The organism is Chitinophaga sp. 30R24 (assembly GCF_049056765.1).
Lineage (GTDB): Bacteria > Bacteroidota > Bacteroidia > Chitinophagales > Chitinophagaceae > Chitinophaga.
In genome coordinates this window covers 1-57,671 of record NZ_JBJGXX010000017.1, presented here as the reverse complement: position 1 = coordinate 57,671, position 57,671 = coordinate 1, and the positions used below count along the sequence as shown (strand labels likewise).

Here is a 57,671-nt window from a genome sequence, read left to right as displayed (position 1 = left end):
CATACGTTGCTTGTTGTTGAATTAAAAAGATGCATTCAATCCGATGGCATACATTTTCACCATTGGATACATGGCACGGGTGCCGTCTGATTCGAATTCAGGATCTTGTCCTTTATACTTGGTAAACGTGAACGGATTTTCTGCACTCAGGTTCAACCGGAGATTGTTGATATGCGCATAACGCAACCAACCGGCCGGCAAGCTATAGGCGAGCGACAGGTTTTTCACCCTTACAAAGCTGGCATCTTTATATGCCAGGGTACTGCCCATGAACACACTTTCCTGATTCTTATCCGGACGGGGATTATCATTGGTGGGATTTTCCGGCGTCCAGTAATTTACATCCAGGTTGTTGTAACGGGCGGCCAACCGGTTATTATTATTATAAAATTGGGAAGAGATCATGTAATGCTGACGGGTATTGATCATCACAGCCAATTCCCATCCCCTCCAGGAGAAGCGGTTAGTCATTCCACCCAACCAGCCAGGCTGCTGAGCGCCCAGTATAGTACGGTCCTGATCATTGATCACCTTATTATTATCGCGGTCTGCCAATTTAATCATACCAGGTTTATAACCATAGGCAGCGGCAGTAGCCGCTTCACTGGTTTGCCAGATGCCAATTTTTTGATAATCGTACCATACGCCTACAGGATGGCCAATAAACCAACCATTACCAATATCATCTTTTCCATCGCCATATAATTTCGTAATCACATTATTATTGGCAGAAAAAGTAAGATCCGTTCTCCATTGGAAACCGTTATGGGTACTAATGTTCACGGTAGAAAGGCTTACTTCCCAACCCTTATTGCGGGTGGCGCCAATATTCTGCAATACACTGGTATAACCGGTACTGCCGGGTATACCTCTTGGCAACAGGAGATTAGTGGTGTTGGCGATATAATGTTCTACGGCGCCGGTTATACGGTCATTAAACAGTCCGAAGTCCAGCCCTATGTTCAACTCCTTAGTGGTTTCCCATTTCAGATCAGGGTTGGCGATTGTAGCAGGCAAAAAGCCGGCAGCACCGGTGTTGCCAAAAGCGTAAGGTTTAGATTTTAAGGTACTGAAGGTTTGATAAGGCGTAATACCATTATTACCGGTTACACCATAACTGCTACGCAGTTTCAGCATGGAAACAGCGCGTACACCTTGCATGAAAGGCTCTGCATCTATTCTCCAGGCGGCGGCCACGGAAGGAAAAGATTCCCATTTATGGCCTGCTGCAAATACAGAAGAACCATCTTCACGGGCCGTTAGTGTTAACAGGTAGCGGCCTTTATAATCATAGTTAATACGGCCCATATACGACAGCAATAAGCTTCTTCTATAATCACTTGATACAGCCGTTACCTGGCCAGCAGAAGAGATATTATGATACAATTGCGATTCGTAAGGCAACTGATTAGCAGAAGTACTGGCGCTATTGATCGTTTGCTGCTGCGAGCTTTGCAGGAGCGTTACATTCAGGTGGTGATACTGCGCGAATGTATGGGTATATTTCAAGATGTTCTCTATTGTAACGGAGGTCATCTCTATATTGCTCACACTGGCAGAAGCGGAACCGCCCTGGTTGGTCGTGGTAAGGCTACCGGCAAACATACCATTACGGTCTGATTCTACTTCCGGGCCTACGTTAAGCCGGTAGTTAAGGTCTTTGGTAATATCCCATTCTCCATACAGGCTACTGAAAATGCGTGTCTTGTAGGTCTGGTTCACGTAATTCTGAATATCCATCAGAGGATTTACACGTTGCCCTTCATCATTGTTAGGACGAAAAAGGAGCTTACCCGAGCTATCGTAAGGCACTCCAAGAGGGTTCAGCCGCAGGGCGTTGTCAAATACATCATTGCTCACCATATTCTCTGTAGAACGGCTAAGGAAAGTAGAAGTACCGAAGCGTAGGCGGTCATTTACCTGGTGGTCCAGATTTACACGCAGGGAAGCGCGGGTAAAATCAGATTTGTCCACAATACCTTGTTCTTTATAGTAATTCAGTGAGATAGCGAACTGCGTATGTTCCTTACCTCCATTGATAGACAGCTGATGATTTTGTTTGGAACCATCGTGGTAAATAACATCCTGCCAATCGGTAGAACGGCCAATGGCCAGGGATTTCAGTGCAATATCGTCAAACAGCGTGGCATCAGCCGGATAGGCGCCATTAGGGTCTACAGTCCGGGCGGCCTCGCGCCGCAATTGCGCAAACTGCTTTCCATCCATTACGTCTAGCTTACGGGTAATGGAAGTAACACCATAGTACGCATCGTAATTCACATTGGTTTTACCTGCTTTTCCACGCTTGGTAGTGATCAATATCACCCCGTTGGCCGCGCGGGAACCATAAATGGCGGTAGAAGAGGCATCTTTCAATACTTCCACTGAAGCGATATCGTTAGTATTGATTTCATTCAATGGCAGGTCGCTTTTCGGGTCGGCCGGCGAGGATAAAGGTATCCCATCCAGCACGATCAACGGGGAATTACCGCCTGCAATAGAACGCACGCCGCGCAAACGTATACGGGGGGCGCCTCCGGGCTCGTTACCCGCATTGGCAATATCCAGACCCGCTACCTTTCCTTTCAATGCAGACATAGGGTTGGCTACCGGTTGCTCGCCCACCTCTTTACCAGATACAGAAGATACAGAACCGGTGATATCTTTCTTCTTTTGTGTACCGTATCCAACTACCACTACCTCGTTCAAACCAGTAATATCTTCCGGCAAGATTACTTTCAGGTCGGCAGACCCATCTACCTTTAATTCCCGGGTTTTATAACCAGACATAGAAAAAACCAGTGTTTCTCCGGTGGCCGCATCCAGCAAAAAATCACCATTGCCATCAGAGATCACACCGCGGGTCTTTCCTTTGGTAGTAATGGTTACCCCCGGCAATGGCACACCTTTTTCATCGGTTACCTTACCCTTTACTTTATCGTCCAACGTAGCGGAGGGCGTGCCTGTATTATTTGTTTTTACCGGTTCTTTTTCCATGATAATCACCTTACCATTCTTGATCTTCCAGGACAGCGGCAGGTTTTTTAGCAGGGTGGTCAACACCGCTTCAATGTTTTGCCCATGTGCATCCAGGCTTACAGCCTTGTAGGGCGCTGTTAATTTTTCGTTGTAAATAAACAGGTAACCGCTTTTCTGCTGGATCATCGCAAAGGCTTCTTTCAGAGGCTTCTGCCGGATAATACAATCAATTTTCTCTGTAATCACCGGCTCCTGGCGGCTCACCGCCGCATTTACCGGTAGTTCCAGCATGATCAGCATTAACAGGCAACAGGGTGCCTTTGCATGCCGTTTCATAACAGACATGACATTAGTGGTACAAATCTTCATACCTTTGTACGGGTTTTAAGTTTGAATAATTCTTGTTGAAATCCCCCGGGAAAAATCAATACGTGATGGCCATTACTGATTGATCTTCCCCTGATACGGCCGGTAACAGGTAGTTACCGGTTTTTTTATTGTTTACTGAAAACGATGTTATTTCCTTTCTTTTGCCAAGCCAGCCGGTTAGCCAAACTTAATGCATCCAATACTTCCTCCAGATCGTCGGTGGCTCCAAAGCCGGCAGTAATCTTATAATCCGGCAGAGAAGGATCTGCAAAAGATATTTGTACATTAAATTTATTTTCCAGCAAAGCGGCAATCATATCCAATCGCTCATTACTGAAGAGCAATTGATTGTTCATCCAGGCGTTAAGACCGGCAGCATCCAGTGTATCCTTTACAAATTGTTGCTGTCCGGTGTAAAGCGTAGCCCTTTCATTGGCCAATAACGTTACCATAGCCGTAGCATTGCTCACCGCTACTTTACCTTCCTGTACCGTTACTTGTATAAAAGGCAACTGGTGATAAAAACGGACATTGAAAATAGTACCCAGTACCGCTGTATTAATAGCGCCCGACCTGATTTTAAAAGGATGGACGGGGTCTTGTTTTACTTGTAACCGGGCTTCCCCACTAACCAGCTCTATTTGCCTGATATGGGCAAAATGCGCTGGATAACGCAAACGGCTACCCGCATTTAACCAAACACTGCTGCCATCAGGCAACTGTAGTTGCATCGACTTATTGTTAGCAGCATAGGCTTCTTTCCATACAACAGGGGAAGGAAATAATAAGATAGACAACAGATACGTAGCGCCTAACAGTAACAGGGCCAATGCAGCAATTTTCCAGGCAGGGCGCTGATAAAATTTCATACGGCGCACACCCGGCGTTTGCATAGCCTGTAAGCGCTCCCATACCGACTGCTGCATTTCTTCCAGCAATAATGGCGAAGCATTGGTAGTACGTTGTGCAGCAGTTTGCCGGTACCATTCCTCTACCAGCAATTGCTCCTCCGGCGTACATTTACCAGCCACATATCTTTGCAATAATTTTTTCACCTCCATGAACGCTTTTTGTCTTTGTACGTATATATGACAGTTGTCGTTCAGCAAAGTGGTAGAAGGAAGTATATTATCTTAATGTTAACAGCAACTACCAGATAACACAAAAAATAAAATGCGCCACCTTATGCTTGAGGGTACGGATAGCGTTGCTCACCTGCTTTTTAACGGTTTCGGGCGATAATTGCAATTGCTGTGCAATTTCTTTATGGGAAAGGGAAGCCTTACGACTCAGTTCAAATACTTCCCGCATTTTTGCGGGCAATAGCTGTATTTCTTGTTCTATAATAGCAAGCAGCTCTTTCTCTGTAAGCTGCGATAAAGTACTGGTATCTGTTTCAGAAATAAATTGGCGGAAATTAGACAAATGCTGCTGATAGGAACGTTGGCGGGCAATCAGGTTAAGCACTTTATTACGAGTCACCACAAATAACCAGGCAGCTAACGACACCGTTAGCTTCACTTCTTTTCCTTTTGTCCATACGGTAGTAAATACTTCCTGCACAATATCCTGCGCATCCGCTTCGTTCGCTAACATCCGGTAAGCATGCAGATAGAGCAACCCGGAAAAGCGCCTGTAAATTTCTTCGAACGGCGCGGTATCGCCATCCTGGAACCGCAAGAACAATGCTTCATCACTCCATTCATATAATTCGCCTGGCATATAAAAACCTGCTGTTATTGTTTCGGACGATCAAAAATAGTAGAACCCGCCTGGATTTCATGTTAAATAATTGTAAGCAACAAGGAATAGAAATTGATGGTATTATCATAAAATGACGTATGGAAAAGATAACGCTGATCGATGATAAACTATATAAGAAGTGGTTTGCCGTAGCTCCAGGCGTATGGGGTATACATGATGTTTTCGTGAACATGTACATGATATATAATCCTGCCAACCACTCCTGGGTGCTAGTGGATGCGGGGCTTAAAACGTCTGCCCACAAGATTAAAAAAGTAGCCCAACACCTTTTCTGGCCACAAACCACACCCAGCTCTATTATACTAACAAACGGCCACTTTGATCATACGGGGGCCTTATCATCCCTGTTAGCAGAGTGGGAGGTACCGGTATACGCACACTACCTCGAAGCCCCTTATCTCACCGGCAGGTCTGCTTATCCGCCACCAGACCCAGGCGCAGGTGGTGGTGCGATGACTTTATTTTCCTGGACGTTTCCCAAACATGCCATTGACCTTAACGCCCATTTATTATTATTACCAGAAGACGGCACAATACCAGGGCTCGATGAATGGCGTTATATCCATACTCCTGGCTACACGCCCGGGCACATCAGTTTGTACAGAGCAAAAGATAAAGTGCTGTTGGCTGGCGATGCTTTTGTTACCACACAGGCAGAAGCTTTAACAAACGTGATACGTCAAACAAAAAAAATTTCCGGCCCACCAAAATATTTCACGTCCGATTGGATCTCTGCAGCCAGTAGCGTTAAAAAACTAGCGGAATTAACGCCTCATATAGTGGCAGCAGCACATGGCCGCCCATTGGCGGGATCGCGCATGCGGCACCAACTGCAACAGCTGGCTGATCATTTTGATACTATGGCCAAACCCAGCCATGGCAGGTATGTAAAAGAAAGTGCTGTGGCCGGCGTTAACGGTGTAGAATATATTCCGCAAGCTAATCACACCCGCTGGTGGCTCTTTGCCGGGGCCGGGATTATCATATTGATCAGCAGTCTATATTACCACAAACGAAAACATATGCAATAAAGCATAACCGCCAATTTAGCTGCGCACGCATTTTGTGGAAAAGAAAATCATCTACCTAAAATTATGGCAACACAATCACAAGCAGCATGGTGGCAAACAGGCATCATTTACCAGATATATCCCCGGTCGTTCCAGGATAGCAACGGAGACGGCATCGGCGATTTAAATGGTATTATACAAAGACTGGATTACCTCCAGTGGCTAGGTATTACCACCATCTGGCTATCTCCCATATTCCCCTCTCCTATGGCAGATTTCGGATACGATATTTCCGATTACAAAGGCATTCATCCTCTTTTTGGCACGATGAAAGATTTTGGCGCCTTACTATATGAAGTGCATAGAAGAGACATGAAACTGCTATTGGACCTCGTACCTAATCATACATCCGATCAACATCCGTGGTTCCGCGAATCACGCAGTTCACGCACTAATTCAAAGCGTGACTGGTACCTGTGGCGGGATGCACTTCCAGATGGAAGCGTCCCCAATAACTGGTTAAGCGTTTTTGGAGGCAGCGCCTGGGAATGGGATGAAGTCACCAACCAATATTATTATCACGGTTTCCTTAAAGAACAACCAGACCTCAACTGGCGCAATCCTGAAGTCCAGGCAGCGATGGCAGACATACTGCACTTCTGGCTGGATAAAGGCGTAGATGGATTCCGGGTAGACGTAATGTGGCATATGATCAAAGACGCGCAATGGCGCAATAACCCTCCCGACCCTAGCTACCAGCCAGACCAGCCAGACTACGACCAATTGTTGCCGGTATTCTCTACAGACCAGCCAGAAGTATTGGATATCGTACATCTGATGCGCCAGATTATAGATGAGTACAGCGACCGGATGATGATTGGAGAAGTATACCTGCCCATTCATCGCCTGGTGACCTATTACGGTGTTGATAACAAAGGCGCACATCTCCCCTTTAATTTCTTGCTGCTCTCTATTCCCTGGGATGCCATCTTGATTGCAGATGCTATTGCCGAATATGAAAATGCCCTGCCCCCTGATGGCTGGCCTAACTGGGTGCTAGGCAACCACGACCGGCCCAGGATTCCCAGCAGAATAGGTATAGAACAAACCAGGATTGCTGCGATGCTGCTATTAAGCCTGCGGGGAACACCTACCATCTATTACGGGGAAGAGCTAGGCATGGCCGATGTAGCCATTCCCCCGGCAGAGATACAAGACCCACAAGGACTGAATATGCCTGATAAGAACCTGAGCCGCGACCCGGCGCGCACGCCCATGCAATGGGACGATACCCTACATGCTGGCTTTACCACCGGTAAACCCTGGCTACGCCTATCTGCAGACCATATCCGTAATAATGTGCTCCTGCAACAAAGAGACTCTCATTCTGTACTGCACTTCTACCGTCGGCTGATTGCACTCCGGCAACAGGAGCCATCACTGTTAACCGGCAATTATATTTCTGTAGCAATTACTTCCCAGCTTCTGGTGTACCTGCGCCAAGAAGAAGGGTACGACGGCTTTCTCGTGATCCTCAACCTGAGCCACCGTACAGCCAACTTTACACCAACACACGAATTATTTAAAGGCACCGTGGTATTAGCTACCAACGTGGCATTAGAAGGTACCATTATCAGTTTTCCAATAGCCCTCAACGGCAATGAAGGATTGATCGTACGCATTGCATAATACGATGAAGCAAGAACTGCCTTCAGGCTATCTTATCTCACCCAAACGCACCAACGCCATGAAAACCACTACTGTTCTCCCAAACAAAAAACTACAGGAGGCTACCGCTTTCCCACCAAAAAACGAAACTGAAATAGCAATAAAAATAGACGGCCACCTGCTCAAATTTACCAATCTCAACAAATTATACTGGCCGGAGGAAGGCATCACCAAAGGAGACATGCTCAATTACTATGCAAGTATCGCAGACACCCTGTTACCTTACCTCAAAGACCGGCCCCAATCCCTGAATAGATTTCCGGAGGGCATTAAAGGGTTTCATTTCTTCCAGAAAAACGTAGAAGATAAAGTAGCCGGCTGGATTGAAACATTTCCCTATACCAGTGAGTCGGATAACGAAACCAAAAAGTTCATGATTTGCAAAAATAAAGCTACCCTACTGTATATGGCCAACCTGGGCTGCATTGAATTTAATCCCTGGCACAGCAGGATTAACAAACCCGATAACCCGGATTATTGCCTGATAGACCTGGACCCGGACAATAATCCTTTTAACCAGGTAATTGAAACTGCATTGGTGGTAAAAAACGTATTAGATGAAATTGGCGCCGAATCCTTCGTAAAAACATCCGGTTCTACTGGCATGCATATACTAATTCCCTTAGGAGCCAAATACAGTTTCGAGCAATCCCGCATGCTGGCAGAACTCATCGTAAGTATCGTCAACAAACGATTACCGGAAATCACCAGTATAATCAGAACTCCTGCCAAACGCAAAGGAAAAATATACCTGGATTTTCTACAGAACCGGCAAATCCAAACCATGGCCGCACCGTATTCGCTCCGCCCCAAACCTGGCGCTACTGCCTCCGCCCCCCTGCACTGGAAAGAAGTAAAAAAAGGCTTAAAAATGCAGCAATTCAACATCTACAACATGGCCCACCGTATAGCCACTCAGGGCGATCTGCTAAAAGGTTTGTTGGGAAAAGGTATTAATATGAAACAAGTGCTCACCCAATTACAGGAATTATTATGATCTCTGCAATTGGTGTATCTCAATACATGCAAAACAATTTTTAGCTGATCAATAATTTCAGGGCATTGGAAGAATTTGCTTCTGTAAAAGGATATACAGCAACTCGGCATTTCGTGCATATATTTCCGTTATAACAGCAAATGCTACAGCAACTGCAAGCTGAAATTTTATCCCACTCTGTGCCCGATTTGCCCGACGGATGAGTACAGAGTTCCGCACTTCTTCACAAAAAAATAAATGCCACTGCTATGTATGCACATGGCGTAGTCTTTGAGCCTACATTAAAAAATTCATTCTTATGCAAAAACAAACCCTAGCACAATCCAATGCCCGGCAACAAAGCAGGAACAACCAAGCCTCCCAAGGTTTAAGGGCAGAAAAAAAACCATCGCCCTCTACCGGCCAGGAAGAATTAGAAGAAGAGGAAGACAATGAACTACCTGAAAATCCTGATCCGGAATTAGAAGAAGACGATCTGGAAGAAAACGAAGTAACAGAGGAAGAAGCGGATGACATTAAGTGGGCCCCTGAAAGTGGTTCACAACGTTAATCCGCTTATGCTTACTAATCCATTAATTCTTCCTAACCAAACGGATTAACCAGGTAGATATTCTTCTACCACTGAAACTACTATACGGACTGCCCAACATCGCACAATGAGCCTGTATTACGCCAACACCCCCCTTAATATTGATTAGACAAGATATTCAGCAATTCAGGCGTAACATCATCGATATAGTGGGTAGCTACCACTTGCCGTATACCCTGGCTTTCTTTCAACAAGCGGAATAAAAATTTACCGGAAGACGCATGAAAATGCCGATCAGACAGTAATTCCCGGTAAACGCTTAGCGCTTCCCCATAGGAAACATAATCAGCATAACACAGTGGTTTTTCACCTGCGGAGATTTCAATCCTTGTAAGCATGTTGGTTGATCAATTAATGATGGGAAGCAGTACACACCTCCGAAAAATTAAGATTAAGATATGGTCAGTATTAAAGTTAATACTTATTCAAATAAAAAAAATCTTCCTTTAATTATTTTCATCATTATAACAGAAAAATAATTAAAGGAAGATAAGAGGGAGGGAATTACTTTTCTTCCGGGTCTTTTGCAGTTACATCATTTTCCTCCTGGATATCATCATCGCCCTGGCTATCCAGACCTTCCGGAGCGTCTTCATTGGAAATAGCACTATCATCTTCAGGCGCCATATCTTCCGGTATATCGTCTGATGTTACCTCTTGGCGGATATCTTGTCTGTAATCGTTATCAAGGTCTGGGCCCCCCTGTTTGTGCTGGCCGCCTATGGTATGATCTCTTAATGGCATAAAATAACTGTTTGAAAAGTGAAGCAATTCAGGTATCTCAACATTTCCCGCAAACATATCGCCAGAGAAAGGCCACTGCCCGCTGCGCTCAACAATACAGGAGGTTACCTGTTTATTATTAGAGGTACCGGATGTTCCCGGTTAATTTATCTAAAATTAAAGTTCATATGTTAGGAAAACTCAGCGTGGAAGAAATCAATCAATTACTGGCGCATAACATTACCGGGCGCATTGGTTGCACCGACGGCGAAAAGACTTATATCGTGCCTGTTAACTACGCCTTTAACGATACCTACCTGATAGCACATTCCAAAGAAGGAATGAAAGTAGCCATGATGAGATCGCATCCGTTGGTATGCTTCCAGGTAGATGAAATTATTGACAATACCAATTGGCGCAGCGCTATTATATGGGGAGCCTACGAAGAAATTACCGATCCAAAGGAGCGGTTCTATGCCATGAAATTTCTCATTAGCCGGCTCGCCCAGCTCACCGTGAGTGAAACCACCGGTCTATTGGATATGCACCGGGAAATGGCGAACGAGGAGGATACGGAACATATCCGGCCAGTAGTATACCGGATCAGGATTACGGAAAGAACAGGCCGGTTTGAAAAACCCTAAACCGGCCGCACTACAGCAATTTCGAAACAATAGCATGCCGCCTAACACAACGTCAAAGCAATGGCTCTTATACGTTTAACCGTCAACGTTAAATAATTTTTATTCTGCCTCCTTTATTATTCACCACACACCTTATCATACTGTTAATACTAAATTCATATCAGATCGCTATGTTTGCCACCAGATATGAAAAGCATTCGGTATAGCGCTCCATTGCCGGGTATTAACCTACCAGCTGGCAGCGTATATCCCGGTATGTTTACAAAAGTGGGAGAGCTCCTACTTACTAAGATCAATTTATATCATCTTTTGATACATCATTATTGAAACCGATCCTAATGAAAATATTGTTTGGCTGGCCCTAAGGTTGATAATTGTAAAAGTGGTCCCGGCGGCGTTTTGCTGCCGGGATATTTATTGCATCCATTGGTAAGTACTTTAAAAAGCAATATCCAGTAAAGCCTGGTAAGGATCTCCTTTAAGGCCGAGCGCAACGGCAAAAGCCGGTTCTGTTTTATATCCTTGTTGCTTCAGCTCAATGATCCGCTGTTTCAGGGGTTCACCATATTGGTGCAGCAGAGAGTATTCTACAATCATATGCCGGAAACCAGCCTGTTCCACCGCCGGCACATTCTGCCCAAAAATTTCCAGGGGCCAGCCATCTATGGTAAAATGAGCAATAATCGTATTTTCGCCCTTCATCTCTGTATCGGTTAACTGGAAACCTGAATATGCAGCAAAATGTTCTTCCAAGAAGACACTGAACGCTTTCAGATCGGGCGCAAAACAAATAATATCCAGATCACTACTTGCGGTATCGATACCAATTGGCACTGTACCTGCCAGCAAGGGGTCAAAGTCTGCTAATATATCCATTACATGATGTGCTTGTAACAGGTTAAATGCAGACTGCTGCCGGCTGTTGCCGTTTTTGAGGTAATGGATGCTGCTGAACTTTTCAACGTAGTAATGCATTCCCGGCTATTTATTGTAAAGATAAGGAAAAGCAAGCGGGCATCACGTACCTGTGTAAGCGATCAATTGGTAAAAGCTTTTACGGTACGTATCAGAAACAGGTATCAATGTCTGCTGTATCTGGATGCCTTCCCTTCCAACGGTATCAATCTTATCTATAGCTACCATAAAGGATTTATGTACCCGGCAGATTACGGCAGCCGGTATTTCGGCTTCAAATTCCCGGAATGTTTTAAGCGTCATAATTTGTTTGCGAAACGTATATATTTTCCGGTAATCGCGCATGCCTTCAATATATAATATTTCGCTCAACAATAGCTTTTCCAGCCGGTAGGCTGTTTTTACGAAGATAAAGGTACGGGTAGGCGCTTGCTTGTCAAAGCAACGCTTCACTTTATCCACCGCCTGTAGAAAACGGTCGAAGGTAAATGGCTTCAACAAGTAATCAGTTACATTCAGCTCATATCCTTTGAGGGCATATTCGTGGTAGGCGGTGATCACAATTACCTCACAGTCGGGATGAGCTGCTTCCAAAAGCTGTATACCCGATACTTCGCCAATATTGATATCTAAAAATATCAGGTCTGTTTGGTTAGACTGCAGGAACAACAAAGCATCTATCCCATTATCGAAGCAAGCCTGCAAATGCAGGAAAGGTAATTTTTGTAAGTATCCCCTGATACGTTCCTGGGCCAGCGGTTCATCTTCTATGATGATGCAGTTAATTTTCATATGCATACAAGATTAAACTTACCTGGTAAATGCCATCCTTATCTGCTATATCGAGTGTATGTTGCGCCGGGTATAATAATGCCAGGCGGCGTTGCAGCAGTTCATTGCCCAATCCTTTACAGGTATCGTCTATAACAGATAGTCGCTGGTATTTATTTTCACAATAAAACCGGATACAATCGTTTTCAATAAATAACCGGATGTCTACCACTGAGCCATCCTTTTTATGGGCGGCATGTTTAAAAGCGTTTTCAATGTAGGAGATAAAAAGCATAGGGGCAATCATCCGGTTACCTGGCTCTCCCTGTACCGTATACTGCACATAATCACGGTTGGCAGTCCTGATCCGCTGCAGGGCAATATATTCTTCAATATAAACCATCTCTTTAGCCAACGGTATCCTGTCTGGTTTAGCTTCATACAACATAAACCGCATAATACCAGATAATTTATTGAGATATAAAGACGCCTTTTTCGCATCTTTTTCTATCAGCACATCAATGTTATTGATGGTGTTAAACAGGAAGTGCGGGTTAATCTGCGATTTCACCAGAGCCAGTTCCGTTTCGTAGTTCCGTTTGTTTAGGTCTTCCTTCAACCGGATATCTCCATACCAACTGATAAATCCCTTTAGCACCAGGCCAATAACGCCATGTATAGCTGCCAGCGCAACCAGGAAAAAGCACATTCCCCATTTTTGTATATTAGTAGCATGCTCCATCCCAGCAAGCAAGAATAGCAACAGGAAAGTAATGAGCCCAACCCCACCTGCCAACGATACGGCCAGGCCCAGGAAACCAGGCAAACGTTTTTTCTTCAACCAGTTATCAAACAAAAAAGTATAAAAAGTGTAAAAGCCCAACAACCCTGGTAAAAAACAAGTTAGCAATACCGGTGGAAATAAAAGAACCTGCAGCACTTTATACGTTTTTAATGCAACGCCAAACAATACTATTATCAGGCACAGGTACAGCCCCCAATAGCCAATATGCAACAACCATACAACCGATCTCTTCATATGCAACGGCTAACTGTTAGCCTCTTGTTTTTTTAGTGATGAACAGTATATAACCCAAGATACTGAATAACAGGAAATAAGCGCAGGAGTAGATATAAATGCGTGGTCCATATTGTGTCTCCATCAGGCAATAAGCGCTGTAAACATAAGGAATAAAAATAGCATATTTCCAATGGATCGCTATCATGCCTGCAATATACATTCCCAAACCAGCTCCTATTGGCAGCAGGAAATTCCGGAACTGTAAACTTAACAAATATTGCAATGCCACCACCGGCAGGCAAGCCAGAAAAAATTTAGCATTACCATACAAGAAAGGAACCAACGGGAACGGCTCCTGCGGAAAAGGCACACCTTTCACTAACAATGCCGGTATAATCCCGGTAAGGTATATGCCAACATTGAATAATAGAAAGAACTGCGAGAGCATCACCAGGATCACCCCTAATTTGGCCAGGAAGATAGTCGGGAGAGGCTGAGGCGTAGTATGCAGCTGCTTCCAGGTATTATTCCGGTATTCTAATTGGGCAACAAGGCTGGTAGCCAATATCACACCCATTGGCAGCAAGAAAAAAGCCATATGCTGCCAGCAGCTGTGGTACAGGGTTTCCCAGATATTTCCGCTGGCATTATCGCTATGCAGGGTATTCATACTGTAAAAACGTTGGCCTAAGATGATTACCGGAATAAAACCGCCGCCAATAAGGGTAAGCCATAAAGCTGCTGTACGCCGGCGTTTCAGCCATTCACTACGGAAACTATGCAAAAAGGTGGGTATCATAAGAGAAGTTATTTGTAAGGTGGATAAAAATGTCTTCCAGGTCGTTGCCGGTAGTATGTATTCCATATACGTTGATACCGGCGAGGATCAATTGCCGGTTCGCTGCGGCTACCTGGCCTTTAGACACGGCCTCCAGCTTTATTTTTCCGTTATATGGACTGGCTGTTAAACCGTAATTGGCGAGCAGGGTTAATGCAGCAGACGCCTGGTCGCAATCAATCAACACCTGGCTATAACTGCCGCGATCCTGCGTAAGAGCCGACAAAGCGCCCTGGTAAAGGAGCTCACCTTTGTCGATGATGCCTATATGGGAAACGAGCTTCTCCATTTCAGGCAGCAGATGGCTAGAAACCAGTATGGTGGTATTGTTTTCCTCGTTCAACATACGCAATAATGCTCTCATTTCGAGGATACCGGCGGGGTCGAGGCCATTGGTAGGCTCATCGAGTATCAATAAGGAGGGTTGATGCAACAGGGCCATAGCAATTCCCAGGCGTTGCTTCATGCCTAGTGAAAACTTGCCGGCCATTTTCCGGCCAGCTTGTGATAGCCCTACCTGGTCGAGTACTTCCTCTACCCGCTTCCTTGGGCACTGGTATAACTGCTGCAATAAAAGCAGGTTTTCCGTTGCAGTAAGATGGCTATACATGGCAGGCATTTCTATCAAGGAACCCACCCGTTTTAAAATTTCCAGGCGATGTTGGCGGAAGTCTAGTCCTTCTACCAGGATAGTACCTTGTTGCAGGCGAAGCAGCCCCAAAATCAGTTTCAAAGTGGTGGTTTTACCCGCTCCATTAGGTCCGAGGAAACCATAAATAGCCCCCTTAGGCACCTGTAAATGGATGTTATCCAGCACGTTATCTCTACCTGAAAAATGATAGGTAAGCTGTTGTGTTTCCAGCGCGAATGTAGACATGTATATCAATTGGATTTACACCAAAAATATACTGCCGGGACGCTGTATGAAATTATATTTGGTGAAGCAAGCAGACTTTTCTGTCATCTCCCCTTTTTATCCTGCAAGTTGGCAATAGCTAGCAGACCTGGTAACCGCCAGGTACTCCGTTCTTAGAAAGTACGATCTGCCATAATTGGCTTTTGCGGGCACGGAAAGAGGCTGCGCAAGACAACAGGTAATATTTCCACATCCTGAAAAAAGTCTGGTCGTAGCTATCCTTCAGCTTATGCCAGCTATTGTGCACGTTATCATACCAGGCCAGCAGGGTTTTATCGTAGTGCACACTGAAATTTTGCCAGTGTTCCATTACAAAAAGGCCTTCAATAGCTTCTCCTATCAGCCGTACCGTGGGTATCATGGCATTGGGGAAAATGTATTTGTTCAGCCACTGGTCTGTAAACATCATTGCATTGTTGCCACCAATAGTGTGCAATAAAAATAATCCATCATCTTTCAGGCAATGATGCACCACCTTCATATAAGTACGGTAGTTCTTGTACCCTACATGCTCAAACATACCGAGGGAAACGATAGCATCATATTGTTCATGAAGCATCCGGTAGTCGACCAACCGGATCTCCACCGGGAGCCCTTTACAACGCTCTTGCGCCAGGTCGGCCTGCTCTTTGGAGATAGTAATACCAGTTACTTTCACATCATATTTTTCTGCCGCATATTTAGCGAAGCTTCCCCAGCCGCAGCCAATATCCAGTACATGCATACCGGGCCGCAGCTTTAATTTCCTGCAAGAAAGGTCCAGTTTATATTCCTGTGCTTCATCGAGGGTCCCTGCATTTTCCCAGAAGCCACAGGTATAGGTCATCCGTTTATCAAGCATTTCTTCAAAAAGATCATTACCGGTATCATAATGTGCACTGCCATTTATATAGGCTTTGGCAGGCGCCTGCAGATTTAGGATCTTAGCCATTAAGATTTCTGCTTTGAACCGGAAATTACGTTTCACATTATCATCGAGATTGGCTACCAATACTTTCGTAAAAAAATCATCCAGCTTTTCGCAGTCCCAGTATTGCTTCATATAGGTTTCCCCCAAACCAAGAGAGCCACTGCCTAATGTTTCCGGGTAAAAAGCTTCCTTATGCACCTGAATATCCCAGGGATTATTGCCATTTATGGTAATGCCGGCAGATGATAACAAACGGGTAACAATGCTTTTGGGTTGCAACATACGCATCACTTCTACTATTTCAAATAGGAACAATAAACGGGCAGCCTTTGTTCATATGGCTGCCCGCTTACGTATACGACTATATCAGGTGTTTTCTTTTTTATCGTTTATGATAACCTCTATACAGTGGTTACACATGGCTTCTCGGCCCTATAGCCAAAACTGGACTTTCCATGGCGGCCGGGAGCGCTAGTGGAGGTTATATATTGATCGCGCCGCGACCGGAAGTGATCAGGTAAGCGTCTTTCAATACTTCAGAGAAAGTAGGATGCGCATAAGATATTTTACCCAGCTCACTGTCTGTAATTTCACACTCCATGGCTATTACTCCTTGGGCAATGAGATCAGCTGCCCGGGCGCCAATAATATGCACGCCTAACACTTCACCATATTTAGGGTCAGTAAGCACTTTTACAAATCCGTCCATATCGTCGGAGGCGCGCGCCCTTCCGCTGGCTAAGAACGGGAATTTACCTTTATTATAGACGATGCCGGCTTCTTTCAATTGTTCTTCTGTATATCCAGACCCCGCCACTTCCGGCCAGGTATACACTACGCTGGGAATACGGAGATAGTTAATCGTATGAGGATGACCGTTAATAGTTTCTGCGATAGCCACTCCTTCATCTTCTGCTTTATGCGCCAGCATAGGGCCACGTATCACATCTCCCAGGGCGTAGATGTTAGGTTCTTCTGTTCTTAACTGGTCGTTCACCACCACACGTCCCTTATCGTCCAGTTTCACTTTTGTATTTTCCAGCCCCAGGCCGGTAGTATAAGGCTTTCTGCCAACAGCTACCAGGCAGTAATCGGCGGTAACCTGCTGTTCTTTACCAGCAGTATCCAGGTAGGTAACAAGTGCGCTATTACCTTGATTCTTCGCTGATTGTACTTTGCTGCTGAGTAAAATTTCGATGCCTTGTTTTGAGAGCACTTTCAGTAACTCTTTACCTAGTTCCCGGTCCATGGTCGGTATCAGGCTATCAGTATATTCGATAATGGTAACTTTGGTACCGGTACGGCTGTATACAGAAGCCATTTCCACCCCTATTACGCCACCACCGATAATCACCATGGTAGCAGGCTGCGTTTTCAGGGAAAGGGCTTCTGTTGAAGTAATGATCCTGTCTTTATCAATGTCTACCCCCGGGATGGAAGCTGGTTTGGAGCCAGTGGCAATAATAAAGTATTTAGCACTGATCGTTTTATCTTCTTCCTGATCTTTACGGATCACTATTTTGCTATTATCTATAAAGCTACCGGCGCCAGTAAACACCTGTATCTTATTTTTTTTCATCAGGAAGTTGAGTCCTTCGTTATTTTGTTTCACCACGTCTTTGCTGCGGGCGATAAATTTTTCAAAGTCGATACGCACGTTGTCGGCCAGTATCCCTTGTTTGGGGCCTTTGTGCAGGATAGCATAGTAGTTCTCGCTGCTATCCAGCAGTGCTTTGGAAGGAATACAGCCTACATTGGTACAGGTACCTCCCAATACATTGTATTTTTCAACGATAGCTGTTTTATAACCGAGTTGCGAAGCCCTGATGGCAGCCACATACCCTCCGGGGCCAGATCCTATTACTACGAGGTCGAAATCTTTTTCCATAATAAAATATGCAGTTAATGAATGTTGAATGAATACATCCAAGCTAAGTTAACAATCTTTCTTCTGATGTTGTTCTCAAAAGCCAGAAGGGCTACTCAGCACTCTTTACTAGATATTGCAAGGCTTATCTGAGCTTATATAGCCGGTAGCCATACAGGAACACCACCAGATAGCAAACAATAGGCAGGTAATAGGCAGTGGCCACACTAGTATCTGCCAAACGACCCATAATGAAAGGGAAAACAGCGCCCCCGAACATTCCCATCACAATAAAAGAAGACCCCTGTTGCGTATGTGGTCCCAGGTCTTTCAGCCCAAGACTGAAAATAGTAGGGTACATGATACTAAAGAAGAAGTTGATCATGAGCAGGGCAGCGTAGGAAGTCCAACCCCATCCCTGTGCCACGAGGAGGCACATCAGCACATTACCTATAGCAAAAGCTGCCAGTAGCTTATTTGGCGCTACAAAACGCATTAAAGCGGTACCCACAAAACGGCCTGCCAGCATCATCACCATAAATAACGCCATCATATTACCGGCTTTAACATCTGTATAGTGCATTACTTCATGACCATAATTGATAAAAAAAGCCCAGGTACCTGCCTGTGCAGCCACATTGAAGAACTGGGCCACTACAGCCCAAACAAAGTTTTTATGCCGGAACAATTTTTTAGACGTACCAGCCGCAGGCGCTACTCCCACCGGACCATTATGCGGATCTGCCAGGGCAGGCACCTTCACGAAAGCAAAAGCAGCCGCAATACCGGCGATAATGATACCGATCCAGATATACAATTGTTTTACAGAAAATAACTCATTGCTTGCCTGCTGATCAACACTAAACAGGAAGTGGGTCCCGATAAGTGGTCCTACAATGGTGCCCACCGCATTAAATGACTGTGCAAAATTAATACGCTGATCACTGGTTTGCTGGTCGCCCAAAGCCGCGGCAAAAGGATGTGCCACCGTTTCCAGAGTAGCCATACCACAAGCCAATACAAAAAGTGCCATCCGGAAGTAAGTAAAAGAAGCCAGGTTGGCTGCCGGTATAAACAGGAACGCCCCTAGTGCATATAAGGTAAGTCCGAGCAACACCCCATTCTTATACCCCATCTTCTTGATAAACAGCCCAGCAGGAATGCCCATAATGGCATAGGCGCCGAAAATAGAAAACTGCACCAGTCCCGATTGGGATTTGGTTAAACCCAATACATTCTGGAAATGCTTATTTAACACATCGCCCATAGAAAGCGCAATTCCCCAGCATAAAAACAATGAGGTAACAAATATAAATGTGACAATGTATTTCTTCTCTGTAAATTTAACCGGCAAGGCAATTGTTTTCGCGGAATTTTTAGCCGCCTCCTTTTCAAGAGATTCGGATGATATCATGATATTGGTTTTATGAGTAAAGGCACAACGTGGATAAAGGACATTTGACAATATGGTCAACATCCAGCTACTAATATACAACTCCCTTTTAAAATTACCCTCCTCCTGCTACCCTGCACTTTTCTACTGGGTTAGCGTCGATAAATTTAATTACAATAAATACCATTTAACCTCAGGCATTCCCGAACTTTGCGCTATAAACCACTGTTGAGCATGGTATCAATACCATCAACCATCAGTGACACATCTCTAGAAACGAATAAAAAATCAACACACTATGGAATACAGACAATTAGGCGGCTCTGGCTTACAGGTGCCGGTACTTAGTTTAGGCACTGGTACCTTTGGCGGTGGCAATGATTTCTTTAAAGCCTGGGGGAGTACCCTGGCCGACGAGGCAACCCGCCTTGTAAATTTATGCATGGATGCAGGCGTTAATTTATTTGACACAGCAGATATCTATTCCGATGGCCTGGCGGAAGAGATCCTGGGCAAAGCCATTGCCGGCAAAAGAAACCAATTGCTGATTTCCACTAAGTCTACCTTTCCATTTGGACAAAGCCCCAATAACCAGGGCTCTTCCCGTTTTCACATACTGCGCCAGATTGAAGGCAGTTTGAAACGGCTGAATACCGACTATATTGATATTTACCACATGCATGGTTTTGATGGCAACACACCGGTAGAAGAAACCATGCGGGTACTGGATGACCTGGTACAAAGTGGAAAAGTGCGATATATTGCCTGTTCCAACTTCTCCGGCTGGCACCTGATGAAGTCGCAGGCCATTGCCGACAGGTATGGATGGAACCGGTACGTAGCGCACCAGGTATATTACTCCCTGGCTAACCGTGAATATGAATGGGAATTGATGCCACTGGGCATCGATCAACATGTAGGCGCTATTGTGTGGTCGCCACTGGCAGCCGGCCGCCTGGGCGGTAAATACCGCCGCAATACGCCTATACCGCAAAATAGCCGTATAGCCCAGGGTGGTAGCCCCATACCAGATGCAGTAGTACAGGAAGAGGTGTTTTACAATACCATGGATGCCTTGGAAGAAATTGCTGCCGAAACCGGTAAAACTATTGCCCAGGTTGCGTTGAACTGGCTACTGCAACGTCCTACTGTTTCCAGTATCCTTTTCGGCGCCCGCAATGAGGAACAACTCATCCAGAACCTGGGAGCAGTAGGTTGGCACTTAACCACCGAACAGGTAAAAAAGCTGGATGCTGCCAGTGAAGTACCTACCATCTATCCGTATTGGCACCAAAGGCAGAACCTTACCTTAAACCCTCTGCCAAAATTCTATTAATAAACAGTTTCCCGGAGGGTGTATCCCAAAGTCTGGTACACCCTCTTTTTCAGACGCTCTTCACCCTTGACGATTACCGGACGCTGCTCACCAATAGCTGGTAGGTACCTGGCGTAATGCCTTCGGAACTTTTGAATAACCGCACAAAGTAGTTGGTATCATTAAAACCGCACTGCAGGCTTACCTGGCTTACCGTATTATTGCGGTCTGCCAACAGTTGCCTTGCCAGCTTTAATCTTTCCCGGTTGATGTACTGCAACGGAGTGATCCCAAATTGTTCCTTAAACCATTTAAAGAACACATTCCTGCTCAGGTAAGCCTTCTTACAAAGGATATCTATAGGGATATTTTCTGTAAGATGCTCATGGATGTAATGCAACACAAAATGCAACCGTGTGGTATTACTGTTTGCATTCCGCTCATCTGTTACCAATTGCAATTGCTGTTGCTGCATGATACGGATCAGCAGCTCCTTCATATTCAGGTCGGCGTAAATATCTCGTGATGGATCGGGGCTTTGACAAATGCGGGTGAGCTTATTGATCAATGCACTTACATCGGCGTCGTTACTGAAATGATACCGGTTCAACTGCAGGTGCCAGTTACCCAATTCCCTTTCTGCACCATTATAATGCTCGTTGAGGTATTGCAAGGTACCGCGTATATAGGTTTCATTTACCGACAATGCGATGCACTGCGTAGGATCTTCCAGGGTAGCTTCAGGGAAATCGATGATCATGGCTTCATTGGCTGGCAATATCACTGTTTCTCCAGGCAGATAATCAAACGCCGGCTGATCGAACAGGTGCATCACTTTTTTGCCACGTACCATACTGGTGATACTAAAATCTCCAAAGCTCAACGGCACCCGCCAGGCCTGCTGATAGCTCTCAAAGACATTCAGCTCACAGTTATTTAAATTAAAAACCTGCCGGTTCTCTACCAATTTTTGCAGGTGTTGCTGAGGCGTAAGCGCAATTTTCTGCAGATAATTTTTTACCGGCATAACAAATATTTTACCTCTAACAATTTAATAAAAAATCAGTTAACACAGAAAAACAGGTACAAATGTGCTAAAAATAAATACAATATTTAGCAGGCAAAAGGAGAATCTTTGGCAATTTGGGACATAAGAGAAACGGAAACCATACTTATCTTATCTTAACCATCCACCTGGTTAGTTTCATTTACACTGAGTGCTACATAAAAAGTCATCTTACCGAAGATGACTTTTTATTCATCATATCATATATATCCTTTTAGGCCCTTGCCTGCTTCATCCCTTTAAGCATATCCCCTAACTTATCTTGTAATAAAAAATCCGGAAAATGGCCAGTTGGCGTCTCCAACTACCTTAAATTAGTGATTTACAGTTACAGCCTGATTACTTGTTGTTGACCATTAACTATCACCTAATAAACCCAACATTATGAAAAAAATCCTCTTGATGGCCCTTTTGTTACCTATGCTGGCAATGGCCCAGGACAAAGGCATCCACTTCGAACATGGCCTCAGCTGGGCGGCAGTGCAAGCTAAAGCCAAAGCAGAAAATAAGTACATCTTCATGGATTGCTTTACCACCTGGTGCGGCCCTTGCAAGTTCATGTCTGCTAATATTTTCCCTCAGGAAAAAGTAGGCAACTTCATGAACGACAAATTCATCAGCATAAAAGTACAGATGGACCAAACCCCCAAAGACAACGAAGACGTACGTAGCTGGTACGCTGATGCCAAACAAATTGAACACAACTATATCGTATACGCCTATCCTACTTTCTTAGTTTTTGCACCAGACGGCCAGATAGTAGACCGCCAGATAGGAAGCACCGAAGCGGAAGAATTTATTGCCAGGTGCCAAAGTTCCCTGGATCCGGACCAACAATACTACACACTGCTGGACCAATTCAAAAAAGGCAAGAAAGATACTGCTTTCCTGCACAAATTATCACTCCTCGCCCTGCACGGCAACGACCCAGAAAATGCTGCAGCAATCTCCAAATCATACATTGACCAACAAAAAGACCTATTTACGCCTGGTAACCTGAACTATCTTGTAGCATTCACCCAAAGCAGCAAAGACAAAGGCTTCGACCTGTTCCTGCATAACACCACTAAAGTAGATAAGGTGCTTGGAGCTGGAAAAGCAGAAAATATTATCATGGGCATCGTAGCCAATGAAGAAACATTTTCTCAACTGACGAAAAATGGCCATGCAGCGCCCGACTGGACTGCTATAAAAAAGAACATCACTACCAAATATCCTTCTTTTGCAGATGAACTGATCCTAAAGTGTAAGGTGCAATACTACAGCTACATTAAAGACGCAGATAGTGCAGTAGCCAGCATTGTTGCTTACATGAAAAAATATGGCCAGAAAGCCGACCCTCAGTCGCTGAACGCATATGCATGGACTATCTTCGAAAAATGCGATGACATGCAGTGTATTGAACAAGCCCTGGAATGGAGCAAACGTTCCTTCAAAGACCAGGAAATACCTTCCTATATGGACACTTACGCTAACCTGCTGTATAAAGCCGGTAAAAAAACGGATGCAGTGGCCTGGGAAGAGAAAGCCATGAACAAAGCCAGTGCAGAAGAAAGGAAGAGTTATGAAACCACACTGGACAAAATGAAGAGGGGGGAAACACTATAAGCTATCAGCCACCAACTCACTACAAAACAATTAACCGCCAGGAGTTAACTATTAGCCCCTGGCGGTTTTTTTCGTGAGAAAACAATGTATGATCATTCAGGTATTATTGATTCATTTTCCTGATAAATACAATTTCCTCCGGACTGAAAGGGGTTCCGTCATTACGGAAAATATCGTGGTACCATAAAACAGGTTCCGGCTCCCCTCCTTTGTTACCCTGCGGATAGTTAGTTTGTGTTTTACCGGCCACCAGACCCCAATTAATGGCGCCCACCCGGTTTCGTTTAAAGATAGGCAAATGCGTAACAAAGGTGCTGTTATTAGGACGTTTCATGTACTCTGTACAGATCACCGGTTTACCATAGTGTGTCAGTGTATCGATGGCTGTTATCAGAGAAGTGGTATCACGGTAGTTATGGAAGGTGATCACATCTGAATTTTCCAGCTGATACTGATTAAAAGCGGTGAACCCGTCGTTCCAGATACCGATGGTAATAGGCTGGCTTGGGCGTATCTCCCTTGCCCAGGCAACTACATTTTTCAAGAGTGGCCAGCTTTTATCGCCATGGCCAAAATGTCCGGGTTCATTGTACAGATCCCACATAGACACATATATGTTGTCTTTAAAAGTGGTAAGTATATCTTTCACATACCACTGCAGCGTATCCATTAACGCCGGATTATCATCAATAGCGCTGCCCGGATCTTTTAACCAACGGCTGTTATGTACACTGGGAATAGGCGCTGGCTGAGGCCCGGGGCGATAATGATCACTCCAGCAATCGTCAAAAAAAACGAAAATGGTTTTAATACCGTTTTCTCCGGCGATAGATAAGTATGTTTTGATACGCTCTTTAAAACCTATAGCATCTTCTTGCCAGGCAACATGATGAAGGTATACACGCATTGTATTAAAGCCAATAGCAGCGGCATATCCCAACTCGCGCCGGATGGTAGCGGTATCGAAAGTGGCAGCCTGCCACATCTCCAATTGGTTAACAGCAGTGGAAGGCGAAAAATTGGCCCCTGTCATCCATGGCTGTTGCCGGTACCAATCGTTGGCTTTATCTACCGGCCAGGTTTCCTGCGCCGCCGCTGCAGTACTAAGCAATAATGAAACAAAAAAAAGAAGGATTTTGGGTGTTTTCATGCGTCTTATTATTAAAATAATACTATCATTTGTGCAATTGCTAAAATGGACAAATTTTCTTGTAAAAGGAGTAGTAAATTCCTCTATAACCCTGTATAATATGCCAGCTACTTTTCCCTCTTTTGGGTCCTTTATTTTTAAGGATAACCTCCATCGCAAATATGTATATATTGCTGCTATTGCAGCAATAATACAGTTAATTATTTTTAAATTATGTTATCCTTTTGCGGATTTCTTTTCAGACTCATACAGCTATATTTTTGCAGCGGCTAATCACCTGGATGTAAATATCTGGCCTATTGGCTATTCAAAATTCCTGTGGCTGTTTCACCAAGTCACTACTTCAGATACAGCCGTGGTAGCCTTTCAATACCTTTTCGTACAGGGTATTACTTTATACTTCTTTTTTACGTTGCTATATTTTTACGCTCCTAAAAGCGAGTCTACCAATATTATTTTTTTCTGCTTATTTTTTAATCCCCTGATATTATACCTCAGCAATTATATTTCCAGCGACGCCTTGTTCCTTGGTCTGAGCTTATGGTGGGCTACACAGCTACTGTGGATCATTCATCGCCCACGCCCCTACCAGGTGATACTGCATGGCCTGTTAATAGCAATAACGTTCACACTACGGTACAACGCTATGTACTATCCGTTAGTCAGCGCTATTGTATTACTCTTTTCCCAACACAAGCTAGCCTGGAAAGTTACCGGGATTGCCTTGCCTTTGTTGCTGATAACACTATTTGTAAACCATACCCAAAATTCCGCCTATAAAATAACCGGCGCCAAACAGTTTTCTATTTTCGGCGGTTGGCAGTTGGCCAACAATGCATTATACATGTATCCATACATCAATACCGCTGGTGACCAGGCTCCTGCAACATGCAGGGAATTTGATCAGGAGGTGAAGCGTTTCTTCGAAAAGTATGGTCAGCAAGCCAAATCAATTTCTCCCAGGCAGGGAGCTGTTTATATAAAGCTACCTGAAGCTCCTCTAAAAAAATTTTTAACTGATAGAGTAAATACAGACAACGATAGCTCCGGAGGTGTACAATCATGGGGCACGGTAGCGCCCATTTATGGCAGCTATGGCAAAGCACTGATATTACAGCATCCCATTGCTTTTGCAAGGTACTTCCTGTTACCCAATACCTTAAACTACGCCTTACCGCCACTGGAAAAACTAGAAATATATAACCTCGGACAGGATAAAGTTGCTCCTATAGCCGCACAATGGTTTCACTATCCAGACACACAGGTTAGCGCTGTCTCTATTAAAATCCAGGGAGTTATTCTCTTGATTTTTCCATCTTTATTCTTAATTATTAACCTGTTCTTTATCTGGACCCTTTTACGATGGATACAGTTCAAACGCATAAGGCCACAAGAAATTCCATTTAAGCAGGCATTACTTATATTAATCCTCTTATTAACGGTTAATGCCGGCTTTAGTATACTGGCATCACCCATTGTATTTCGGTACCAGATTTTCCCTATGCTATTGTGTTTTTCCTTTACGATAACTATGATAGGAAAACTGGAAGCATTAATGCCCAGCACAGCCCCGGCATCTTAAACACTTACAGCTCACTCCAACCGTAAATACTGCCATGAAAGTTATAGCGGTTGATACGGATCAATAGCTCACATTTATTTATCTCCTTTAAAGGCTATTACCTTCCATTAGCAAATGGAAGGTAATATGCCCTTTATAAACGGGTGAGACAGGCAATCAATCAACTAAATAGGGCTCTTTCATCTTTCTGGAGTTTACCTGAAATCTAAAAGGCCCACCCTGATAAAGTATGCTTTATCTGTTTTCATAGCCAGATGTAACTATAAGGAACAGTAAATAGCTATAGGTACTATAAATGATTAAGCCTCTTTCAAGCATTGCCGAAGCTCCTTAAGCGCAGAAGACACCTGGTTTTTTACAGTTTGAAGTCCAATCCCTCTCCTGGCCGCAATCTCCTTCTGACTCAACCCTCCCAAATATTGCATCTTGAACACTTCACGGCGAGCAGACGGCATGTTATTAATGGCCCGCCGCAATCCTATGCCCAACTCTTCGTTTTCCAGTTCTTTAGGTATGATCACCTCTTCCCGTAGGCCGGCATATTGCCGCTTACGTACCTTGCTTCTTTCCTGATACCTGAAACTGTTGAAGCAATAGTTCTTTATAGCCCCTAGCAAATAATTATACAGTGAAGATTGCAGCTTTACATTGGCTTTATTCTTCCATAACCAGAAAAATACTTCCTGTACCGCATCTCTAGCTTCTTCTTTACAGTGTAACCGCCGGTAAGCGGCCTCATAAAGACGGGACCAATAATTTTTTACCAAATCAGAAAATACTTCAACATCGCCGGCTTTTATCTTTTCCAATATTACTTCATCACTAAATTCACACATCTGAATGCTGTTTAAATTCTCCTGCAAGCAAATAAATATTTTTAACGAAACTGTAAATCCAATGTTAATGGCAAAAAATTTCCGGCTTGTGCATATTGTATTTAACACAGATCAGGTTGGCAATAGTATGTGTAAGATGAGATATTAGTGGAGATGGTATCTGCAATAATAGCAGGGATAATTATTAAACTTTTTTAAAACAGGCAACCACTAACAGTATCAACGCCCCTATACTGCACAATGTCCGTACCAGGTGCCAATTATTCCATGCATCGGCAAAGGCGTGCCTGGCAGTAAATAATTGAGCATTGGTTTTACCGGTAAGGGTAACAACAGCAAGCTGGTCATTCAATGGAATATTTGCCAATACTGTTACACCGAATGAACCAATAAGAAACAACAGTGTAGCTACCAACAGATATCCGGCCCGCTGCGAAAATACCGGCTTCGCATACATATAAGTGGCCAGGGGAAGTAATACTGGCGCACCAAAAAAACTAATGGCGAAACCTGGATTTACAATTGCCCGGTTAATTGCTTGCATCGCCTCAATGTAAGCGGCATCGGGTAATTGTTGAAAAGCAAGGTTCACTGCAATGGCAAAAGCATAAAATACCCCGGTAACCAGGGCGGTGGTAATAACGGTCGAAGCCAATATGAATTGTTTCATGATCTACTATAGGAAGGTTTGTATCCCATCGCAATATTACCACCGCTGCCCAGCTGATAATAGAACAAAACCGACAAATTTAAATTTAATCAGCATATCCCGCCATACCACCATACCCCGGAAACTAACAGCAACGCGCCTATGAAATTTCTACTAAAATCCCCATTGCTGCATTACCCGCAAATCATCTTTGGCAGCGGCCACCGGTGCCTGCCCCTGGTACGACTCCTGTTCAACAATAAAGTACCTGGTACCTGATTGTTTTCCCAGCTCAATAATTTCTTTTACCGGGATAATACCTTTGCCCAGCACTGTACTTTCGTACTGGCTTCCCGTTTTTATTTCATCCTTCACATGCATCAGCTCAAAACGGTCAGGATACTGTTTAAGGATATCTAACGCAACACCACCGGCATGATACATATTACCTATGTCTAATTGCTGCACTACCAGTGTAGGATCTGTATGCTGTAAAATCAGATCAAACAATTTTTCACCATTCAACTGTTGACTGAATTCAAAATCGTGGTTGTGGTAACCAAATTTCATCCCCAATTGCTTACATAGCTCCCCATTTTTATTGAAAACATCCATATACGATTTAAAATCATCATAATTTTTACGCAGACTTTCATCCAACCAGGGACTGATCACATAACGCTGTCCCACTACCGCTGCATCTTCCACGGTGTATTTCCACTCATCAGTAAAGTCCTGTTTCACTGCATCCCAGTGTTGTTTTCCCATCACTGTGTGACCGCTCGGCATTATCATTCCTAAGTCGCCCAGGAATTTCTTGAAATCCTTAGGGGAATAACCATAAAACTTCCGCTGACTATAACCGGCATGCTCTACCTGTTTATAACCCATAGCAGCCAGCTGCCTGAGTGTACCGGCGGGGTCTTTCTTCATGTCATCTCGCACGGAATACAGTTGCAGCCCCAACTGTGGCTTAGCAATATTGGCGGCTAACAGTTCTTTAGAGAAAAGCGTGGTCCCTGCAATCGCCAGGGTACCTTTAAATAGAAAATCCCTTCTTGAAATGCCCATAGTAAAACTATTTTAAAGTTGATAGATGCTGGAAAAACCGGATACAGCACATAGCCGGCACTATTGGGGAAGTACGGGCAGGTAATAACGTGGTTATAATGTATAGCCGGGAATAGGTACACACAGCTAAAAAAGATATGTGTACGCTATTCCTTTAAAAATATAATTTTAAAACTGATTTTTTACGAAAATATTATCCCCGCATATAGCCGTTACCGGTATAACGGCTTTTTTTAAGTCGTTACTTCCCTGTGGATACGACTCAGGGAATCCGGCTTTATACCCATAAAAGAGGCAATGTAGGATAAGGGGACCTGTTGCATAATATCAGGCAACTGCTCAACCAGATTGAAATAACGCTGTTTGGTAGTAAGGCTTACCTGGTCTTTTACTTTCTGCTCATTATACCTGATTATTTCTTCATATAAGATTTTTCCCAACTCGGCCCAGCGCTGGTTATGCTTCAGCAACTCATCCAGGTTACCGCGGGTTATCCGCAGCAATTCACAGTCGGTGATGCACTCAAATATTTCATGAGAGCGCGTTTGTGTAATATAACTGTTGAAAGCAGTCATAAAACCCATAGGACAATTAATATGGTTGGTCACTTCCTCTCCATCTCCATCAATATGGTAAAGTCTTAAATAACCGGTATTGATGAAATACATGTAGCGTGCAATATCGCCGCTACTCACAATTACATGTGACTTTCTGTAACTCACAGGTTCAAATACTTCCTTGATAAGATGCTGGTCAAATTTATCTATGCGGACCAGCTCGGCGATCAACCGGGTGATTTTCTGATAAGGCATAGTCAGTATATTTAGTGCAGGCCGCAAAGATAATCAGCTTTTCAATACGTAGGTAGTATTCCCTGGTGTTTAGTTACAAACAGGGAAACCCGGGTCTCCCTGTTTGTAACTATGTTTTTATTTTGAGGACAAGCATATCATTAGGCACATCTCCGGGATGCAGAGCAGAGAGGTCTGCCACACAGTCGTTTCCTTGTTGACGCCATTGGATGGGTTTATCACATCCTAATATACTAAAAGTGGCTCCCCTGGGAGGTGTATAATTCCGTATCACCACCTGCGGTTGCCAACCTGGCAGGAAGCAATATACCGCGCCGGCCTTGGCGGTAAAAAACAATTCAATATGCGCCCGCTCCTGCGATGGCCTGATCAATTGCGCAACGCTGTAATTGGCCATATAATTCGCTTCTTTCACTTCTGGCCGCTTACCGTTGCTCCATTGCCGGTCTGCTTTCCAGGGTTTAGTATCATAGATCGCTTCTCCATTGATATCCAGCCATTTGCCCATGTCGAGCAATTTCTGCTGCATAATCACCGGAATGCGGCCATCCGCAGTAGGACCAATATCCAGCAACAGATTTCCGCCTCTGGCCACAATATCTACCAACATCAGGATCAGGTCACTGCTCTTTTTATAATCGTCGGCATTTTCCATACGGTTATATCCATATGATTGTCCAATCCCCTGGCTCTCCTCCCAAATAACACCAGGCTGCATACCACTCCCATATTCAGAAGTCAGGTAGGTAGCCCCATTATTCTTTCCCCGGGTATTGCTTCCCCAACGGTCGTCTACCACCACTTCGCCTTTTACCGGCGACTCGTTGAACAACCAGGCTAACAACGATGGACTTTGCCAAGCCGTATCACTCATCTCCCATTCTCCATCAGCAAAAATAACCGAGGGCTTATAACGCGTTATCAGGTCTTTGAACTGTGGCGTCATCACCTCTTTTACATATTGCTGCCTGTTTTTGAGCCACAATGGATTAAACCATTCATAGAGCGAATAATAATACCCCATTTTTAACCCTTCCTTTCGTACAGCCGTAGTAAGATCCCCCAGCAAATCACGTTTAGGCGTCCCAGTTACAGCATTCCACGAATGTCCCCAGGAAGTATTAGCCTGCTGGTTATCCCACAAACAATACCCTTCGTGATGCTTGGAAGTAAGCACTACATATTTAGCCCCGGAGCGGCGGAAAAGCTGCGCCCACTGCTCCGGATTAAATAGTGCCGCTGTAAATTGGTTTTCAAACCGTTCATAAGAAAAATCCTTACCATAATTCTTATCGTGAAATGCCTGTACCTGTTGATGTGAGCCCTCTTTAGTTCCCTGCAAATTGTACCAATACCATTCGGAATAACCTCCGGGGCCTACTACTGCATAAGAAGGCACGGCATATACGCCCCAGTGTATGAAAATACCAAACTTGGCATTATTAAACCAAGCCGGAATACCACGTTTATTCAAGGAAGCCCAATTGGCCTCATAATGTTGGGCAAAAACAAAGGATGTGCTTAATAACAACCATAACATCCCCAAACTTCGTTTTATCATACAGGAAATTTAACATATTTTACATTGACCAAAATTAGCAACTTCCATCACCTGTTATAATGGTATTTTCGCTGAAAACAATACATACTAAATAAACACTGGAAACAGTTGAATTTTTCTTAATACCTCAAATGCCTATCAGGGCCGCCTTAAAAATGCTTCAATCTATCAACGCAACCAGCATATTTTTGAAACGGCGCTGAAAAATGTAAAACGCGTGGCTGATGCGGGCATCCTGTTGCTCCTGCAACCATACAGGAAATTCTCACTTTTTTTGTATTGTTGCATACATGAAACTTCATATTCTGGGAGCATCAGGAAGTGGGGTAACTACCCTCGGACAAGCGCTGTCCATACACCTGCAAATCCCCTATTTCGATAGTGATCATTATTTCTGGGAAAATATAGACCCTCCGTTTTCACAACAGAGATTACCGGCAGAAAGAAATGAAATGATACGTTCACATCTGGATGAACAAAAGAGCTGGATACTGGGCGGTTCCGTGACCAATTGGGGTGAAGACGTTTTCCCTTGTTTTGACCTGATCGTTTTTCTGTGGATTCCCCCACAAATACGGATGGAAAGATTATACAAGCGGGAACGGGAACGCTATGGAGACCTTATCATCACCGATCCATACCGCAGCAAACTACATGATGCTTTTATGACCTGGGCGGCAGATTACGACCGTAATACCGGTATAGCCAGCCGCAATATCCAAACACATCAACAATGGCTCCGGCGCCAAACATCACCAGTGGTAGAACTCGGTGGCGACCTGAGCACCAGTACGAGAATAAAGCTGGTGATAAAAGCGATAGAAAAAGCCCGCTAACCTTTACCCATCTTTACTTTCAACATGCTGGCATTAATGGCTACCACTACAGTGCTTACCGTCATTAACACCGCACCTGCCGCGGGGCTCAGCAGGATACCCTGGTTGTATAACACGCCCGCTGCCAATGGCAGAGCAATTACATTATAGCCAGTGGCCCATGCCAGATTCTGTATCATTTTACGCCAGGTAGCCCGTCCAAATAATATAAGGCTTACCACATCCTGCGGATTACTGTTTACCAGTACAATGCCGGCAGTTGCCGCTGCCACATCACTACCACTGCCAATGGCGATACCCACATCTGCCTGGGCCAGCGCTGGTGCATCATTGATGCCATCGCCGGTCATCCCTACAAACTCACCTTGTTGCTGTAGCTCCTTCACCTTTTCCAGTTTTTGATGTGGCAATACTCCTGCGATATAGCTATTCATACCCAGCTTTTTACAGACGCTTTCCGCTACTACACTATTATCGCCTGTAAGCAATATGGTTTTGATATGATTCGCCTTTAAAGTGGCGATTGCCCCCGCCGATTCGGGGCGTATCTCATCTGCCAGGGCAATATATCCGGCCACCACGTTATTAGTCACCACATACACCACCGTTTCTCCAGGTTGTATGGTATTACCAGGCGCTTGCCCCTTAAAATTAGCCGACAGATATCCTGGACTTACTACTTTAATATCCTTTCCATTAACAACACCACTGATACCTTCACCTGTCATAGCGGTTACCTGTGTCGCTTCCGGCACACTCAACCGCAATGCTTTTACCTTGCGGATAATGCCGGTAGCAATGGGATGCTCAGAGCTACCTTCCAGGGCAGCAGCTGTTTGCAGCATCTCTTCTTTGGAAATGCCCGATTGGAGGGATTCAAATCTTACCACCTCAAAACGCCCTATCGTTAAGGTGCCTGTTTTATCGAAAATAAGGGTAGTAACCCTGCGGGAATTTTCAAAATCAGTGCGGTTTTTTATTAACAGGCCATGCCTAGCTGAGAGAGCAGTAGATTTTGCAATGACCAGCGGTACTGCCAATCCTAAGGCATGTGGGCAACAAATAACAATCACCGTTACCATACGCTCAATAGCGAAAGATAAACCATGACCACTCCCCCACCAATATACCAATGTGATAATACCGGAGAGAATGGCAATAAGGGTAAGCCAACGCGCCGCCTTATCTGCTAACAACTGCGTTCTGGATTTTGATTGCTGGGCATCCTGTACCAGTTTAACTACCTGCGACAAGTAAGAATCTGCCGCCCCGTGTGTGACAGTCACTTTAATAGCCCCATTACCATTAATAGCCCCTGCAATCACCTTATCATTTACCTGTTTCTGCACAGGTATAGATTCTCCTGTTAACATACTCTCATCCAGGGAAGTGGCGCCCTCCACAATACCACCATCTGCGGCTACCTTTTCGCCTGGTTTTACCAAGACGGTATCCCCCACCTTTAAAGTGCCTGTTTTCACTTCCAATACCTGGTCTCCCTGCACCAAATGCGCATTATCCGGCATCAGCTGCACCAGCAATTCCAGCTCCCGCGAGGCACCCATAATAGATTTCATTTCTATCCAGTGCCCCAGCAACATAATGAGGATCAATGTAGTTAACTCCCAGAAAAAATCCATTCCCCTCAAACCAAATACAGTAGCCACACTATAAATATAAGCCACCGTAATCGCGAACCCGATCAACGTCATCATACCTGGCTCCCAGGTTCTCATTTCCTCCCACCAACCTTTCAGAAAAGGCCACCCGCCATACACAAACACGACGGTCGACAATAACAACAACACATAAGCATCTCCCGGAAAGTGAATGACAATACCTAACCAATGCTGTATCATCTTCGATAATAACATCACCGGAATGGTGAGCACCAATACCACATAAAACCGCTTCCTGAAATCGGCGATCATCATAACATGGTGATCATGATGACTACCATTCCCCATATCTGCCTGATCATGGTTGTGCCCGGACATATCATGCCCCTGGTGCATATCGGAATGCGGATGTTCCATCTATTATAGTGTTTAATAGCTTAATGTAATCCCTGCCCCAAATCCCATATCACTATCATAATGTGTAGAAATACCGAGGTTACGGGTAACGATGTACCTGAGACCGGCCATATATTCCTTATCGGTGTTTACCTTAAAATTAAAACGCAACCTCCTGGTAACCGGCACATCGTCGCGCATCAACTGGATACGCAGTTTACCTTCTGTATCCAGGGAAGCATCTGCCACCAATAGCATGGGCAAAGTATACTCCAGGCCCAGATGCAATACCTGCCGGTAATCTTTGGTGTTCTTTTGCCCGAAGAGATTTTTATCCGGCTCTCCCATCCTACGGTAACGAATATCCCAACCCAGATAAGGGAACAGCACTTGCAGTTGACCAAAGTATCTTCCAAAATGGCTTTCCGTTTCATACCCATGTTTGGCGTTCAAACCTACCCTCCATTCGGTAGACAAACGGTAGCGGGTGTTAGCCACCATAATTATGCCATCGCTGCCATTGCTTTCCAGTCCTACTCTCGCCATCGTATGCAGCATGCGGTCATCTTTTTTCAGCATGCGGTAAGCCATCGCCGGGTCTGGTACTTCCGGATTAGGCGGAGAGTCTTCATAGCTAAACACCCTGCCCATACCACTCATCATATGATACAAGATGTGACAGTGAAAGAACCAATTCCCGCTTGCTGAAGCGGCAAATTCAATAGTGTCAATTTCCATGGGCATAATATCCAACACTGTTTTCAATGGCGAATATGCTCCCTGGCCATTGAGTATCCGGAAGAAATGGCCGTGCAAGTGCATCGGATGCCGCATCATGGTATTGTTAAAGAGTATGATCCTAACAATTTCTCCTTTTTTAATTAAGATCTTGTCGGTTTCAGACACCGTTTTATTATTGATACTCCATACATAACGGTTCATATTCCCTGTTAGTTCAAAATGCAGGAGTCTAACCGGACCCTCCGGCAAAGTGGTTTTCTCAGGCGCTTTCAACATGCCATAGTTGAGGGTAACAATATCTGCTGCGGCGCTGTCCATACGCATACCTGGCATGTTGTGCATATCGTGCATAGCTGGTTGATCTCCACCGGTTATTTCAGGATACATCACCGTGTTCATGTCCATTTCTTGATTCGACATCTGCATACCGCCGCTGGTATCCAGGTTACCATTCATCTTCATCATACCGTTCATCATCTTCATCCCTTCAAAGTATCTGAGACGGGGCAGCGGCGTTGCCGGCATCTTCATCCCTTGTCCCAGCCACAGCGAAGCAGAACCGGTACGATCTTCTGCTGTAGCCATAAATTCGTACTGCATATTATCCGGTATGGCCACTATTACGTCGTAGGTTTCAGACACCCCTATTATCAGGCGGTCTACTTCTACCGGTTCCATATCTGCTCCATCGCTGGCTACTACCGTTATTTTGCCTCCGGCATAGTGCAGCCAAAAATAAGTAGAGGAGCTACCATTTACAATACGCAACCTCACTTTATTACCCGCCTTAAACTGCGGTTGCTCACTCGAAGGCTTACCGTTGACCAGAAAACGATTATAATATACATCGCTTACATCCATAGCATTCATACGCTTCCATTCATTTGTAAGCTTAGTTCCCAAATGCCCTTGATGAGCAGCTTCCGCATAGCTTTGCACCGATCTTTTTTTAATAGCAAACCAATCATTGGCGTTATGCAGGTACCTGTTTACCGTATGCGGATGCAGATCTGTCCAATCGCTCAGCAACAACGTATATTCCTTCTCGTTATCAGGCGCCCTTTTATGTATAACAATAGCGCCATACATACCGCTTTGTTCCTGGAACATCGTGTGGCTGTGGTACCAATAAGTGCCATGTTGCACTACCGGGAAGCGGTACAAATGTGTTTGTCCTGCCTTTACAGGCCGGGTAGTAAGATAGGAAACACCATCGTATTGATTGGGCAGGATAATACCATGCCAATGGATAGACGTTTCTTTTTTTAAAGTATTATGTACATAAATTTCAGCAGTATCGCCTTCAGTAAAATGCAGCGTAGGACCGGGAATAGTGCCGTTGATCGCCAATGCATGCCTGGTTTTACCAGAATAGTTCACCATGGTATCGCCTACATACAGATCGTACCGTACTACTTTAGGCGGAGAAATAAAAGAAGCCTGTGCAGCAACAATGCTACATAGGCTCATTAATACGATATACAGCCATACTGCTTTCATAATTAAAGTTAAAGGGCTACTGAATGATATCGGTTACTTTTCCGCAGGAGAGCATTTGCTTACCATAGTAAGGATTTTTAACCGCATTGCTGCTGCTTAACCAATAGGCCTTTTGCATCGGGCAATATTCCTGGTAGATAGGCACATTGCTGAGCGGGACAGCTTTTGCCAGCTGATAAAAATCATTGGAGAAGCCCTTAAAATGTTCCCGCTGTTGTGCAATATCCTTTACGCTGGCAATAGCGGTGGCTTCCGCCACTAGTTTATCCGCCAATGGCGTATAAGCTTGTTGTGCCGCTTTAGGCAAAGACTTCGCGTTCACAGTAGTAGCTGCTGTTATAAATTCATTGGCTTTAGTTACCACCACAGCAGCGTTGCCACTAATCAAGGCGTCTTTGACACCATAATAACCAGACAATAAGGAAGACAGCTGTGGAGACACTGTTTTTTCCTGCGCCCATCCTGTTTGCAAGAATGCAATCAACAATATCACTCCTATCAATAATATCTTTTTCATAATGGTATTTTTTTACGTGTATGTACTGCCTATTATTTACACCAATACTTCTGCTTTATAACCTACTTTCTCAATGGCCTTTTTAATACTGTTTTCATCCGTGTTGGCAAGAGACACGGTCAATACTTTATTGGGACTGGCGAGATCTACATGCCAATTATCTGCTCCTACCACTTCATTTAATATAGGCGTTACTGTAGTAATGCATCCGGAGCATTTGATATTTGTTTTAAATTGTACTGTTTCCATATGTATGTTTTTTATCCGTTTAATTTGATCATGTAAAATTACAGGAGTGCCAACAACCAACTGTTATACAATTCATGCAACTTTTTATATAATTATAGTTTAGTAGCCTTCAACCGCAAACTATTACTTACCACGCTCACAGAACTGAGGGCCATTGCAGCGCCGGCAATCATTGGGTCCAACAAAAATCCGTTGAAAGGATAAAGAACACCAGCAGCCAGGGGAATACCGATCACATTATATATAAAAGCCCAGAAGAGATTTTGTTTAATCGCATGCACTGTTTTACCAGATAACTTCAACGCTTTGGGTATGCTATTCAGATCAGAAGTAATAAGGGTCATTTTGGCCACATCCATTGCAATATCTGAACCTTTGCCCATGGCAATACTCACATCTGCCTGAGCCAGTGCCTGGGAATCGTTGATACCATCGCCGGCCATGGCCACCACTTTTCCGGCTTGCTGCAATGCTTTTACAAAAGCCGCTTTATCAGCAGGGAGCACTTCTGCACGGTAATGGCGGATACCTGCCTGTTGCGCCACCGCAGCAGCCGTATGCGCATTATCACCGGTAAGCATATATACTTCTATACCATTTTGCTGCAGGGTAGCTACTGCCTCCCTGGAACTGGGCTTTATCGCATCCGAAATGGCGATGACAGCTACCAGCAAAGTATCTGCCGCAAAAAACACCACCGTTTGAGCGGCTGCCTGCAAGGCGGCTGCTTTAGCCGCAATCTCTTTGCTGATCATTACATTCCTGGATATCATTAATTGTATATTACCTACATAATAAGCACGACCATTATAGTAGCCACTTACGCCTTGTCCAGTAATACTTTCAAAGTGCTCTAACGGAACCGCGGGTACGTTTTTATCTTGTAGATAAGTTACCACTGCATCAGCTAAAGGATGCTCGGATTGGCGCTCCAGCGTATACAAAAGCGCATGTGCCGTTTCATCGCTGGTAAACCAGATCAGGTCGGTTACCGCTGGTTTACCTACAGTAACAGTACCTGTTTTATCCAATACCAGCACATTTACCTGATGAGCCAGTTCCAAACTTTCCGCATCCCGGATAAGGATGTTATTTTCCGCCCCCTTACCAACGCCTACCATGATAGCGGTAGGCGTAGCCAATCCCAATGCACAGGGACAAGCAATCACTAATACCGTAACAGAGGTTAGCAAAGCATGTGTAAATGCATTTTCATCGCCGAATATCATCCAGGCGGTAAAGGTGATCACCGCAATGCCTATTACTACCGGCACGAAGATACCGGCAATTTTATCTACCAGTTTTTGTACAGGTGCTTTACTACCTTGCGCCTCCTGCACCATCCGGATGATCTGTGCCAGCAAGGTATCCGCCCCCACTTTTTCTGCCCGGAAACGGAAACTACCTTTCTGATTAATGGTACCGGCAAATACCTTATCACCGGGTTGTTTGTTTGCTGGCAAAGGCTCTCCGGTGATCATGCTTTCATCCACATAAGAACCGCCATCTGTTACTTTACCATCAACAGGCACCTTTTCTCCCGGCTTTACCAACAGCAGATCGTTTACCTGTACCTGGGCAACCGGTATTTCCTCTATTTGCCCGGATGCTTCTACCCTCAATACTGTTTTAGGCTGCAGGCCCATCAATTTTTTGATTGCAGAAGAGGTGTTGGATTTCGCTTTTTCTTCCAGTAATTTTCCGAGAGAAATAAATGCAATCACCACTGCAGCGGCCTCAAAATATACATGTGCATGTAATCCGCGCTGGTGCCAAAATTCCGGATATAAAGTATTGAAAACGCTGAACAGCCAGGCTATGCCAGTGCTTAAAGCTACCAGCGTATCCATATTGGCTTTGCCGTGGCGGGCTTGTTTCCAGGCATTAATATAAAATTGCCCGCCCAATACAAACACTACAGGGGTAGCCAACGCCATCATGATATAATTACCATAAGGCATGTTCATAAAGAACATACCAATAACCACCACAGGCAAAGACAGGGTGGTCGACCAAATGGTCCGTTGTTTTATCTGTTGATAATGCCGTTGAAGAGCAGCTGCGTGTTCTTCTTCCTGGTTTTCTTTATTGATCAACAGGTCGTAGCCGATACTCCGTACACTTTGTTGCAGTACTTCGGGGGCTACCCTGGCGGAATCATACTGCACCCAGGCGCTTTGATTAGCAAAATTAACACCGGCATCAGATACGCCGGGACAGACCTGAGCATCGACTCTACGCTTACTGCACAGGCTGCACAGGTCATTTCTAGTACTGGGAAAGATTCTTTTATTTTTTTGTTGCTACGTACAACAGTGGGTTGTACTGACAGCGCCGTAAACATAATAACTGATTTTATGCAAAGCTACCACCAGCGCCGGGGGGATTTGTTACATTATTCAGTATAAATTGTATATAATTTTAAGGGAAGCCTCTTCACAAATATTTAAAAAAATAATAGATGCCTTCCTTACATTTATAGGAGCATAACGATTCCACTGTTACAGCAATAAAAATATCCACAATGATGAAAAAAACAGCGCTACTACTGGTAGCCAGCCTGATGAGTACATTTAGCTTTGCAACGGTCCGTTTGCCCAATATCTTTGGGAACAACATGGTTTTACAACGCGACAAACCCATCCCAATATGGGGCTGGGCAGATAAAAATGAAAAAATCACCATACAATTCCATCAGCAGATAAAAACCATAAGGGCAGATAAAAATGGACAATGGAAAACATCGCTGGACCCTGAAAAAGCGGGCGGCCCATACACCCTTACCGTTAAAGGCAGTAATATCATCACTTTACAAGAGATATTGATGGGAGATGTATGGATCTGTAGCGGACAATCCAATATGGAATTCCATGTAAACGGGGTTATCAACGCTGAAAAAGAAAAAGCACAATCTGCCAACCCAGCTATACGACATTTTTATTTGCCGAAAGATATCTCCAACATCCCCAAAACAGACGTTCTGAAAAGCGCCTGGATGGCAGCCAATCCGGAAACTACCGGCGATTTCACCGCAGTAGGCTATTTCTTTGCCAAAGCACTGAATGAACAACTACATGTGCCCATAGGACTCATACATACCTCCTGGGGAGGCACAATTGCGGAAACATGGATCAGCCGTGAAGGATTAGCCGGCAGCGAAACTTTTGGAGAACTGATTAAAAACACACCGGTATTGAACCTGGATTCTCTTGTTACTGCCAGCAGGAACCAACAGTTTAAAACAGTGCAATCCCTGCAAAATGGCTTGCCGGATAGCGCTATGGCCGCCAGCTGGTACACCGAAAATACGACAGACCAATCCTGGCCACAGCTGAAAGTACCCGGCGCCTGGGAACAGCAACAGCTACCAGACATCGATGGCATCGTATGGTTCCGCAAAAATATCCAACTCAGCGAAGCTGATGCCGGCAAAGCGGCCACCCTGTACCTAGGTCATATAGACGATAACGATATTACCTATGTGAATGGAACAAAGGTAGGCAGCACACACGCATACAATACTCCACGGGTATATCAAATTCCCGCAGGCGTGCTCAAAACAGGTAAAAATGTAATTGCGGTGAGCATAGAAGATACCGGCGGCAATGGCGGATTTTCTGGGCCGGAAGACCAATTGCAATTGCTGGTAAACAACCACCAGGTACCCCTGAGCGGTGATTGGGCTTTCCAGGTAGCAATTATTAAACCTACCGCTAATGTAGGCCCTAATAGCAGCTCCTCCCTGTTGTATAACGCGATGATACACCCTATCCTGCCATTGGCTATTAAAGGCGTGCTCTGGTACCAGGGAGAAAGCAACGCCAGCAGGGCTTATCAATACCGGCAAACATTCCCCTTGCTGATCAACGACTGGCGCAAACTGTGGCAGCAAGGCGATTTCCCTTTTTATTTTGTACAATTGGCCAGCTACAATGCCACCAATGGCAACAGTAAAAACGGGAGCAGCTGGGCTGAACTGAGAGAAGCGCAAACGCAAACTCTCCGTATACCCAATACCGGTATGGCCGTTATTACAGACATCGGTGAAACGAATGATATACACCCCAAAAACAAACAAGAGGTGGGGAAAAGGTTGGCAGCAATAGCATTGCACGATACCTATGGGCAAAACAACGTATATGCTGGCCCGGTATATCAATCGATGCAGGTAAACGGCAATAAGGTAACCATCCACTTCAGCAACATCGGCAGCGGCCTTGTTGTGCACGACAAATATGGTTATATCCGGGGCTTTGAAGTAGCTGGCGCTGATCAACAATTCCACTACGCCCAGGCGTATGTAGACGGAGATCAGGTAATCGTATTTTCAATGGCAGTGGATGCGCCAGTGGCCGTGCGCTATGGCTGGGCAGATGACAACATCGAAGATAACCTATTCAATAAAGAAGGATTTCCTGCAGGCCCTTTCCGCACAGATAGCTGGAAAGGGATTACAGAAAATATAAAATATAGTGTGCGGTAATTGTTTTTGTATGGAGGGCATATAACCGCCCTCCATACAATTTCCGTCATCTGCTCAAATTCATTAGAATAGTTTACAGTTAGTCCAACCGCCCCATCGCTTTCAAAATAAAATCCACTATCGGCGTAGGATCGGGAAAACTGTGGGGATGATGCCCAAAACCCGGTTTATGCATCACCGTGATATTACCATTCAACGCTTTTACTTTTTCTTCAAAAGGAAGGGTGTTTTCTACTGGCGGCAGGTCAATATCTGCATCTGCAAGTACATGCAACATAGGGTAGTTGCCTTTTACAATTTCCTTTACATGGTATAATGGACTGCCTTTAAAAGCCAGGGCCGCACTGTCGCCGGTAAACCCATAATCTCTTTTAAAAATTTCCCAATCACTTTTATCTGCCATATTCTTTTTGTATTCGCTACCAGGCCAGCTGGTTAGGTCCATTACCGGATTATCTGCATATACAACAGCGATTTTATCGGGATTTTGTATACCCCAATTATACAGATATACTGCACCACGGCTCATGCCTTCCATCACGGCTTTAGACGCCAGGCCCAATTTATGGAGCAGGGCGTAATAGTTATTCCAGGCAGCTATGGCTTCTTTATTACCAAACAATTCTACCACATCACAATACACAACATAAAACCCCCGCTCCAGTAGAGCGATATCAGTTTGGGGCTCAGTGCCCCAGAAACGTGCACGCCATATCCAGGGGTGACCAACAGTGGCAAATTTAGGCGCTACTACTTTACAGTTGCGGCCCTTGTAAGTAAAGTCGGCACAACGGTAGCCATAAAAAGAACTAATAACAGGATCTCCGGGTAACCGTGGAATGATACTATACCCAGTGTCTCTGGCCGGATGGATTACTTCATACAAGGCCTTAGCCATCCGCGTAGTGCCGTCTAGTTTAGGATGGATACCATCTGGCATAAGTGTTGGTTTACCGATAAACAGGGCGTTCATATTCACCAGTTCAAGGTTTTCGTCGTAAGCAACCTGTCTTACTTTAGGTAAAATCTGCATGGAGATCACCGGGTCCCAGATACCGCTAGTATCTTTTTCGAAAGAAACAATGGGCTGTAACAGGATAATACGGGGATGGGAAGGCAGCTCCCTGAAAGCGCTGATCATTTCCTTATAATCCTGTTCATATTGATCCAGGTGCACCCGGTTCACAAGTTTACTATCGTTGCCTCCCAGGTCGATGAGCACAATATCAGGGTTAGTAGCCAATGCTGCTTTATATTGCGGCGTTTCCCGGTAAGGATGGTCCCCACTTTTCAGTAAAGTGGTAGCGCTCACGCCATAGTTAACTACCTGATAGCCTGCTCCCAGCAGCTGCCCTAACTGAGCGGGATAAGATTGGGTTTCCGGATGTTCCAGTCCATATCCATAACAGATGCTGGCGCCCAGGCAAGCAATTTTTACGGGTTTACCCTGGTCTGCAAAAACGGGAATGGTGTAGATGAACGCTAATAGCAGCGTTAGGTACCTGAATGTCATATTTAAAAATTATGCGTGGAATAATGTGAACGTTAAATTAATACATCCATTTTATATTCCATACCCTGATAATTTAACTATTCCCAGGTACCTTCCATGGTGGCTCACCGATACAGGCTCCATACTTCCGTTACCACTGCAATGGATATATGGAATACCATCTTCATCTTTATAAAAAAAATACCCGTCAGGCAATATCGCCTGGCGGGCCAGCCCGGAAACATCTTCCTCCTGTTGATTAACGATGGTAAATACTTGTAGGCGCTGTAGGCATTCCTGGCTACCGGCAGCATAAGTATGTATCCTTGCTGCGTTAAAGCAACTCTGGAAATAATAAAGCTCTTGCTGGTAATGCACGGTACCTGCTGCCGTATTGGCCTCCTGCTGTAAGCGGCAATTAAACTGGAGAGGCGCATACTTCCTTTCCCGGGTGCGCCGGTGCACAATTTTATAAACGGCCTCCTTGCAACTCCAGAGCATCCATACCATTACGGCGGGCTGCGCTGCCTGGAAGATCAATGCCTGTTCATCGCGCAAAAAAAGTTTGTCCAGGAAACCGCGGCGATGGATGCGGCTCTCTCTTTCCGCCACCTGAAGGTCTACTATATCATTGCCGATCATTTTTCTTGTAACTTCGCTTCCACAATATCCATAGCTGCCTGTACATTCAACATGCGCTCCATTTCTTCGTTCTGTATAACGATATCATATTTTTCCTCAACGTCCAATACCACGTCTACCAGGTTAGCCGAATTAATTTTCAGGTCATTGATAAAATCGGTGGAAGCATTGATCTCTGCCAACGCCTCCTGATTTTTGGCGTATGGTTTTACGATTTCTCTTAATTGCGCTATAAATGTTACTTGATCCATGTTATCTTATTTATGATGGCAGGTATTTTTTTAATATCACACAGGCGTTCACATCTCCGAAACCGAAGCTTGCTTTAGCTGCTATATTGATGTCTTTATAAATTAGCTGTTGTGGAATGCGGGAGACGTCTACCAGGGCAGATATTTCCGGGTGAAGGTCTTCGCAGTTCACATTAGGAAATATAAACCCTTCTTTAAGCTGCAGTGCAGTAGCCACCAGCTCAATGCTGCCTGAAGCGCTAAGACAGTGGCCTATCATTGACTTTAAAGCATTGAGATAAGGGAAATCCATACCCCTGCGACCAAGGGCTATGCACCAATTTCTCACTTCCTCCGCGTCTTTCCCTGTAGCAGTAAGATGTCCATTGATCAGGTCAATATCCGCCCCTTGTATACCAGCATACCGCAAGGCATCCTCAATGCAACGTTGTACGGCGGCGGGGTTAGGTGCTGTCATAGTGCCACCATTGCGATGGCCGCCGGAATTAACATTTCCTCCCAGCACCTCTGCGTAGATGGTAGCTTTCCGTTGCAAGGCGCTGTGAAGCGACTCCACTAACAAAGCGCCGGCGCCGCTGCCAGGTACTATGCCGCTGGCAGAAGCGCTCATGGGTCGCGACCCTGCAGCCGGCAGGTTGTTGTATTTAAAGGTGCATACTTTCATGGCATCAAAACCGCCCCATACGTAGGGTCCTCCATCACTGGTACTGCCTGCCAGCATGCGTGTGGCATATCCCTGGCGGATACGGTCGTAAGCCAATAGCAAGCTCTCTGCACCAGTAGCGCAAGCAGAGGAATTAGTGGTGACCTGGTTACCCAGTCCTAACTTACCGCTTAAAAAAGCGCTGATGCCACTGGCCATAGTTTGTGGCACTACGGTGCTGCCTAAACGACGTACCTGCAGTTCATCTACTTTATAAATAGCCTCTCTGTACTTATCGACGCCGGAAGTTCCGGCGCCAAAAACGGTACCGCTATTCCAGTCGGGCGAATCTGCCTGAGGCAAGGGCAAGCCTGCATCTGCCCATGCTTGCATGCCAGCTATTACACCATACAATATACCAGAGCTATTCAGGTGCTTTAGCTCCAGCTCTTCAAAATATTGTTGTTGCAAGGCTTCCGGCACTTCTGGTTTTCCGGCTATCTGGCAAGAAAAATTCAGGGCTGCCAGCTGATCACTGTAACGGATACCGGATATACCTTTTTTGATAGCATCGCCGAAAGCGGGCACCCCTACGCCATTGGGAGCTACTACGCCTAAACCTGTTATCACGACCCTGTTATTCATGCGCATTATTTATGATCATACCGGCAATAATGCCTTCACAGGCCAGTTCACCTGCAGCATTGCGCAGCGCGACACGGCACTTTAGTTTACCAAACCTGAAATATATTTTCTCTGCCTGCACTTTTACCGTTTCTCCCGGCAGCACTGGCAAGTAAAAATCGATCTGTGTGGAGGTCATTGCTACAGCGGGTAACTGCTGGCCCAACTGTTCCCTTAACAAGTAAATACCGAGACAAGCCACGCCGGTTTGCGCCATTACTTCTGTAAGCAGTACACCGGGAGTAATAGGGCGCCCTTTAAAGTGCCCCTGGTAGCAAGGCATATCAGCTTTAAACGTGTAAATGCCGCTTACCTTTTCTTCATCTATCGACTCTAATTCATCTACAAACAGAAAAGGTGGGGCATAAGGCAAGTAATGGAGTACGGCTTCTTTTGTCATAGCCTAATGAATATGTGCTCCCCCATCTACCGGTATAATAGCGCCATTAATCCAGGCAGCCTCCTCTTTACAGAGCAGGTATACCACATTGGCCACATCTTCCGGGGTGGTGAGGCGTTGAAATGGATTTCTTTCCTGACTATAAGCCATCAACTGCTGATTACCGGGAATCCTTTGCAAAGACGCGGTATCGGTAACACCTGCACGAATACAGTTGGCCCGGATACCGTAGGGGGCAAACTCCAGCGCCATACTTCTTGTAATTGCTTCCAGTGCAGCTTTCGCAGCAGATACAGCTGCATAATGCGGCATCGCTTTATAACTGCCATCACTGGTAAAGGAAAGGATGCGGGCATCCGCTGCAAACAATTGCCGCTGCAATACCTCCGCCGACCAATCGTATAAGCTCACCGCCATATGCTGCAAGGTGGTATTAAGGTCGTCGCCCTGCAAAGCAGGCAAAGTTTTGAGGTTACCACGGGCAATGCTGTGCAGCAGGCAGCGTACTTTTCCCTGTTGCCCCATGGCATTTTGCAGCTGTTGCAATACTTCCGTGCGTTTTTCGCTGTTCATGACATCTATATTGAAAGACAGCAACTGCACACCCTGGATCGTAGCAAAAGCCTGTTGCACAGCTTCCAGTTCTACCCGGGTATTGCGGTGCACAATACAAAGATGCATGCCATGCGCCGCCAGTTTGCGGGCAGCAGCCAATCCCAGCCCGCTACTGCCGCCTAGCACCAAAGCCCAGTAAGCGTCAAACTCTTTTACCATTGTAACAAAATTCGCTGTGCAGAAAATCCTGGCCCAAAACTCAGCATCAGCCCTTTATCCCCCTTGGGCAACGATTGTTCCAGAAATCTTTCCAACACGTATAACACGGTGGCACTAGACATGTTCCCATACATACGCAATACTTCCTTAGTATCGTCCAGTTTCTTGCCCATATTCCGGAATAATTCTTCTACAAGGCTAATAATTTTTTTTCCACCGGGATGAAAGATCAAATGGTTGATGTCTGCAATAGTGAGGTGATGTTTCTCCAAAAAGGGGTGTACAATATCGCCAAAATGTGCTTCAATTTTTTCCGGCACTTCAATATCCAATACCATTTTAAGACCGGTATTAGAGAGTTGAAATCCCATCAGGTAATCAGCATCATAAAAATGGTACATCTCATCAGCAATAATTTCCGGGCCGGAATCATTTTCATAGGAAGATAAAATTACACAAGCCGCCCCATCCCCGAAGATGGCGGCGCTGACAATATTCGCCATAGAAAAATCATCCAGTTGAAAAGTAGCGGTAGGCGACTCTACGGCGATAACGGCGGCGCGCTTACCCGGGTTGGCCTGCAGCATACGCCTGGCGTAAATGATCCCCGATACACCGGCAGCACAGCCCATTTCTGTAACCGGCAATCTTACGATGTCTTGCCGGAGTTGCAGTTCATTGATCAGGTAAGCATCCAGGGAAGGAATCATGATACCCGTGCAACTTACCGTTATAATATAATCGATATCTGTACCCTGCAAGCCCACTTTTTGCAGCGCGCCTTGCAGGCAGGTACGGCCCAACGCAATGGCCTCGCGCATATAGATATTATTCTTTTCCTCGAAAGACGTTCTGGTGAACACCTCTTGGGGCCCCATAATTGCATAACGGTTATCTACGCCAGCGTTTTCGAAGATCTTTTTTACCTTACGGATAAAGCGTTCTTCCTGTCCGTTTAACCAAATATCTAAAAAAGGGAGTATCTCCGCTGTAGACCTGGTATAAGCAGGTAGGGCTTTCGCGACAGTCTGTATTTTAACGCTCATATAGTATTGATTATCCATTGATATCGGAAGGCCCATTTCCATTGTAAGGAATAAGCGCCAATATGTAGTTCTGCTGCCAGTTGATGTAACTCTTTTTTTCTGAATCCCCGGAGTATGGATATCTGTCCGTCGTTGCGCGCCATATGGTTCAGATTAAACACGACGCCAATGAGTTGGAACAGCCGGTAAGCCAAAGCGCTCCGCTGAAGGTCGTTAATGACAATCCCAATGCCTGCCTGACGGTGGAAAACAGTTACCAGCAGGCGGACCTCCTCTTCCTGAAAATGGTGTAAGGTGAGTGTACACAAAATAATATCAAAGTGTTGCTCCTGGAAATCGGGGTCCATTATATTCTGACAATAATACTGAATTTGTGGATATGCCCGGGACAATTCCCGCGCGTACGTCACCGTAGCCGGATTAGCATCTATACCCGTGAGACGAAAACGCCTGTGGCTACGCTTACCAACATCTGCCAACAACCGCAACATATCGCCATTACCGCAGCCTACATCGAGTATGGAAATCTCCCTTTCTAATGGAAGCGATTTTATAAGGGTATTCACACCATTCAACGTAATCCGGTTGCCGCCCAATAGCTTATTGATCTGTGCAATTTTATTGAGGGTAACTTTCAATTGTTCACCTTCCATATTAAAATCGTCCATAACTTCAGGCGCCAGGCTTCTTTGCCGGGTATCTATACGCATTCAGGTACTGCTTTTAAGGGTTTTCCATGGGTACGCCTGATAATGCCCGGCAACAGACCGGGAAACAGGATCAGTCCTTTCATCATGGTGGCCGAGAGTTTTTCATTACGGAATAACGCGGATAAAATGCGGCCGGTTCTCATACGTCCGCTGAACATTTTGTTCCAGGCCTTCACATAGCTTTGTTCCATAGCCGCGCGGTGTTGCAAACCATTATTAAAATATTCCAATACCCTTTCTGCGGCTATTTGTGCACTTTGTATAGCCATAGCCATACCATTACCGCAAAGGGGATGAATAAGCCCGGCGGTATCGCCAGTCATCAGCACATGGTTCCACACCTTTTCTTTTTCAGCAAATGAAATCTGGCTGATGGTTGCCGGCTTTACGAACAGGGCGCTGCTGCTTTCAAAAATCTCCTTCAGATGCTGGTTGCGGTATAGCACCTGCTCCTGGTGTGCAGTAATATCTTTATAGTGTTTAAAACTCTCAACACTTACAAGATAACAGATATTCAGGATGCCGTTCTCTACTTTGGATACGCCACAATATCCGCCATCAAAATTATGCAGGGCAACGGTATCTGCCGGGAAATCCCCCCTGTAGTGCCCTTTTACCGCCAACCAGGGCGATTGCTCCTGAATGAAGCCCCTGGAGAGCTTCAGATCGAGTGCCGCCCTTTTCCCATAAGCCCCTAATACTACCGGGGCCGAAAGTACGCCTTGCTCGCTGGTATCAATAAAAAAACGGTTGTTCTCAAAAAAGATATTCGTGACCGTATCGGTGATCAGGACTACCCCATTTTTTAATGCTTGCTGCATCAGGTATTCATCAAAAGCATAACGGCTGATACCAAAACCTCCCAGCGGTAACGCTGTTTCCAATGTTTTGCCACTATGCCCCGACACAATGAGGCGACTGATCCGGGCAGGCTGTAAAACAGCCGGATCTGCCCCCAACGATTGCAGGTAAGGCAATACTTCGTTGGAAACATACTCTCCGCACACCTTATGGGCGGGGTATTGATTTTTTTCTATTACGGTTACCTGTAACCCCGCTTTCGATAAATGAATAGCGCTGGTGAGCCCCGAAAGGCCTCCTCCGATAATAATGACATCTCTTGCGCCCATACCCCATATGGTTAAAAATAATAACAAGCTCCAGCCATCTGCCGGTAACTCTTTCTAAGATAACGAATTTATCCTTGTTAACAGCTGATAAATTTAAGTCTGCCTATTTTAGGCATTCTTCTTTTTCCATTTATACATCTATTTTAAAATCAACAAATTAAAAAACTTAACATCGACAATATTATTTAATTGTTAATTTTGTATGAAATTGTTAAAAATTTGTATCCATGACCGATTCCAAAAAGCCACACGGCAAACATCTTAAAAAGGAAGCTAGTTTAAAAGTAGCTGAATTACTGACCGCTGCCCTGGGTGACTTAAAAGAGAACCTGGGTGAGAAGAAATTCTTCCGGAATATTAAAAAGGCCAGCAAGGCTATGATTGCGGGACTTTCCGACAAGGAAACCAAACCCACCACCAATGGGAAGAAAGCTGCTGCAGGCGCTAAAGGCCACACTACTGTTGCCACTGCAAAAGCAGACAAAGTACATGCTGCTGCAAACGGCGCAGACCAACATCACGTGCAGAAAGCCGCCACAGACAAAAGCCCCGTAAAAAGAGGAACACATAAAAAAGATGAGGCTCATAAAAACGGCCTGAATGCTACCCGGCCTTCCAAAACTGCATCCTCTAAAACAGCCACTACTAAAAGCAGCCCCGCAAAAGCTCCTGCCAAAGCCCATTCCCGCAAGAAAGTCGCGGCTAAAAAAGCCATAGCTACCAAAGCCTAAGTCATCCCGTTTATAGATTCCCGTTATATTTACTGATTCGTCCTTACCTTGTTAAGCGCCGGTATGGCCAATTATGCCATATCATAAACAGATACGGGGTGTGCTGAAAGCAAATTAGCCGCCAGTACGCCCTGATTCTTTTATGCTATTTCCGGAACCAGGCCACTTTCCCAACCTTTACGGCTCCTCGCATACATATGGATGTCAAAAGCTTTACCATCCCACCACATCCACTGTTGCAGCAATCCTTCATGCAGGAAACCATTTTTCTCCAATACTTTTTGCGATGCCTGATTACCTGGCAGCACTTCGGCATCTACGCGTACCAAACCTAAATCATTGAACCCAAAATCCACGACAGCCGTTAGCGCCTCCGATATAAACCCTTTCCCCCAATACTCCTGCACCAACGCATATACCATTGTAGCCTTATGTTCTGGTATAATATTATTAAAGCCGATCATTCCGATCAGCTCCTGGCTCCCTTTTAATGCAATACCCCAGCGGATACCTTGCTTATCTTTAAACCGTTGCCTGAAAAGGTCTACCACCTTCCGCACTTCCGCTACTTCGCCCAATGGCACTACAGGAAAATAGGCAGTGACCCGCTTATCGGTCAACAAATAAAAAAGGTCTGGCTGGTGAGTATGTTTAATCTCTATCAATTGCAATCGTTGGGTAGGCAATACGGGGAATTTATCAGGTAAAAGCTTCATAAGCTATAAAAGGCTTTTATTAAACTAAATATAGCTTAAAAAGTGACATACCGTATATCCAAAATATTGCGGCGCCGGTTCAAAAAGCAGTACCTTAAAATAATATTTTCCACGACATGTTATTCAATACTCAACATCCGGCAGCCTTATTGCTGGCAGCATCCATTTTGATCAGCACTCTTTCTACCCACGGGCAAACGCAAACCTTCAATGAAAAGGGCATTTCCCGGGCTACGCTGGAATATTATCTTAACCATGCCGTTACCATGACGGAATTCCTGGCGGTAGACCCTTACGCTTCAGATGCCCCTTACCCTTATAAGGAAGATGATATACGGCTGATCCTGCATATAGGCGCCAAATTTATAGGCAGGGCCATCTACCGCTGGGGAAGCGAGTCTGTACTCAACAACAAAGACTACCTGGATAATGCCCGCCGCCTAGTGCAGGAAGTACAGCAACGCGACCCCGAAGTAGTTTTCCAGGCGGCCCTGTTCGAACAAATCAGTGAACAGGTAAATACGCTTCCTATTCCTGCCTGGACGTTCGAGGCGCTGGGGCTGCCACCAGCGGAGAGGCATTTCCGTTATAATGATATGTTGAACCTGAAAGGCAAGCTGATAGACCATTGGGGCAAAGGCAACAGTGTACCAGATATTACCCGTCAGGAAACGCAATTATGGTTTATGTTTCTCGCCGGCACCTATATGAACGTAGGATGCGAAGCCTTGCACCTCGGTCAGATCGCCCTTATTGGCATGGAAGACCCAGACCTCAGCCACTGGGCCATCTTCCTGGATAAAGTACGCGCCTACGCTACCACACATACCCGGCACCACTGGGTGTTACTGGACGCCCACACGCCTTCCGGCGGCATGGTAGCCAAAGGTAAAAGCCTGCTCGACTTCAACTCATTCCCGCTACGCATTAAATCAGTGCCGGCACATCCGCAACAGGGTGTACTGGAGGTAGGCTTCACCGACGCCCTTTTTGGCAGAAGCCAAGGTGCCGTGAGTCCTAGCGGCTGGCCAGCCATTGCGATGCCCTACCTGGTAGAACTGGATAATTTCGGGATCAGCCGGCACCCGGGCGTACCTGATACCACCACCATTTATCCCTGGGGTTATGATGAAATCAGTTGGTTTTACCAGCAACCGGAAGGTTACCGCAACAGTTGGTTACAATATGCGCATGAATGGATAGCTGCCCACGATAGCAACGGACATTTACAAATGCCCGTTACCCGGGTAGTAACGCTGGGATGGGATAAACCCCGGCTAAAATACCGGGCCAACACCCACTCAGAAAATTGCCCGGATGGGATGAACAATGAAGCCACCATCAAAGCTATATGGTCAATGGCTGATGCGGAGAAAAAGTAATACGGCCCATATTATTTTTTAGGTACCAACTTTAGTACTTCGGTACCTGTTATAAGCGTATTATCACTGCTCCTACCAGCACTTATATATATTTTTAATATCAGCGTATCTCCATTCCATAAAGCTTTCGCAGGCATAGCCTGTGTAGATATACCACTGTTATCCGGCAACTGTACAAAACTATTTTCCATAGCAATGGAATCTGCAGTAAGTTTATGATAAGTTGCAGCGCCATCGTAAGGCGGCATTGCGCCAGCGATGGGCAAGATACTTTCCTGGAACAAGGAACCATTGGAATTATACAAACTCATTCTGGATATCCCGTTCATGGTGTAGGTTAATGCTTTAAAAGAAATGTTTTTACTATCGATGGTAAAAACACCACCATTATTAGTAGTTGTGTATACGGAAGAAGAAACCAATTTCATTCCTATCTGCTCACTGCTGGTACTGCTGTTCACAACCACGCCAACGAACGTCCAAACGCCTTCCATACTATGGGCATTGCCACCGCCAGCGCTACTATCGGAAACCGGGGAAGGAATTCCAGGCCGGATAGCTCCAGGGTCGGGTGCAGACATTTCCAACAATTTGCTACAGGAAACAAGAGATAAGGATAAGGTGGTTAACAATAAAAGGGATACAACCATTTTCATATTCATAGATTTAGGGATGAAAAACACGCTGCAAGTTAACATCTATCTATGAATAAATATAGCCGTTTAAGTTAAGTTAATTAATTCAGGAGGCGTATATATTGGTACGCATCTCTTCAAAAAATGGTGTTCTTCTTTCTTCTACACATTTTACAGCATACAAGTACAGGGCAGCGCTCCAGGTTTGCCATTCCTGCCCCTTTGCAGAACCATCCTGGGCTTTCAACCATTCGTTAAAGCCATAATCTACCTTACCAGTATTAGAAATTTTAATAATGCGGGTTAACTCAACAAGCTTTTCTTCTGCCAGTTTATATTTCTTAGCTGCCACCAGGGCTGCCACATAGAAGCCACAAACAAAAGGCCAGATCCCTCCGTTGTGGTAGTCGCCCGGATTATTATAAATAGCATACCGTTCGTGCCAATCGTTATCCCCCGGGTTCGTATAGGGGAAGAAGTTAGGTGGCAGATTTACCGCCAGCAAGCCTTTTTTTCTAAGTGCCTGGCATTCTTCTTCTATCCAGGCCACCATTTCTGCTGCCCTTGAAGGCGAGGCCAGTCCCGACAGGATGGCCAGGCTATTGCCCAGGAGGTCAAAGCGCTCACTACACATCACTTTATAAGACCACATGGCATAATAGGGCTTATATTTTACTTTGAGTCCTTCATGCACATGGTGGTGTTGTACTCCTCCAGTAATAGTAAAGCGGCACATATCCTCTTTTAAGAGGTCGGCCCGTTCATGCTGCCCGAGCACGCGCAAATAACTATACACCAATGTATTCACAAAAAGGCCATAGCCCAATACCCATTGTTCATCCCGCCAGTCGCTTGTAGGCTGTTGGGCTACCAGGTAGCGGCCGGACGGGCTTTGGTACTCCATCCACAGCAACGACTTATTGACCGCCTTTTGAAGAAATTGATGATTACCTGTCAATTGCCGGTACATTCCTGTGACGAGCAAGAACAAAGGCGTACTATCACTGGAACCCAGGTCTTCCTTATCATGTACCAATGAAGAGATATGTCCGTGTGGAGTTTGATTTTTGGCCAGCGTTGACAACACTTTTTTAATACTGCGGAGCAATACCTCATTTCCCGTTACTGCCACGCCAAAAAAAGACAATAACAGGTCCCTTGTGTAAGGTTCCGGGTATCCCCAACCGGCAGTACGGGGAAGACCTTGAAAAGGCCCCTTAACATTATGCAGCAATACGCGTAAAGCTGCTGCTTTCGCTTCAGTGATGGTTAACCAGGTGGAAGTGTCCATGTTTAATGAAGATTTAATTTTTCATTCACCAACTGTACAAACTGCCGGGCCACTGCGCGGTAATCAAACTTTTCGGTTACCCGCAGCCGGGCAGCTTTGCCCAGTTTCTCCCGATATGCTTCGTCGTTCATTAATTTTAACAGATATTCCCTGATATCGTTTACATCAGCGCGATAGTCGACCGTCCGGGGTGTTTCAAATATAACTTTATGGTTATCGGCATAACCGGATTCGCGACCCAGCGTAACCTCTCCTATCACGATCTTTTCTGCCACTCCGGCCAGCAATGCTGTTTCTTCATGTACCAGGGTGTCGAGCATGCCCATCGCGTTAATGCCTACCACCGCCTTTTCGCAAGCACCGGCTTCCACCTGTGGCATACCGAAACCTTCCAGGCGGGAAGGCCCCAGGTAAATATCGCAAGCATTGATAAGATAGGGCATATAATTTCTTGACACAATACTGGTTACATAATGTACTCTGTCTTGTATACCCAACTGTTCTGCCAGCTCCTGATCGGCCGCATTCTGGATCTGCGTACGGGTTTGGGGCCATACTTTACAGATATATTTCCATTTGGGCACCTTACCTTCCAATTGCGCCAGCGCCTGCATCACTTCCCTGGCGCCTTTAGAACAGGCATCGCCGCCCACGGTCAGTAACATCAATTCATCCGGCGCTATTCCCAACGAATCACGCACGGCTTTTACCTGCGGATGATCTTTGGAGAGGGGGGTAAAACTACCGGTATTACATCCTACAGGCAATACTACAATGTTATCACCCTTAATACCATCCCTTACATACATCTCCTTTACCCAATTGGAAGTAACAAGTATGAGCGGCAACTTATTCAATACCTCCTGGTAATTGGCAATGTATCCATTGGCTACCAACCATGGTACTGGCTGTACCCCGTATTTTTGCGGATGAAGCACCAACTGGGGCGTATACCCCCAGTAGCCCACTCCTACCACAATATCCGGCTGAAAATGCCGGTAGTACCATTCCTTTTCCAATGGAGAATCATAATGCGCAGAATATACTTCCACGCCTACAGACCTTAAGCCCTGACATAATAAATCTCCTTGCGTGGCCAGGCCTCCAGGTGCCGGCGGGTAATCATACAACAATAATACTTTCATATTTCAGGTAATAAACTGTTTAGCCATTGAAGGGCCTCTGCTGCGTCAGTAAAACGCCAGAACGACTCCGCTATTGGTGTAGTAGCTGCTTCCCAGCTGTCTTCCTTAAATCCATATGTATTAGTCATTAAAGCATACTTGCGTTCCCATATTTCCTTATTGAGCACATGATAAATAGTTGCCTCCGGCACAGCTTCCGGATAATAAGCCTTGCCACCATCTTCATAAGCAAATACCCACAGTTCGGCCGCCTTTATCCTTCCTTGTTGCCATAAGTGTATCACGGCCCGGCTCGTTTCCTCATGACGACGATGCCGGGTATATTCCCCTTGAGGATGGTGCGTAATAATGAGGTCGTAATGCTGGGCCGGCAGCAACGATAACACTTCATGCTCTACCGTTGAGTCAGGTAAAGGGGCCTGCTCCGGACCATCATCCATATTACCCATCACCCCTTCTGCGTTTAACGCCTGTAAAACTTTGAAGAACTTGGGGGCACGGTCGGAATCTTTGCCTCTACAAAGGCTTACAATGGTCCATTCCCAGGCAGAATGATACAAAATAGTACCGCCGGCCCATAACATTTCATCGTCAGGATGTGCAACAATTACGGCTACTGATTTTTCTTTCTTTGCTAAAGGGTTTTCTGCGCTCATGGTTACTATATTTAATGGGCAGGTTAAAACAAGGTTCTTAAAGTTAAGGAAACTTATGGAGGCTAACAAAGTAATCTATTTTCTGTTGGGGCTATATTGATATTGAAGTCTTTGGTAGTATTACATAAAGTGTGTCACAGTGATTAAGGATTAAGTTTCAAATGTTCACCTCAGCATAATAACCTGATTCTCGTCTGATAATTTTTTCATTCTTTAGGTTTTTTGTGTAACCCTATTTTAGGACAAGACACTTGCTGATAAAGTAGATATTTCATACGTCCAGATAGGACGCTATGAGACTAAAGGTGCGCAACCTCCCGCGGAAGTAATAAGGAAGATTGCCGAGGCGCTGGATACCTCTGTGGATTATTTAATTTTCGGTAGCTCTACTGACAAAGCCAGCGCTGCACTCCATGATGCAGAAGTAATCAGATATTTTAAAGAGATTGAGACGCTACCAGGGGAAGATAAAGCGGCATTACTGCGGGTTATCGCTGCCTTTATCAGGGATGTTAAAACTAAACAAACATATACCCATTAAATATTTCTCATTTTAATAAGTGAAAGGCCCAGCTAACACTGGGCCTTTCACTTATTAAAATGAGAAATATTTAATCTATTCCTAAATTAATTAGATAGTTTTCCGCTTCTTCATTTGAAGAAAATGTTATATCGCTAATAGTACTAAGATCTATATGATTAATATAATCTTTAATTAAGGAGACCCCTATTAAGGTATCCTCTATTTGCAAAACTAGCATATCCATCTCATTAATATATACATCAAGCATTACACAGCCAGAATCAAAATTCTGTACATGTACTTTTTTCTCTTTAAATAGAGATTCAACAAAGGATGTAAATTCTATTTTATTAACCATTCAAATATTTTTATTTTGGAGGTGTTCCTGGCTTATCTAAAAAGGTTTTGGTCCCATCCTTACTTTGTATTTTAAATCCTCCATCTTTCTCCAAAATGATTCTATTCCCTTTTGTATTCGCAATCATGGTACCATCCTCCTGAGTTATAACATACTTTTTGTCTAAGATACCATACATTCTTCCATCATCTCTATTAGGAATCCCTGGAGCTTTGGGCACACCACTATAAGCATCTTCTACTTTATCTAAAGTTGAATTTATTAATTTAAGTGCTTCTTCCTGATTTTTTGCTGCTGATGCAGATTTCAATCTATTTATGAAAATACCTAAACGCTCTGATTTACTTAATATCACCGAAGTTGATTTAAGCATATTCCCAGCTTCGTTCATGGCTTTTCCAGCACCCCAAACTACAGCAAGTTCAATTGCATCCTGCTTTGCCTTTGCTTCATTTTCTTCCTTAACAATTGGATCTTTTGCATTACCTGCAATATGCATACTGGAATATAAATCAGCAACTGTTGCAACCGTTAATACTGTTCCTACTGTCCTCATAACAGGAAAACCTGCAGAACCATCAGCTATAACAGCTCCAGCAGCTGCAAACGGCGCAGCTGCTTCTAATGCCCAATTCCTTTTAACACCTCCTTCAGCTGCACCCGCCGATGGCATATAAGCACCTGGTGGAAGCGGATGTCGGATAGCATCTGACGGTGCCATCCAAACACCCCTGACTGGATCCCAATGCCCTGCCTCTGCTCCATCGATATCAACTGCGTCAATAGGTCTATTACTTGCAAACTGATAGGGCGTTAATTCAGGATACTCCGGGGATAACGGATCCACACTTAAGAACTTCCCTATCCGCGGGTCATACACCCTCATCCCATAATCCTGCTGATTCCCTTCACCTTTCACCTCATTATCATTCTCCTTCCCATTAAACCCATACCTATACCTACCTGGCACACTATTATAAACACTACTATCAATTGGCGTCACATACCCATTCAACGTAAAATTATCTATCCGGAAG

The 57,671-nt window shown here is 44.9% G+C and carries 54 protein-coding genes and 1 pseudogene (1 of these 55 running past the window's edge); 13 read left to right on the top strand and 42 right to left on the bottom strand.

The window, feature by feature from the left end; genetic code table 11:
- The 4 genes from ACDQ55_RS20730 to ACDQ55_RS20715 all read right to left on the bottom strand — a co-directional run.
- Nucleotides 1–3 carry the start of a RagB/SusD family nutrient uptake outer membrane protein gene (locus tag ACDQ55_RS20730; protein ID WP_420983558.1) on the bottom strand. It extends 1,542 nt beyond the left edge of the window, so 3 of the gene's 1,545 nt are visible here — the first part of the coding sequence; the start codon lies at nt 1–3; the stop codon falls past the left edge of the window.
- 18 nt (nt 4–21) lie between these two features.
- Nucleotides 22–3,348, bottom strand: a complete 3,327-nt coding sequence (locus ACDQ55_RS20725) for a TonB-dependent receptor (RefSeq protein WP_420983557.1) — start codon at nt 3,346–3,348, stop codon at nt 22–24.
- Nucleotides 3,349–3,473: 125 nt separating this feature from the next.
- On the bottom strand, nt 3,474–4,409 hold the full coding sequence (locus ACDQ55_RS20720; RefSeq protein ID WP_420983556.1) for a FecR family protein: 936 nt from the start codon (nt 4,407–4,409) through the stop codon (nt 3,474–3,476).
- A gap of 88 nt (nt 4,410–4,497) precedes the next feature.
- A complete protein-coding gene (locus ACDQ55_RS20715; protein ID WP_420983555.1) occupies nt 4,498–5,070 on the bottom strand; it encodes an RNA polymerase sigma factor in 573 nt (190 codons plus the stop codon).
- A gap of 119 nt (nt 5,071–5,189) precedes the next feature.
- Between ACDQ55_RS20715 and ACDQ55_RS20710 the strand changes: the two genes are divergently transcribed.
- From ACDQ55_RS20710 to ACDQ55_RS20695, 4 genes are all read left to right on the top strand, one after another.
- Complete coding sequence (locus ACDQ55_RS20710) at nt 5,190–6,143, top strand: MBL fold metallo-hydrolase (protein ID WP_420983554.1); 954 nt, start codon at nt 5,190–5,192, stop codon at nt 6,141–6,143.
- 63 nt (nt 6,144–6,206) lie between these two features.
- A complete protein-coding gene (locus tag ACDQ55_RS20705; RefSeq protein WP_420983553.1) occupies nt 6,207–7,811 on the top strand; it encodes an alpha-amylase family glycosyl hydrolase in 1,605 nt (534 codons plus the stop codon).
- 4 nt (nt 7,812–7,815) lie between these two features.
- Nucleotides 7,816–8,847, top strand: a complete 1,032-nt coding sequence (gene ligD, locus ACDQ55_RS20700) for a non-homologous end-joining DNA ligase (protein WP_420983552.1) — start codon at nt 7,816–7,818, stop codon at nt 8,845–8,847.
- A 298-nt stretch (nt 8,848–9,145) separates the two neighbouring features.
- Nucleotides 9,146–9,397 carry a hypothetical protein gene (locus ACDQ55_RS20695; RefSeq protein WP_420983551.1) on the top strand — a complete coding sequence of 84 codons (252 nt, stop codon included), beginning with the start codon at nt 9,146–9,148 and terminating at the stop codon, nt 9,395–9,397.
- A 134-nt stretch (nt 9,398–9,531) separates the two neighbouring features.
- Here the strand turns inward: ACDQ55_RS20695 and ACDQ55_RS20690 are convergent, their stop codons facing one another.
- Complete coding sequence (locus ACDQ55_RS20690) at nt 9,532–9,774, bottom strand: hypothetical protein (protein WP_420983550.1); 243 nt, start codon at nt 9,772–9,774, stop codon at nt 9,532–9,534.
- 166 nt (nt 9,775–9,940) lie between these two features.
- On the bottom strand, nt 9,941–10,180 hold the full coding sequence (locus ACDQ55_RS20685; protein WP_420983549.1) for a hypothetical protein: 240 nt from the start codon (nt 10,178–10,180) through the stop codon (nt 9,941–9,943).
- A gap of 167 nt (nt 10,181–10,347) precedes the next feature.
- Between ACDQ55_RS20685 and ACDQ55_RS20680 the strand changes: the two genes are divergently transcribed.
- Nucleotides 10,348–10,803, top strand: a complete 456-nt coding sequence (locus ACDQ55_RS20680; RefSeq protein ID WP_420983548.1) for a pyridoxamine 5'-phosphate oxidase family protein — start codon at nt 10,348–10,350, stop codon at nt 10,801–10,803.
- A 438-nt stretch (nt 10,804–11,241) separates the two neighbouring features.
- Here the strand turns inward: ACDQ55_RS20680 and ACDQ55_RS20675 are convergent, their stop codons facing one another.
- The 8 genes from ACDQ55_RS20675 to fucP all read right to left on the bottom strand — a co-directional run bounded on the left by ACDQ55_RS20675 (nt 11,242) and on the right by fucP (nt 19,455).
- A complete protein-coding gene (locus tag ACDQ55_RS20675) occupies nt 11,242–11,778 on the bottom strand; it encodes a DUF4269 domain-containing protein (protein ID WP_420983547.1) in 537 nt (178 codons plus the stop codon).
- 42 nt (nt 11,779–11,820) lie between these two features.
- Nucleotides 11,821–12,510 carry a LytR/AlgR family response regulator transcription factor gene (locus ACDQ55_RS20670; protein WP_420983546.1) on the bottom strand — a complete coding sequence of 230 codons (690 nt, stop codon included), beginning with the start codon at nt 12,508–12,510 and terminating at the stop codon, nt 11,821–11,823.
- Nucleotides 12,500–13,528 carry a sensor histidine kinase gene (locus ACDQ55_RS20665; protein ID WP_420983545.1) on the bottom strand — a complete coding sequence of 343 codons (1,029 nt, stop codon included), beginning with the start codon at nt 13,526–13,528 and terminating at the stop codon, nt 12,500–12,502. Before ACDQ55_RS20665 ends, ACDQ55_RS20670 begins: the two co-directional genes overlap by 11 nt.
- Before the next feature lie 16 nt (nt 13,529–13,544).
- The gene (locus ACDQ55_RS20660) at nt 13,545–14,309 is read right to left on the bottom strand and encodes an ABC transporter permease (RefSeq protein WP_420983544.1); all 765 of its coding nucleotides are present in this window, start codon (nt 14,307–14,309) and stop codon (nt 13,545–13,547) included.
- On the bottom strand, nt 14,287–15,225 hold the full coding sequence (locus ACDQ55_RS20655) for an ATP-binding cassette domain-containing protein (RefSeq protein ID WP_420983543.1): 939 nt from the start codon (nt 15,223–15,225) through the stop codon (nt 14,287–14,289). Before ACDQ55_RS20655 ends, ACDQ55_RS20660 begins: the two co-directional genes overlap by 23 nt.
- A gap of 118 nt (nt 15,226–15,343) precedes the next feature.
- Entirely contained in the window at nt 15,344–16,462 is a 1,119-nt protein-coding gene (gene cfa / locus ACDQ55_RS20650; RefSeq protein WP_420983542.1) for a cyclopropane fatty acyl phospholipid synthase, read from the bottom strand.
- A 193-nt stretch (nt 16,463–16,655) separates the two neighbouring features.
- Complete coding sequence (lpdA, locus tag ACDQ55_RS20645) at nt 16,656–18,062, bottom strand: dihydrolipoyl dehydrogenase (protein ID WP_420983541.1); 1,407 nt, start codon at nt 18,060–18,062, stop codon at nt 16,656–16,658.
- A gap of 124 nt (nt 18,063–18,186) precedes the next feature.
- Nucleotides 18,187–19,455 carry an L-fucose:H+ symporter permease gene (gene fucP, locus ACDQ55_RS20640; protein ID WP_420983540.1) on the bottom strand — a complete coding sequence of 423 codons (1,269 nt, stop codon included), beginning with the start codon at nt 19,453–19,455 and terminating at the stop codon, nt 18,187–18,189.
- 277 nt (nt 19,456–19,732) lie between these two features.
- On the opposite strand from fucP, the gene ACDQ55_RS20635 reads away from it, so the two are divergent.
- Entirely contained in the window at nt 19,733–20,770 is a 1,038-nt protein-coding gene (locus ACDQ55_RS20635) for an aldo/keto reductase (RefSeq protein WP_420983539.1), read from the top strand.
- Nucleotides 20,771–20,843: 73 nt separating this feature from the next.
- On the opposite strand, the gene ACDQ55_RS20630 is transcribed toward ACDQ55_RS20635, so the two are convergent.
- Nucleotides 20,844–21,776 carry an AraC family transcriptional regulator gene (locus ACDQ55_RS20630; protein WP_420983538.1) on the bottom strand — a complete coding sequence of 311 codons (933 nt, stop codon included), beginning with the start codon at nt 21,774–21,776 and terminating at the stop codon, nt 20,844–20,846.
- A 423-nt stretch (nt 21,777–22,199) separates the two neighbouring features.
- On the opposite strand from ACDQ55_RS20630, the gene ACDQ55_RS20625 reads away from it, so the two are divergent.
- Nucleotides 22,200–23,423, top strand: coding sequence for a DUF255 domain-containing protein (locus tag ACDQ55_RS20625; RefSeq protein WP_420983537.1), 1,224 nt, complete (start codon nt 22,200–22,202; stop codon nt 23,421–23,423).
- A gap of 103 nt (nt 23,424–23,526) precedes the next feature.
- Here the strand turns inward: ACDQ55_RS20625 and ACDQ55_RS20620 are convergent, their stop codons facing one another.
- The gene (locus ACDQ55_RS20620; RefSeq protein WP_420983536.1) at nt 23,527–24,573 is read right to left on the bottom strand and encodes a 1,4-beta-xylanase; all 1,047 of its coding nucleotides are present in this window, start codon (nt 24,571–24,573) and stop codon (nt 23,527–23,529) included.
- Nucleotides 24,574–24,673: 100 nt separating this feature from the next.
- Here ACDQ55_RS20620 and ACDQ55_RS20615 point away from each other — a divergent pair, with 100 nt between their 5' ends.
- Complete coding sequence (locus ACDQ55_RS20615) at nt 24,674–26,155, top strand: hypothetical protein (protein WP_420983535.1); 1,482 nt, start codon at nt 24,674–24,676, stop codon at nt 26,153–26,155.
- A gap of 299 nt (nt 26,156–26,454) precedes the next feature.
- On the opposite strand, the gene ACDQ55_RS20610 is transcribed toward ACDQ55_RS20615, so the two are convergent.
- The 5 genes from ACDQ55_RS20610 to ACDQ55_RS20590 form a co-directional block, all read right to left on the bottom strand.
- Nucleotides 26,455–26,991, bottom strand: coding sequence for an RNA polymerase sigma factor (locus ACDQ55_RS20610; protein ID WP_420983534.1), 537 nt, complete (start codon nt 26,989–26,991; stop codon nt 26,455–26,457).
- A gap of 184 nt (nt 26,992–27,175) precedes the next feature.
- On the bottom strand, nt 27,176–27,661 hold the full coding sequence (locus tag ACDQ55_RS20605) for a DUF1772 domain-containing protein (RefSeq protein ID WP_420983533.1): 486 nt from the start codon (nt 27,659–27,661) through the stop codon (nt 27,176–27,178).
- Between the two features lie 153 nt (nt 27,662–27,814).
- Nucleotides 27,815–28,711 carry a sugar phosphate isomerase/epimerase family protein gene (locus ACDQ55_RS20600; protein WP_420983532.1) on the bottom strand — a complete coding sequence of 299 codons (897 nt, stop codon included), beginning with the start codon at nt 28,709–28,711 and terminating at the stop codon, nt 27,815–27,817.
- Between the two features lie 233 nt (nt 28,712–28,944).
- Nucleotides 28,945–29,523 carry a Crp/Fnr family transcriptional regulator gene (locus tag ACDQ55_RS20595; protein WP_420983531.1) on the bottom strand — a complete coding sequence of 193 codons (579 nt, stop codon included), beginning with the start codon at nt 29,521–29,523 and terminating at the stop codon, nt 28,945–28,947.
- A gap of 109 nt (nt 29,524–29,632) precedes the next feature.
- A complete protein-coding gene (locus ACDQ55_RS20590) occupies nt 29,633–31,084 on the bottom strand; it encodes an alpha-L-fucosidase (RefSeq protein ID WP_420983530.1) in 1,452 nt (483 codons plus the stop codon).
- A 290-nt stretch (nt 31,085–31,374) separates the two neighbouring features.
- On the opposite strand from ACDQ55_RS20590, the gene ACDQ55_RS20585 reads away from it, so the two are divergent.
- Nucleotides 31,375–31,920 carry a hypothetical protein gene (locus ACDQ55_RS20585; protein ID WP_420983529.1) on the top strand — a complete coding sequence of 182 codons (546 nt, stop codon included), beginning with the start codon at nt 31,375–31,377 and terminating at the stop codon, nt 31,918–31,920.
- Here the strand turns inward: ACDQ55_RS20585 and ACDQ55_RS20580 are convergent.
- From ACDQ55_RS20580 to ACDQ55_RS20560, 5 genes are all read right to left on the bottom strand, one after another.
- Complete coding sequence (locus tag ACDQ55_RS20580; RefSeq protein WP_420983528.1) at nt 31,917–33,956, bottom strand: copper-translocating P-type ATPase; 2,040 nt, start codon at nt 33,954–33,956, stop codon at nt 31,917–31,919. The genes ACDQ55_RS20585 and ACDQ55_RS20580 overlap by 4 nt on opposite strands.
- A 12-nt stretch (nt 33,957–33,968) precedes the next feature.
- The gene (locus ACDQ55_RS20575; RefSeq protein ID WP_420983527.1) at nt 33,969–36,176 is read right to left on the bottom strand and encodes a multicopper oxidase domain-containing protein; all 2,208 of its coding nucleotides are present in this window, start codon (nt 36,174–36,176) and stop codon (nt 33,969–33,971) included.
- 16 nt (nt 36,177–36,192) lie between these two features.
- On the bottom strand, nt 36,193–36,693 hold the full coding sequence (locus ACDQ55_RS20570; protein WP_420983526.1) for a DUF3347 domain-containing protein: 501 nt from the start codon (nt 36,691–36,693) through the stop codon (nt 36,193–36,195).
- 36 nt (nt 36,694–36,729) lie between these two features.
- Nucleotides 36,730–36,942: a heavy-metal-associated domain-containing protein gene (locus tag ACDQ55_RS20565; RefSeq protein ID WP_420983525.1), complete on the bottom strand. Its 213-nt coding sequence runs from the start codon at nt 36,940–36,942 to the stop codon at nt 36,730–36,732.
- 92 nt (nt 36,943–37,034) lie between these two features.
- A complete protein-coding gene (locus tag ACDQ55_RS20560) occupies nt 37,035–39,110 on the bottom strand; it encodes a copper-translocating P-type ATPase (protein ID WP_420983524.1) in 2,076 nt (691 codons plus the stop codon).
- Nucleotides 39,111–39,466: 356 nt separating this feature from the next.
- Between ACDQ55_RS20560 and ACDQ55_RS20555 the strand changes: the two genes are divergently transcribed.
- Nucleotides 39,467–41,425, top strand: a complete 1,959-nt coding sequence (locus ACDQ55_RS20555) for a sialate O-acetylesterase (RefSeq protein ID WP_420983523.1) — start codon at nt 39,467–39,469, stop codon at nt 41,423–41,425.
- 79 nt (nt 41,426–41,504) lie between these two features.
- On the opposite strand, the gene ACDQ55_RS20550 is transcribed toward ACDQ55_RS20555, so the two are convergent.
- The 9 genes from ACDQ55_RS20550 to ACDQ55_RS20510 are packed head-to-tail and all read right to left on the bottom strand — an operon-like array spanning nt 41,505 to nt 49,197.
- Nucleotides 41,505–42,938 (bottom strand): GDSL-type esterase/lipase family protein, encoded by a 1,434-nt coding sequence (locus ACDQ55_RS20550; protein WP_420983522.1) that lies wholly within the window; start codon nt 42,936–42,938, stop codon nt 41,505–41,507.
- A gap of 51 nt (nt 42,939–42,989) precedes the next feature.
- Nucleotides 42,990–43,559 carry a 4'-phosphopantetheinyl transferase superfamily protein gene (locus tag ACDQ55_RS20545; protein ID WP_420983521.1) on the bottom strand — a complete coding sequence of 190 codons (570 nt, stop codon included), beginning with the start codon at nt 43,557–43,559 and terminating at the stop codon, nt 42,990–42,992.
- A complete protein-coding gene (locus tag ACDQ55_RS20540; RefSeq protein WP_420983520.1) occupies nt 43,556–43,810 on the bottom strand; it encodes an acyl carrier protein in 255 nt (84 codons plus the stop codon). Before ACDQ55_RS20540 ends, ACDQ55_RS20545 begins: the two co-directional genes overlap by 4 nt.
- A gap of 10 nt (nt 43,811–43,820) precedes the next feature.
- The gene (locus tag ACDQ55_RS20535) at nt 43,821–45,098 is read right to left on the bottom strand and encodes a beta-ketoacyl-[acyl-carrier-protein] synthase family protein (protein WP_420983519.1); all 1,278 of its coding nucleotides are present in this window, start codon (nt 45,096–45,098) and stop codon (nt 43,821–43,823) included.
- A complete protein-coding gene (locus ACDQ55_RS20530; protein WP_420983518.1) occupies nt 45,091–45,537 on the bottom strand; it encodes a 3-hydroxyacyl-ACP dehydratase FabZ family protein in 447 nt (148 codons plus the stop codon). The genes ACDQ55_RS20535 and ACDQ55_RS20530 overlap by 8 nt, the downstream gene beginning before the upstream one ends.
- Before the next feature lie 3 nt (nt 45,538–45,540).
- Nucleotides 45,541–46,311, bottom strand: coding sequence for an SDR family oxidoreductase (locus tag ACDQ55_RS20525; protein ID WP_420983517.1), 771 nt, complete (start codon nt 46,309–46,311; stop codon nt 45,541–45,543).
- A complete protein-coding gene (locus tag ACDQ55_RS20520) occupies nt 46,305–47,357 on the bottom strand; it encodes a type III polyketide synthase (RefSeq protein WP_420983516.1) in 1,053 nt (350 codons plus the stop codon). The genes ACDQ55_RS20525 and ACDQ55_RS20520 overlap by 7 nt, the downstream gene beginning before the upstream one ends.
- Nucleotides 47,354–48,067, bottom strand: coding sequence for a methyltransferase domain-containing protein (locus tag ACDQ55_RS20515; protein WP_420983515.1), 714 nt, complete (start codon nt 48,065–48,067; stop codon nt 47,354–47,356). Before ACDQ55_RS20515 ends, ACDQ55_RS20520 begins: the two co-directional genes overlap by 4 nt.
- Nucleotides 48,058–49,197: an NAD(P)/FAD-dependent oxidoreductase gene (locus ACDQ55_RS20510; protein ID WP_420983514.1), complete on the bottom strand. Its 1,140-nt coding sequence runs from the start codon at nt 49,195–49,197 to the stop codon at nt 48,058–48,060. Before ACDQ55_RS20510 ends, ACDQ55_RS20515 begins: the two co-directional genes overlap by 10 nt.
- Before the next feature lie 227 nt (nt 49,198–49,424).
- Between ACDQ55_RS20510 and ACDQ55_RS20505 the strand changes: the two genes are divergently transcribed.
- Complete coding sequence (locus ACDQ55_RS20505) at nt 49,425–49,928, top strand: hypothetical protein (RefSeq protein WP_420983513.1); 504 nt, start codon at nt 49,425–49,427, stop codon at nt 49,926–49,928.
- Nucleotides 49,929–50,068: 140 nt separating this feature from the next.
- Here ACDQ55_RS20505 and ACDQ55_RS20500 read toward each other — a convergent pair whose 3' ends face one another.
- Nucleotides 50,069–50,644: a GNAT family N-acetyltransferase gene (locus ACDQ55_RS20500; RefSeq protein WP_420983512.1), complete on the bottom strand. Its 576-nt coding sequence runs from the start codon at nt 50,642–50,644 to the stop codon at nt 50,069–50,071.
- 116 nt (nt 50,645–50,760) lie between these two features.
- Between ACDQ55_RS20500 and ACDQ55_RS20495 the strand changes: the two genes are divergently transcribed.
- On the top strand, nt 50,761–52,026 hold the full coding sequence (locus ACDQ55_RS20495; protein ID WP_420983511.1) for a hypothetical protein: 1,266 nt from the start codon (nt 50,761–50,763) through the stop codon (nt 52,024–52,026).
- A gap of 11 nt (nt 52,027–52,037) precedes the next feature.
- Here ACDQ55_RS20495 and ACDQ55_RS20490 read toward each other — a convergent pair whose 3' ends face one another.
- The 4 genes from ACDQ55_RS20490 to ACDQ55_RS20475 all read right to left on the bottom strand — a co-directional run bounded on the left by ACDQ55_RS20490 (nt 52,038) and on the right by ACDQ55_RS20475 (nt 55,753).
- Entirely contained in the window at nt 52,038–52,682 is a 645-nt protein-coding gene (locus tag ACDQ55_RS20490) for a hypothetical protein (protein ID WP_420983510.1), read from the bottom strand.
- An 85-nt stretch (nt 52,683–52,767) separates the two neighbouring features.
- Complete coding sequence (locus ACDQ55_RS20485; RefSeq protein ID WP_420983509.1) at nt 52,768–53,952, bottom strand: glycoside hydrolase 100 family protein; 1,185 nt, start codon at nt 53,950–53,952, stop codon at nt 52,768–52,770.
- 2 nt (nt 53,953–53,954) lie between these two features.
- A complete protein-coding gene (locus ACDQ55_RS20480) occupies nt 53,955–55,097 on the bottom strand; it encodes a glycosyltransferase family 4 protein (RefSeq protein ID WP_420983508.1) in 1,143 nt (380 codons plus the stop codon).
- A complete protein-coding gene (locus ACDQ55_RS20475) occupies nt 55,094–55,753 on the bottom strand; it encodes a PIG-L family deacetylase (RefSeq protein WP_420983507.1) in 660 nt (219 codons plus the stop codon). Before ACDQ55_RS20475 ends, ACDQ55_RS20480 begins: the two co-directional genes overlap by 4 nt.
- Nucleotides 55,754–56,012: 259 nt before the next feature.
- On the opposite strand from ACDQ55_RS20475, the pseudogene ACDQ55_RS20470 reads away from it, so the two are divergent.
- Nucleotides 56,013–56,294, top strand: a pseudogene (locus ACDQ55_RS20470) (helix-turn-helix domain-containing protein); the annotation flags it as partial.
- Nucleotides 56,295–56,364: 70 nt separating this feature from the next.
- On the opposite strand, the gene ACDQ55_RS20465 reads toward ACDQ55_RS20470, so the two are convergent.
- Nucleotides 56,365–56,634 carry a hypothetical protein gene (locus ACDQ55_RS20465; RefSeq protein WP_420983506.1) on the bottom strand — a complete coding sequence of 90 codons (270 nt, stop codon included), beginning with the start codon at nt 56,632–56,634 and terminating at the stop codon, nt 56,365–56,367.
- A gap of 10 nt (nt 56,635–56,644) precedes the next feature.
- Nucleotides 56,645–57,671: RHS repeat domain-containing protein (locus tag ACDQ55_RS20460; protein ID WP_420983505.1), on the bottom strand; the 1,027-nt coding region annotated here is incomplete at its 5' end.

Excerpts from the sequence above, each read along its gene's own strand:
- ACDQ55_RS20580 (WP_420983528.1), bottom strand. The coding sequence starts at position 33,956 with ATGGAACATCCGCATTCCGATATGCACCAGGGGCATGATATGTCCGGG.
- ACDQ55_RS20525 (WP_420983517.1), bottom strand. The coding sequence starts at position 46,311 with ATGGTAAAAGAGTTTGACGCTTACTGGGCTTTGGTGCTAGGCGGCAGT.
- ACDQ55_RS20725 (WP_420983557.1), bottom strand. The coding sequence starts at position 3,348 with ATGAAGATTTGTACCACTAATGTCATGTCTGTTATGAAACGGCATGCA.
- ACDQ55_RS20505 (WP_420983513.1), top strand. The coding sequence starts at position 49,425 with ATGACCGATTCCAAAAAGCCACACGGCAAACATCTTAAAAAGGAAGCT.
- ACDQ55_RS20550 (WP_420983522.1), bottom strand. The coding sequence starts at position 42,938 with ATGACATTCAGGTACCTAACGCTGCTATTAGCGTTCATCTACACCATT.
- ACDQ55_RS20705 (WP_420983553.1), top strand. The coding sequence starts at position 6,207 with ATGGCAACACAATCACAAGCAGCATGGTGGCAAACAGGCATCATTTAC.
- ACDQ55_RS20585 (WP_420983529.1), top strand. The coding sequence starts at position 31,375 with ATGAAACTTCATATTCTGGGAGCATCAGGAAGTGGGGTAACTACCCTC.
- ACDQ55_RS20485 (WP_420983509.1), bottom strand. The coding sequence starts at position 53,952 with ATGGACACTTCCACCTGGTTAACCATCACTGAAGCGAAAGCAGCAGCT.
- ACDQ55_RS20625 (WP_420983537.1), top strand. The coding sequence starts at position 22,200 with ATGAAAAAAATCCTCTTGATGGCCCTTTTGTTACCTATGCTGGCAATG.
- lpdA (WP_420983541.1), bottom strand. The coding sequence starts at position 18,062 with ATGGAAAAAGATTTCGACCTCGTAGTAATAGGATCTGGCCCCGGAGGG.
- ACDQ55_RS20695 (WP_420983551.1), top strand. The coding sequence starts at position 9,146 with ATGCAAAAACAAACCCTAGCACAATCCAATGCCCGGCAACAAAGCAGG.
- ACDQ55_RS20500 (WP_420983512.1), bottom strand. The coding sequence starts at position 50,644 with ATGAAGCTTTTACCTGATAAATTCCCCGTATTGCCTACCCAACGATTG.
- ACDQ55_RS20530 (WP_420983518.1), bottom strand. The coding sequence starts at position 45,537 with ATGACAAAAGAAGCCGTACTCCATTACTTGCCTTATGCCCCACCTTTT.
- ACDQ55_RS20595 (WP_420983531.1), bottom strand. The coding sequence starts at position 29,523 with ATGCCTTATCAGAAAATCACCCGGTTGATCGCCGAGCTGGTCCGCATA.
- ACDQ55_RS20575 (WP_420983527.1), bottom strand. The coding sequence starts at position 36,176 with ATGAAAGCAGTATGGCTGTATATCGTATTAATGAGCCTATGTAGCATT.
- ACDQ55_RS20565 (WP_420983525.1), bottom strand. The coding sequence starts at position 36,942 with ATGGAAACAGTACAATTTAAAACAAATATCAAATGCTCCGGATGCATT.
- ACDQ55_RS20680 (WP_420983548.1), top strand. The coding sequence starts at position 10,348 with ATGTTAGGAAAACTCAGCGTGGAAGAAATCAATCAATTACTGGCGCAT.
- ACDQ55_RS20690 (WP_420983550.1), bottom strand. The coding sequence starts at position 9,774 with ATGCTTACAAGGATTGAAATCTCCGCAGGTGAAAAACCACTGTGTTAT.
- ACDQ55_RS20710 (WP_420983554.1), top strand. The coding sequence starts at position 5,190 with ATGGAAAAGATAACGCTGATCGATGATAAACTATATAAGAAGTGGTTT.
- ACDQ55_RS20655 (WP_420983543.1), bottom strand. The coding sequence starts at position 15,225 with ATGTCTACATTCGCGCTGGAAACACAACAGCTTACCTATCATTTTTCA.
- ACDQ55_RS20590 (WP_420983530.1), bottom strand. The coding sequence starts at position 31,084 with ATGATAAAACGAAGTTTGGGGATGTTATGGTTGTTATTAAGCACATCC.
- ACDQ55_RS20600 (WP_420983532.1), bottom strand. The coding sequence starts at position 28,711 with ATGGGCATTTCAAGAAGGGATTTTCTATTTAAAGGTACCCTGGCGATT.
- ACDQ55_RS20610 (WP_420983534.1), bottom strand. The coding sequence starts at position 26,991 with ATGTGTGAATTTAGTGATGAAGTAATATTGGAAAAGATAAAAGCCGGC.
- ACDQ55_RS20715 (WP_420983555.1), bottom strand. The coding sequence starts at position 5,070 with ATGCCAGGCGAATTATATGAATGGAGTGATGAAGCATTGTTCTTGCGG.
- ACDQ55_RS20465 (WP_420983506.1), bottom strand. The coding sequence starts at position 56,634 with ATGGTTAATAAAATAGAATTTACATCCTTTGTTGAATCTCTATTTAAA.
- ACDQ55_RS20615 (WP_420983535.1), top strand. The coding sequence starts at position 24,674 with ATGCCAGCTACTTTTCCCTCTTTTGGGTCCTTTATTTTTAAGGATAAC.
- fucP (WP_420983540.1), bottom strand. The coding sequence starts at position 19,455 with ATGATATCATCCGAATCTCTTGAAAAGGAGGCGGCTAAAAATTCCGCG.
- ACDQ55_RS20535 (WP_420983519.1), bottom strand. The coding sequence starts at position 45,098 with ATGAATAACAGGGTCGTGATAACAGGTTTAGGCGTAGTAGCTCCCAAT.
- ACDQ55_RS20475 (WP_420983507.1), bottom strand. The coding sequence starts at position 55,753 with ATGAGCGCAGAAAACCCTTTAGCAAAGAAAGAAAAATCAGTAGCCGTA.
- cfa (WP_420983542.1), bottom strand. The coding sequence starts at position 16,462 with ATGCGTATGTTGCAACCCAAAAGCATTGTTACCCGTTTGTTATCATCT.
- ACDQ55_RS20520 (WP_420983516.1), bottom strand. The coding sequence starts at position 47,357 with ATGAGCGTTAAAATACAGACTGTCGCGAAAGCCCTACCTGCTTATACC.
- ACDQ55_RS20545 (WP_420983521.1), bottom strand. The coding sequence starts at position 43,559 with ATGATCGGCAATGATATAGTAGACCTTCAGGTGGCGGAAAGAGAGAGC.
- ACDQ55_RS20510 (WP_420983514.1), bottom strand. The coding sequence starts at position 49,197 with ATGGGCGCAAGAGATGTCATTATTATCGGAGGAGGCCTTTCGGGGCTC.
- ACDQ55_RS20605 (WP_420983533.1), bottom strand. The coding sequence starts at position 27,661 with ATGAAACAATTCATATTGGCTTCGACCGTTATTACCACCGCCCTGGTT.
- ACDQ55_RS20540 (WP_420983520.1), bottom strand. The coding sequence starts at position 43,810 with ATGGATCAAGTAACATTTATAGCGCAATTAAGAGAAATCGTAAAACCA.
- ACDQ55_RS20675 (WP_420983547.1), bottom strand. The coding sequence starts at position 11,778 with ATGCATTACTACGTTGAAAAGTTCAGCAGCATCCATTACCTCAAAAAC.
- ACDQ55_RS20515 (WP_420983515.1), bottom strand. The coding sequence starts at position 48,067 with ATGCGTATAGATACCCGGCAAAGAAGCCTGGCGCCTGAAGTTATGGAC.
- ACDQ55_RS20685 (WP_420983549.1), bottom strand. The coding sequence starts at position 10,180 with ATGCCATTAAGAGATCATACCATAGGCGGCCAGCACAAACAGGGGGGC.
- ACDQ55_RS20660 (WP_420983544.1), bottom strand. The coding sequence starts at position 14,309 with ATGATACCCACCTTTTTGCATAGTTTCCGTAGTGAATGGCTGAAACGC.
- ACDQ55_RS20570 (WP_420983526.1), bottom strand. The coding sequence starts at position 36,693 with ATGAAAAAGATATTATTGATAGGAGTGATATTGTTGATTGCATTCTTG.
- ACDQ55_RS20555 (WP_420983523.1), top strand. The coding sequence starts at position 39,467 with ATGATGAAAAAAACAGCGCTACTACTGGTAGCCAGCCTGATGAGTACA.
- ACDQ55_RS20495 (WP_420983511.1), top strand. The coding sequence starts at position 50,761 with ATGTTATTCAATACTCAACATCCGGCAGCCTTATTGCTGGCAGCATCC.
- ACDQ55_RS20480 (WP_420983508.1), bottom strand. The coding sequence starts at position 55,097 with ATGAAAGTATTATTGTTGTATGATTACCCGCCGGCACCTGGAGGCCTG.
- ACDQ55_RS20630 (WP_420983538.1), bottom strand. The coding sequence starts at position 21,776 with ATGCCGGTAAAAAATTATCTGCAGAAAATTGCGCTTACGCCTCAGCAA.
- ACDQ55_RS20720 (WP_420983556.1), bottom strand. The coding sequence starts at position 4,409 with ATGGAGGTGAAAAAATTATTGCAAAGATATGTGGCTGGTAAATGTACG.
- ACDQ55_RS20620 (WP_420983536.1), bottom strand. The coding sequence starts at position 24,573 with ATGAAAACACCCAAAATCCTTCTTTTTTTTGTTTCATTATTGCTTAGT.
- ACDQ55_RS20490 (WP_420983510.1), bottom strand. The coding sequence starts at position 52,682 with ATGAAAATGGTTGTATCCCTTTTATTGTTAACCACCTTATCCTTATCT.
- ACDQ55_RS20670 (WP_420983546.1), bottom strand. The coding sequence starts at position 12,510 with ATGAAAATTAACTGCATCATCATAGAAGATGAACCGCTGGCCCAGGAA.
- ACDQ55_RS20635 (WP_420983539.1), top strand. The coding sequence starts at position 19,733 with ATGGAATACAGACAATTAGGCGGCTCTGGCTTACAGGTGCCGGTACTT.
- ACDQ55_RS20665 (WP_420983545.1), bottom strand. The coding sequence starts at position 13,528 with ATGAAGAGATCGGTTGTATGGTTGTTGCATATTGGCTATTGGGGGCTG.
- ligD (WP_420983552.1), top strand. The coding sequence starts at position 7,816 with ATGAAGCAAGAACTGCCTTCAGGCTATCTTATCTCACCCAAACGCACC.